General features: G+C 43.2%; 45 protein-coding genes (1 of these 45 running past the window's edge). 22 read left to right on the top strand and 23 right to left on the bottom strand.

All coding sequences use genetic code 11. The features are described 5' to 3' along the window. Positions 1 to 34 precede the first annotated feature (34 nt). Positions 35 to 1,423, bottom strand: a complete 1,389-nt coding sequence (gene cysS / locus PROVALCAL_RS10660) for a cysteine--tRNA ligase (protein WP_006659256.1) — start codon at positions 1,421 to 1,423, stop codon at positions 35 to 37. 298 nt (positions 1,424 to 1,721) lie between these two features. On the opposite strand from cysS, the gene ppiB reads away from it, so the two are divergent. The 5 genes from ppiB to PROVALCAL_RS10685 all read left to right on the top strand — a co-directional run bounded on the left by ppiB (position 1,722) and on the right by PROVALCAL_RS10685 (position 6,095). Then, positions 1,722 to 2,216, top strand: a complete 495-nt coding sequence (gene ppiB, locus PROVALCAL_RS10665) for a peptidylprolyl isomerase B (RefSeq protein WP_006659258.1) — start codon at positions 1,722 to 1,724, stop codon at positions 2,214 to 2,216. Positions 2,217 to 2,227: 11 nt separating this feature from the next. After that, the gene (gene lpxH, locus PROVALCAL_RS10670) at positions 2,228 to 2,950 is read left to right on the top strand and encodes a UDP-2,3-diacylglucosamine diphosphatase (RefSeq protein ID WP_006659259.1); all 723 of its coding nucleotides are present in this window, start codon (positions 2,228 to 2,230) and stop codon (positions 2,948 to 2,950) included. Between the two features lie 169 nt (positions 2,951 to 3,119). Beyond that, positions 3,120 to 3,635, top strand: a complete 516-nt coding sequence (gene purE, locus PROVALCAL_RS10675; RefSeq protein WP_006659260.1) for a 5-(carboxyamino)imidazole ribonucleotide mutase — start codon at positions 3,120 to 3,122, stop codon at positions 3,633 to 3,635. Next, positions 3,635 to 4,720: a 5-(carboxyamino)imidazole ribonucleotide synthase gene (gene purK, locus PROVALCAL_RS10680; protein ID WP_006659261.1), complete on the top strand. Its 1,086-nt coding sequence runs from the start codon at positions 3,635 to 3,637 to the stop codon at positions 4,718 to 4,720. The genes purE and purK overlap by 1 nt, the downstream gene beginning before the upstream one ends. 121 nt (positions 4,721 to 4,841) lie before the next feature. Beyond that, complete coding sequence (locus tag PROVALCAL_RS10685) at positions 4,842 to 6,095, top strand: MFS transporter (RefSeq protein ID WP_006659262.1); 1,254 nt, start codon at positions 4,842 to 4,844, stop codon at positions 6,093 to 6,095. Positions 6,096 to 6,203: 108 nt separating this feature from the next. Here the strand turns inward: PROVALCAL_RS10685 and PROVALCAL_RS10690 are convergent, their stop codons facing one another. The 3 genes from PROVALCAL_RS10690 to ybbA form a co-directional block, all read right to left on the bottom strand. Next, positions 6,204 to 7,586: an esterase-like activity of phytase family protein gene (locus tag PROVALCAL_RS10690; protein ID WP_039861880.1), complete on the bottom strand. Its 1,383-nt coding sequence runs from the start codon at positions 7,584 to 7,586 to the stop codon at positions 6,204 to 6,206. 142 nt (positions 7,587 to 7,728) lie between these two features. Beyond that, on the bottom strand, positions 7,729 to 10,176 hold the full coding sequence (ybbP, locus tag PROVALCAL_RS10695) for a putative ABC transporter permease subunit YbbP (protein WP_006659264.1): 2,448 nt from the start codon (positions 10,174 to 10,176) through the stop codon (positions 7,729 to 7,731). After that, positions 10,173 to 10,859 (bottom strand): putative ABC transporter ATP-binding protein YbbA, encoded by a 687-nt coding sequence (gene ybbA / locus PROVALCAL_RS10700; protein ID WP_006659265.1) that lies wholly within the window; start codon positions 10,857 to 10,859, stop codon positions 10,173 to 10,175. Before ybbA ends, ybbP begins: the two co-directional genes overlap by 4 nt. Between ybbA and tesA the strand changes: the two genes are divergently transcribed. The 5 genes from tesA to PROVALCAL_RS10725 all read left to right on the top strand — a co-directional run bounded on the left by tesA (position 10,827) and on the right by PROVALCAL_RS10725 (position 14,757). Further along, positions 10,827 to 11,462, top strand: a complete 636-nt coding sequence (gene tesA, locus PROVALCAL_RS10705; protein ID WP_036968103.1) for a multifunctional acyl-CoA thioesterase I/protease I/lysophospholipase L1 — start codon at positions 10,827 to 10,829, stop codon at positions 11,460 to 11,462. The two genes, ybbA and tesA, sit on opposite strands and share 33 nt — an antisense overlap. 148 nt (positions 11,463 to 11,610) lie before the next feature. Continuing rightward, positions 11,611 to 12,396, top strand: coding sequence for an SDR family oxidoreductase (locus PROVALCAL_RS10710; RefSeq protein ID WP_006661092.1), 786 nt, complete (start codon positions 11,611 to 11,613; stop codon positions 12,394 to 12,396). 63 nt (positions 12,397 to 12,459) lie between these two features. Beyond that, positions 12,460 to 13,317 (top strand): co-chaperone YbbN, encoded by an 858-nt coding sequence (locus PROVALCAL_RS10715; RefSeq protein ID WP_006659268.1) that lies wholly within the window; start codon positions 12,460 to 12,462, stop codon positions 13,315 to 13,317. 13 nt (positions 13,318 to 13,330) lie between these two features. Beyond that, on the top strand, positions 13,331 to 14,281 hold the full coding sequence (locus tag PROVALCAL_RS10720; protein WP_006659269.1) for an SPFH domain-containing protein: 951 nt from the start codon (positions 13,331 to 13,333) through the stop codon (positions 14,279 to 14,281). Beyond that, a complete protein-coding gene (locus PROVALCAL_RS10725) occupies positions 14,278 to 14,757 on the top strand; it encodes an NfeD family protein (RefSeq protein WP_006659270.1) in 480 nt (159 codons plus the stop codon). The genes PROVALCAL_RS10720 and PROVALCAL_RS10725 overlap by 4 nt, the downstream gene beginning before the upstream one ends. On the opposite strand, the gene cueR is transcribed toward PROVALCAL_RS10725, so the two are convergent. Then, complete coding sequence (cueR, locus tag PROVALCAL_RS10730; protein ID WP_006659271.1) at positions 14,711 to 15,121, bottom strand: Cu(I)-responsive transcriptional regulator; 411 nt, start codon at positions 15,119 to 15,121, stop codon at positions 14,711 to 14,713. The two genes, PROVALCAL_RS10725 and cueR, sit on opposite strands and share 47 nt — an antisense overlap. 117 nt (positions 15,122 to 15,238) lie before the next feature. On the opposite strand from cueR, the gene copA reads away from it, so the two are divergent. From copA to ybaK, 4 genes are all read left to right on the top strand, one after another. Further along, positions 15,239 to 17,977, top strand: a complete 2,739-nt coding sequence (gene copA / locus PROVALCAL_RS10735) for a copper-exporting P-type ATPase CopA (protein WP_039861882.1) — start codon at positions 15,239 to 15,241, stop codon at positions 17,975 to 17,977. A 144-nt stretch (positions 17,978 to 18,121) separates the two neighbouring features. Continuing rightward, positions 18,122 to 18,694 (top strand): HdeD family acid-resistance protein, encoded by a 573-nt coding sequence (locus tag PROVALCAL_RS10740; protein WP_006659273.1) that lies wholly within the window; start codon positions 18,122 to 18,124, stop codon positions 18,692 to 18,694. 180 nt (positions 18,695 to 18,874) lie between these two features. Continuing rightward, positions 18,875 to 19,681, top strand: coding sequence for a TraB/GumN family protein (locus tag PROVALCAL_RS10745; RefSeq protein WP_006659274.1), 807 nt, complete (start codon positions 18,875 to 18,877; stop codon positions 19,679 to 19,681). A gap of 32 nt (positions 19,682 to 19,713) precedes the next feature. Beyond that, positions 19,714 to 20,193, top strand: a complete 480-nt coding sequence (gene ybaK / locus PROVALCAL_RS10750; RefSeq protein ID WP_039861884.1) for a Cys-tRNA(Pro)/Cys-tRNA(Cys) deacylase YbaK — start codon at positions 19,714 to 19,716, stop codon at positions 20,191 to 20,193. A 46-nt stretch (positions 20,194 to 20,239) separates the two neighbouring features. Here the strand turns inward: ybaK and ushA are convergent, their stop codons facing one another. Further along, positions 20,240 to 21,910 carry a bifunctional UDP-sugar hydrolase/5'-nucleotidase UshA gene (gene ushA, locus PROVALCAL_RS10755; RefSeq protein ID WP_006659276.1) on the bottom strand — a complete coding sequence of 557 codons (1,671 nt, stop codon included), beginning with the start codon at positions 21,908 to 21,910 and terminating at the stop codon, positions 20,240 to 20,242. A gap of 253 nt (positions 21,911 to 22,163) precedes the next feature. On the opposite strand from ushA, the gene PROVALCAL_RS10760 reads away from it, so the two are divergent. Further along, the gene (locus tag PROVALCAL_RS10760) at positions 22,164 to 23,378 is read left to right on the top strand and encodes an MFS transporter (protein WP_006661085.1); all 1,215 of its coding nucleotides are present in this window, start codon (positions 22,164 to 22,166) and stop codon (positions 23,376 to 23,378) included. Positions 23,379 to 23,674: 296 nt separating this feature from the next. Continuing rightward, positions 23,675 to 25,417, top strand: a complete 1,743-nt coding sequence (ybaL, locus tag PROVALCAL_RS10765; RefSeq protein ID WP_006659278.1) for a YbaL family putative K(+) efflux transporter — start codon at positions 23,675 to 23,677, stop codon at positions 25,415 to 25,417. Positions 25,418 to 25,472: 55 nt separating this feature from the next. Here ybaL and PROVALCAL_RS10770 read toward each other — a convergent pair whose 3' ends face one another. From PROVALCAL_RS10770 to PROVALCAL_RS10785, 4 genes are all read right to left on the bottom strand, one after another. Next, positions 25,473 to 25,826 (bottom strand): DUF1937 family protein, encoded by a 354-nt coding sequence (locus PROVALCAL_RS10770; RefSeq protein WP_006659279.1) that lies wholly within the window; start codon positions 25,824 to 25,826, stop codon positions 25,473 to 25,475. Positions 25,827 to 25,940: 114 nt separating this feature from the next. Beyond that, positions 25,941 to 26,717 (bottom strand): DeoR/GlpR family DNA-binding transcription regulator, encoded by a 777-nt coding sequence (locus tag PROVALCAL_RS10775; protein WP_006661083.1) that lies wholly within the window; start codon positions 26,715 to 26,717, stop codon positions 25,941 to 25,943. Positions 26,718 to 26,752: 35 nt separating this feature from the next. Beyond that, positions 26,753 to 27,982: an NAD(P)/FAD-dependent oxidoreductase gene (locus PROVALCAL_RS10780; RefSeq protein WP_006659281.1), complete on the bottom strand. Its 1,230-nt coding sequence runs from the start codon at positions 27,980 to 27,982 to the stop codon at positions 26,753 to 26,755. Beyond that, on the bottom strand, positions 27,979 to 29,379 hold the full coding sequence (locus PROVALCAL_RS10785; RefSeq protein ID WP_006661081.1) for an NAD(P)/FAD-dependent oxidoreductase: 1,401 nt from the start codon (positions 29,377 to 29,379) through the stop codon (positions 27,979 to 27,981). The genes PROVALCAL_RS10780 and PROVALCAL_RS10785 overlap by 4 nt, the downstream gene beginning before the upstream one ends. Before the next feature lie 242 nt (positions 29,380 to 29,621). Between PROVALCAL_RS10785 and PROVALCAL_RS10790 the strand changes: the two genes are divergently transcribed. After that, positions 29,622 to 31,061: an FGGY family carbohydrate kinase gene (locus PROVALCAL_RS10790; RefSeq protein WP_006659283.1), complete on the top strand. Its 1,440-nt coding sequence runs from the start codon at positions 29,622 to 29,624 to the stop codon at positions 31,059 to 31,061. 34 nt (positions 31,062 to 31,095) lie between these two features. After that, on the top strand, positions 31,096 to 32,346 hold the full coding sequence (gene eutH / locus PROVALCAL_RS10795; protein WP_006659284.1) for an ethanolamine utilization protein EutH: 1,251 nt from the start codon (positions 31,096 to 31,098) through the stop codon (positions 32,344 to 32,346). A gap of 73 nt (positions 32,347 to 32,419) precedes the next feature. Here eutH and PROVALCAL_RS10800 read toward each other — a convergent pair whose 3' ends face one another. The 9 genes from PROVALCAL_RS10800 to apt form a co-directional block, all read right to left on the bottom strand. Then, entirely contained in the window at positions 32,420 to 33,733 is a 1,314-nt protein-coding gene (locus tag PROVALCAL_RS10800; protein ID WP_006659285.1) for an inosine/guanosine kinase, read from the bottom strand. A gap of 108 nt (positions 33,734 to 33,841) precedes the next feature. After that, positions 33,842 to 34,969, bottom strand: a complete 1,128-nt coding sequence (gene wzz(fepE), locus PROVALCAL_RS10805) for an LPS O-antigen length regulator Wzz(fepE) (protein WP_006659286.1) — start codon at positions 34,967 to 34,969, stop codon at positions 33,842 to 33,844. Positions 34,970 to 35,080: 111 nt separating this feature from the next. Further along, on the bottom strand, positions 35,081 to 36,055 hold the full coding sequence (gene hemH, locus PROVALCAL_RS10810; RefSeq protein WP_006659287.1) for a ferrochelatase: 975 nt from the start codon (positions 36,053 to 36,055) through the stop codon (positions 35,081 to 35,083). A gap of 125 nt (positions 36,056 to 36,180) precedes the next feature. After that, the gene (gene adk / locus PROVALCAL_RS10815; RefSeq protein WP_006659288.1) at positions 36,181 to 36,825 is read right to left on the bottom strand and encodes an adenylate kinase; all 645 of its coding nucleotides are present in this window, start codon (positions 36,823 to 36,825) and stop codon (positions 36,181 to 36,183) included. Between the two features lie 192 nt (positions 36,826 to 37,017). Then, positions 37,018 to 38,892: a molecular chaperone HtpG gene (htpG, locus tag PROVALCAL_RS10820; RefSeq protein ID WP_006659289.1), complete on the bottom strand. Its 1,875-nt coding sequence runs from the start codon at positions 38,890 to 38,892 to the stop codon at positions 37,018 to 37,020. 318 nt (positions 38,893 to 39,210) lie between these two features. Continuing rightward, complete coding sequence (gene recR / locus PROVALCAL_RS10825) at positions 39,211 to 39,810, bottom strand: recombination mediator RecR (RefSeq protein WP_006659290.1); 600 nt, start codon at positions 39,808 to 39,810, stop codon at positions 39,211 to 39,213. Next, a complete protein-coding gene (locus PROVALCAL_RS10830) occupies positions 39,810 to 40,139 on the bottom strand; it encodes a YbaB/EbfC family nucleoid-associated protein (protein ID WP_006659291.1) in 330 nt (109 codons plus the stop codon). The genes recR and PROVALCAL_RS10830 overlap by 1 nt, the downstream gene beginning before the upstream one ends. A gap of 43 nt (positions 40,140 to 40,182) precedes the next feature. Then, on the bottom strand, positions 40,183 to 42,129 hold the full coding sequence (dnaX, locus tag PROVALCAL_RS10835; protein ID WP_006659292.1) for a DNA polymerase III subunit gamma/tau: 1,947 nt from the start codon (positions 42,127 to 42,129) through the stop codon (positions 40,183 to 40,185). A gap of 118 nt (positions 42,130 to 42,247) precedes the next feature. Further along, positions 42,248 to 42,799 carry an adenine phosphoribosyltransferase gene (gene apt / locus PROVALCAL_RS10840; protein WP_006659293.1) on the bottom strand — a complete coding sequence of 184 codons (552 nt, stop codon included), beginning with the start codon at positions 42,797 to 42,799 and terminating at the stop codon, positions 42,248 to 42,250. A gap of 143 nt (positions 42,800 to 42,942) precedes the next feature. Between apt and priC the strand changes: the two genes are divergently transcribed. Next, on the top strand, positions 42,943 to 43,491 hold the full coding sequence (gene priC, locus PROVALCAL_RS10845) for a primosomal replication protein PriC (RefSeq protein WP_006659294.1): 549 nt from the start codon (positions 42,943 to 42,945) through the stop codon (positions 43,489 to 43,491). Positions 43,492 to 43,501: 10 nt separating this feature from the next. Next, positions 43,502 to 43,672: a pleiotropic regulatory protein RsmS gene (gene rsmS / locus PROVALCAL_RS19305; RefSeq protein ID WP_006661072.1), complete on the top strand. Its 171-nt coding sequence runs from the start codon at positions 43,502 to 43,504 to the stop codon at positions 43,670 to 43,672. A gap of 6 nt (positions 43,673 to 43,678) precedes the next feature. Here rsmS and mscK read toward each other — a convergent pair whose 3' ends face one another. From mscK to acrR, 3 genes are all read right to left on the bottom strand, one after another. Then, complete coding sequence (gene mscK, locus PROVALCAL_RS10855) at positions 43,679 to 47,062, bottom strand: mechanosensitive channel MscK (RefSeq protein ID WP_006659296.1); 3,384 nt, start codon at positions 47,060 to 47,062, stop codon at positions 43,679 to 43,681. A gap of 98 nt (positions 47,063 to 47,160) precedes the next feature. Beyond that, the gene (locus PROVALCAL_RS10860) at positions 47,161 to 47,514 is read right to left on the bottom strand and encodes a DsrE/DsrF/TusD sulfur relay family protein (RefSeq protein ID WP_006659297.1); all 354 of its coding nucleotides are present in this window, start codon (positions 47,512 to 47,514) and stop codon (positions 47,161 to 47,163) included. A 12-nt stretch (positions 47,515 to 47,526) separates the two neighbouring features. Continuing rightward, positions 47,527 to 48,177 carry a multidrug efflux transporter transcriptional repressor AcrR gene (gene acrR / locus PROVALCAL_RS10865; RefSeq protein WP_006659298.1) on the bottom strand — a complete coding sequence of 217 codons (651 nt, stop codon included), beginning with the start codon at positions 48,175 to 48,177 and terminating at the stop codon, positions 47,527 to 47,529. Between the two features lie 134 nt (positions 48,178 to 48,311). Here acrR and PROVALCAL_RS10870 point away from each other — a divergent pair, with 134 nt between their 5' ends. Together PROVALCAL_RS10870 and PROVALCAL_RS10875 are read left to right on the top strand one after the other, a co-directional pair. Next, positions 48,312 to 49,502 (top strand): efflux RND transporter periplasmic adaptor subunit, encoded by a 1,191-nt coding sequence (locus PROVALCAL_RS10870; RefSeq protein ID WP_006659299.1) that lies wholly within the window; start codon positions 48,312 to 48,314, stop codon positions 49,500 to 49,502. A 15-nt stretch (positions 49,503 to 49,517) separates the two neighbouring features. Next, positions 49,518 to 52,676 carry an efflux RND transporter permease subunit gene (locus tag PROVALCAL_RS10875; RefSeq protein WP_006659300.1) on the top strand — a complete coding sequence of 1,053 codons (3,159 nt, stop codon included), beginning with the start codon at positions 49,518 to 49,520 and terminating at the stop codon, positions 52,674 to 52,676. A gap of 83 nt (positions 52,677 to 52,759) precedes the next feature. On the opposite strand, the gene PROVALCAL_RS10880 is transcribed toward PROVALCAL_RS10875, so the two are convergent. Next, positions 52,760 to 57,671 carry the 3' portion of a TcdA/TcdB pore-forming domain-containing protein gene (locus tag PROVALCAL_RS10880; protein ID WP_006659301.1) on the bottom strand. 1,400 nt of this gene lie beyond the right edge of the window, so only the last 4,912 of its 6,312 coding nucleotides appear in the window; its start codon lies off the right edge, out of view; it ends in the stop codon at positions 52,760 to 52,762.

Here is a 57,671-nt window from a genome sequence, read left to right on the forward strand (position 1 = left end):
GCCAACAACGCCACAACGCGAAATATGACGAATATTACTTGCGACGCCACGTAGTGCCAGCTGATGAATCTTCCAACACAATCCCCATCGCCGTCAGCGCATCACGAGCCTGATCCGCCAGCGCCCAATCTTTACTTTGACGCGCGTCGTTACGCTGTTTAATCAGAGCTTCGATTTTTGCCACTTCGGCATCGTCTTCGCTTTGTGCCCCACCTTGTAAGAAAGTTTCTGGGTCTTGTTCTAACAGCCCCAACACTTTCGCCAGCTCACGTAATTGCGCTGCCATACCGTTTGCGGCGTCCATATTTTCTGTTTTCAAGCGGTTCAATTCACGCGCCATATCAAACAGAGCTGAATAGGCTTCAGGTGTATTGAAATCATCATTCATCGCTTCGCAGAAACGACTTTTGTATATTTCACCACCAGCAGGTGTCGCTGATTTATCTGTACCGCGCAATGCGGTATATAGGCGCTCTAATGCAGTGCGAGCTTGCTTTAAGTTCTCTTCGGTATAGTTCAGCTGGCTACGATAATGACCAGAAAGTAAGAAATAACGTACGGTTTCCGCATCGTAATATTCCAATACATCACGGATAGTAAAGAAATTATTGAGAGATTTAGACATTTTCTCTCTATCAACCATGACCATGCCGGAGTGCATCCAATAGTTCACATACGGACCATCGTGAGCGCAGGTAGACTGAGCAATTTCATTTTCATGGTGTGGGAACATTAAATCGGAACCGCCACCGTGAATATCAAAATGGTTACCCAGCGTTTTGCTGTTCATGGCCGAACATTCAATATGCCAGCCTGGGCGACCTAAGCCCCAAGGAGACTCCCAGCTTGGCTCGCCTTCTTTTGACATTTTCCATAAAACGAAATCCATTGGATTACGTTTCACATCTGCCACTTCAACACGGGCGCCCGCTTGGAGCTGATCTAAGTCTTGACGAGATAATAAGCCGTAGCTTGGGTCAGTTTTGACTTCAAACATCACATCGCCATTATCAGCGACGTAGGCATGACCACGTTCAATCAAGCTTTCAGTTAGCTCAATAATTTCATGAATATGGCGAGTGGCACGCGGTTCGCTGTCTGGACGTAGGATATTTAATGCATCAAAATCTTTATGCATTTCGGCTAACATACGTGTAGTTAACTCTTCCACACTTTCATTATTTTCAGCAGCACGTTTAATGATTTTGTCATCAATATCCGTTACGTTACGCACATAATTCACATCATAACCTAAATAGCGTAAATAACGGCTAATGGCATCAAAAGCCACAAAGGTGCGGCCGTGCCCAATATGACACAAATCGTAAATGGTGATGCCACACACGTACATCCCAATCTTTCCAGCATGGATGGGTTTAAATTCTTCTTTTTGACGACTCAGTGTATTGAAAATCTGTAGCATCTTTTTATTTCCATTTTATTAGTACGTGTATATCTATCATACATCAGATTATCGCTATGTTGAGGATAAAATATCCAGATTCAACCTACGAAAATAGCACGGTATTGAATCGCGATCACCCGAAGAAAGCAAGGTTAACACTTGACTTTATCGCCTTATTTATAGGTCACTGTTATGGATTAACCTATTTTGCAAATACACTGTTGCTTCAAGTCAGGTTTTATCTGTGATATAAACTTGCTGATCTTAACGCTTTCGCAAGTTAGCGCACAAAAAACAATTATTCAGGATAGCTATTATGGTTACATTTCATACCAATCACGGTGACATCGTTATCAAAACTTTCGCAGACAAAGCACCAGTAACTGTTGAAAACTTTCTAACTTACTGCCGCGAAGGTTTCTACAATAATACCATTTTCCACCGTGTTATTAACGGCTTCATGATCCAAGGTGGTGGTTTTGAGCCTGGCATGAACCAAAAAGACACTAAAGCGCCTATCAAAAACGAAGCTAATAACGGACTGAAAAACAGCCGTGGTACATTAGCAATGGCTCGTACTAACGATCCACACTCAGCAACAGCACAATTCTTCATCAACGTTGCTGACAATGACTTCTTAAACTTCCGTTCAGAGCGCCCAGATGGTTGGGGTTACTGCGTATTTGCTGAAGTCGTTGAAGGTATGGACGTTGTTGACAAAATCAAAGGCGTTTCGACAGGTCGCAGTGGTTTCCACCAAGACGTACCTCGCGAAGACGTTGTGATTGAAAAAGTGACTGTCAGCGAGTAATCCCTGAATTTATGTCCACTTATATCATTGCAGATTTGCATTTAAGTGAAGATGAACCGGCGATCACCGCCGGTTTTCTGCATTTTATCGAACAGCAAGCCATCCATGCCGACAGCCTGTATATTCTAGGCGATTTCTTTAATTATTGGATTGGTGATGATGATGAAACGCCCTTACACCAACAAGTAGCTCAAGCACTAAGACAGCTAAGTGAACGTGGTATTCCTTGCTATTTCATTCACGGAAATCGCGATTTCTTAGTGGGTCAACGTTATGCTAAACAGTGCGGCATGACCATCCTCCCCCAAGAAACGCTGCTTGAACTTTATGGTCAACGTATTTTGATTATGCATGGAGATACGCTATGCACCGATGATGCGGCTTATCAAAATTACCGTAAAAAAGTTCATACCCCTTGGATCCAACGCCTTTTTCTCACTTTACCTTTATGTATTCGTCGCCGTATCGCACAAAAAATGCGCCGTAATAGCCAATATGCCAGTAGCATGAAATCCGAAGCGATTATGGATGTGAATTCCCTCGCCGTCATTGATGCATTAAACCGCCATCAAGCGCAATGGATAATCCACGGTCACACTCATCGCCCTGCAATTCATGAAATCAACCTAGAGGGTCATCTCCATTTTAGGGGGGTATTAGGTGCATGGCACAGCGAAGGTTCCGCTTTTGTAATTAATGAAAACGGTATTGAGCTTATTTTCTTTCCTTTTTAGTTTTCGTTCCTTGTTAAAGATGCGCGGGTGAATTCTTGCACTGGAGCCTAATCGTTTGCTTATTTTATAGTCACGCAAACGTTTTCCTTGCTCGATTACCGTGATATGATCGGGACAATTCACATTTCCACCCTTAGGGTGACATTTTTCAATACAGGGATCACACCACATGACTGCCCAAGTTCCTGCTCAATCTGCGGCAAAAATCGCCATTGTTATGGGTTCTAAAAGTGATTGGACAACGATGCAACATGCTGCTGATGTACTGACAGAGCTGCAACTGCCTTTCCATGTTGAAATCGTTTCTGCACACCGCACACCAGATAAACTGTTCTCCTTTGCTGAAAATGCCAAAGCAAATGGTTTTGATGTCATTATCGCAGGGGCTGGCGGTGCTGCCCATTTACCCGGCATGTTAGCTGCAAAAACACTGGTTCCTGTCCTTGGAGTGCCAGTACAAAGTGCCGCATTAAGTGGTGTTGATAGCCTGTATTCTATTGTGCAGATGCCAAAAGGCATTCCTGTTGGCACCCTTGCTATTGGTAAAGCCGGTGCCGCTAACGCTGCACTGCTAGCTGCACAAATTTTAGCCACTCATGAGTGTGCGCTATTCAATCGCTTATCCGCATGGCGTGAAGCACAAACCAACGACGTATTAAATAACCCAGATCCGAGGGAAGCGTAATGAAACCGGTTTGTGTCCTTGGTAATGGTCAATTAGGCAGAATGCTGCGCCAAGCAGGGGAACCGCTGGGAATTTCAGTTTTCCCTGTAGGACTAGATGCGGAACCTGAAGCCGTTCCTTACCAACAAAGCGTGATCACCGCTGAAATTGAACGTTGGCCTGAAACACCTTTAACTAAGGAGCTAGCTCGCCATAATGCGTTTATTAACCGAGATATTTTTCCTCGTTTAGCGGACCGATTCCCACAAAAAAGCCTATTCGATACATTAAATTTATCGACGGCACCTTGGGCACTATTAGAATCTCCAGACCAATGGACAGAATTATTTGCCACTCTGGGTGATTTTTTGATCGTAAAACGCAGAACGGGTGGCTACGACGGTCGTGGCCAATGGCGTGTTCGCCCTGGTGATGAGTTAAATCTTCCCGCAGAAATTTATGGGGAATGCATCGTCGAGCAAGGGATCCCATTTGATGCTGAAGTCTCCGTAATTGGTGCCCGCAGCCAATCCGGTCAATCAGTTTTCTATCCCATCACTCATAACCTTCACCAAGAAGGTATTTTACGCACCAGCGTTGCGTTCCCAAATGCGAATCCTGTCCAGCAACAACAAGCACAAGCGATGCTCAGCTCCGTCATGGATGAGCTCGGCTATGTCGGTGTAATGGCTATGGAGTGTTTTGTGGTTGGCGATAAGCTGCTGATCAATGAAATTGCCCCTCGTGTTCATAATAGTGGGCACTGGACTCAAAATGGGGCCTCAATCAGCCAATTCGAGCTCCATTTACGCGCGATTCTGAATCTTCCCATGCCAACGCCAGAAGTCTTTAGCCCCGCGGTTATGGTCAATTTAATCGGTACTGATGTCAATCTTGAGTGGCTAAATTTGCCATTAGTTCATCTGCATTGGTATGAAAAAGAAGTGCGTCCAGCTCGTAAAGTAGGCCATTTAAATCTGACACATAGCGACATTCTACAACTCGAAAATACCCTCGATAGTTTGATCCCAATGCTGCCAAATGAGTATAAAAGTGGCATTGAGTGGGCAAAAACAAAATTAGACTGGTACTCTCGCCAAAAATAGGGAAAATAGCGCTATTCGTGCCCGAAAGTGATATTTCGGGCATTTGCTATTTTCGCCCTATCCTTTTTGCATCATGATGATCCGATTATGATTCGCTTGTTAGGGCACCACTGGAGCCCATATGCCAGAAACACATGCCTCACCATTTAGTCCGTTATACCAATGGTCAATTCTCGTTCTCCTCGGGCTAGTTTACTTCCTCGCGACCGCGACGACATTTACCTCATTAGGTGTCGTGTTACCAAGTATGATCGGCGAATTAAAATGGAGCTGGACTGAGGCAGGCTTCGGCTTTACTTTACTCGGTTTAACCTGTGGCTTGGCAAGTTTTCTCCCTTCATTATTGATCCGTAAAGTGGGCGTTCGACTCACATTGCTGCTCGGCATGCTTGTTTTCTGCTCTGGCTTTTACAATCTCTATTCAACGGAAACCATCAGCACCTATTTCTTAGGGACAGCGTTGATTGGTATCGGATTTACGTTACTCGCCACTGTTCCTGGAACCTATGTTCTCTCTCGCCTGTTTGAAAAACAGTCTCTCGCATTCGGCTTGTACTTCACGATTGGTGGGCTAGGTGGCGTAGCCGGTCCGTGGATCTATTTTTATGCCTCGAACCAATTAGGCTCTTGGCGTATGCATTGGGTACTCTGTGCCGTTTATCTTAGTATTGTCACACTCATCACTATCTTGGCGCTCAGAGAAGGCAGAAAAGAGCAAGAACACGCCAAAAAAGTGATGCAAAAACAAGTTAGTAGCTCAAGTAAACCGATTTACCGTACAGCAGAAGTTTGGACCGTGCGCCGTGCCCTACGCACTTGGCAATTCTATTTAATCGCCGCAACGTATACTTCTTTTCTATGGTGCGGAATTACGGTAAACAGTTTTGCGGTCGCGCATATTGAAGAACGTGGATTTGGCATGACGGTCGCCGTTTCACTGCTTAGTACCATGGCATTTGTGAACGCTTTTTCTCGCTTTCTCGGTGGTGCCGCTGGGGAATGGTTAGAACCTAAACGCTTACTGATTGGTAGTTTGATTATCATGGTACTGGGCGTTATCGCACTGAGTATTTCCACATCATGGTTCTGGCTGATTTTATTCGTGATTTGCGTTGGTGTTGGCTATGGAATGACCTTCTTAGCCTCCAGCGTATTACTCTCCAATTATTTTGGTCGCGGTCCTTACTTAGAGTTATTCTCTGTCGTCAATTTAATCTCGACTATCGCTTGTTTAGCACCGTTTATTGCCGGCGCTATTAAAGATATCACCGGCAGTTTTACCCCCGCCTTCTTAATCATTGCAGCCCCTGTCATTGTGATTCTATTTTTCACTTTAATGATGAAGCCACCTGCTTTAGCAGTGCAAAAAGATTAATCTCTAAAAAGAAAAAAGCTCGGGGCAACCCGAGCAAATTATTAAACCAAGGGAAAAACAAGGATCCATGTACATATTCAACTTCTTACTGGCATGACCGACTACAAATTACTTTAATAATTCAGGTACTTTCAGCAGGATAAATTCATTATCATCAGCTTGATTAGGCTCACGGCTAGAAGAGAATGGATAGTTATTGTCATTCCCGACAATAATGTGTTCGCCATCAACAATATCCACGTTTTCAATCGTAAAGAATGGGAAAGTAAACACGCCATTATTCAATGGTTTCTTGGCTAATTGATTAGAATCTTGGATGTTCATCAAATCAATATAAGCTTGCTTATCGACTGCACCACCGACATTTTTATCTGAAAACTCAATGCGATAAACGCGTTTAAATTTCGCTAAATTGCTAAAGCAATTTTCTTTATTTGTTGCGTTTTCTGGGCACCCTTTATCTGCGGTGCCTTCACCATTATCACGCTCGATGATCAAGCCATGAGTATCATCAATCAGATTAAAATCACCGATAGCATTTTGGTTATCTTCAAAAACATATAACCAACTGCGCCCCGTCCAGTCTTGCTGTCTCACGTCAAATTCCAGAATACGCGCCGCTTTTTTGCCATTCACGTTTTCATAATCTTGCTTAGCTTCTTGCCACAAAGCCCCTTCCAACATGGGATACAATTTAGTGCCATCTGGTGATGATGCCATCCCCTCAAAACCTTTTGAACGATTAACTTGGAACGTGACTTTCTCTATCGGTTTACCCGGCGTTGTTAACGTGTAATGATCCGGTGAAACCACTTTTTTGCCTTCAACTTGTGTTTCAAAAAGCGCTAAAACCTTGCCTTCTAGATCCATTTTAATCAGGTATGGTCCAAACTCATCCCCAACCCACAAAGCACCATTCGCAAATTGGAAACTTTCAGGATCAAAATCACTGCCCGTCAAATAGCGCTGCTGGCTGCTTTCATTAATAATATGAAATGGAATGATTTTATCCGGATCATGGAAAAAGACAGTTTTCAGCGGGTTTACTTTTCCACTTTTAAAATCAATATCATATTGGGTTAAATACAACATAGAATCCGGTGAATTCATTTTGTTACCAAAACCATTGTCCGTTAACACCCAATAAGTGCCATCTTCCATGCGCTTAATACCCGAGTGTCCTTGTAACGGCTGCCCGTTAATAGGAATAAATTTACCTGTTGGACGACCATCTGATTTGCCTTCCACTTTACCCAGCGTATCAACACGCGTTCCAGTGGTGTATTTACCACTTTTTTGCATATCCGAAGGGGCATCTTTCGGTGTAGGAACTGTCGCATCCACGGATAAAACAGCATGCCCAGCGAGTGTAGCGGGCACTTGTTTTTGAACTAATGATTGTTGAGCAACCCCTACGGTGCTAAATGAGATTAAACCAAGAAATAAAGAAAGAGATGTCAGCGTGAATCTTTTCCGATTAAGGCGAGCCATTGTTATTTTCCTATTTTTCATGCCATCAATAATTGATAGCTGAATAATAACCATGGCGAATGACGGTTTTGTGAAGGATTAGAGACAGTTAGTTTAATGGGCATCCATCATGAGATGCCCATTAAACAACGGAGCCGTATTATCAACTATTAGACAAACGGCGATGTTGGCTACCAGTACCCAATAATCGCAGCCCTAACCAGCCACCGCATACGGATAATAAGAACCCTGCGCAAAGAGGTAGCAATACCCACAACCGCCATTCTGGTTGCCATGGAAAATCAAACACTTTAGTTTGCAATAACCATAGCGCGACTTCAGCACCAAATGCAGCGGCGAGCCCAGCCATTCCCCCCAGCAAAGCAAATTCGCTCCATAAAGTACGGCGCATCAGTTTTTTGCTCGCCCCCAGAGTCCGATATACCACCAATTCTCGCTCACGCTGGCTCATCCCCACTTGAATTTGCGCCAATAACAGCAATAAACCACAGAAAATGACCAGAACAACCATCACTTCCAACGCTTGGCTCACTTGCTGCAAAATCTGCTGAATTTGCGTGATAATCGCACCGGTATCTAACACATTAATCGTTGGATATTGATGACTCAGCTGAGTTAATAACTGCCCATCGCCATCATAATGGAAGCTACTCAGCCAGGTTTCCGGCATCGGTGATAACGTTTCTTCCGCAAAAATAAAATAGAAATTCGGGCGTAGACTTTCCCAATCAACTTTACGGATACTGCTCACTTTGGCAGTAAAAATCTGCGAACCTGCATTGAAAGTTAGCTTATCACCGATTTTTAATCCTAACTCCTTCACCACCGTTTGCTCGATAGATACCTCACCTGCTTTAGGTGGCCAGCTCCCTTGTTCCAATTCATTGGCAGGTGGTAATGTTGACTGCCAGGTTAAACTTAACTCCCGTCTTACTGTATTATTATTAGGATCACGAGTATCTGCCCATTCAATCGCAGATTGGTCATTAATTTCAGACAAGCGAGCTAATACCACCGGATTAAATTCAGTCGGTGTTACTTGATACTGTTTTAATAACTGTGTCACCGGATCAAGCTGAGACTGAGTCATATTGATCAGGAAATAATTTGGACTATCCGCCGGAAGTTGCTGCTGCCAGCGATCCAATAGATCCCCACGAACCAAGATCAATAGCGCCAGCAACATAAACGATAATGAAAATGCGCTCATTTGCGTGATGGTTTGCAGCGGTTGACGCAGTAAACGACTCACGGACAAACGTAGACTTAGCTGACGAAATTGTATTTTCCTCAGTAGCCATAATCCCAGCCAGCCAATCAGTGCTAGCAATACCGCAACTACAACAATACCCAGCAAAATTGACCATAATAATGGATTTACTCCTGCAAACAGGAATAATCCTCCGACGACAATTAGTGTCACTACCGGCAGATAATAATATAGCGGCCAAATTGGTGATTTGGCATCTTCACGTAAGACGCGAGAAGGCTGAGTGCCCATCAATTGGTAGTAAGGTCGAATCCCGACAATGATCGCGATGATAAACAACGTTGCTATCGACCAGATCCATGGCCAGAAACTCGCGCTCGGCAAGGCTTTTGGTAACATTGCCGACAAAATTTGCATTAAGATCCCTTCAAACGCGAGTCCTAGCAAGGAACCGAGTAATGCCGCCGCGATCAATATCACTAACCATTGACCGATGATCCACTTACGCAGTGCATTGCGCCCTGCGCCCAGCGTTTTTAAAACCGCGATCAATTGATGGCGGCTTCGGCAATAATGGGTCATTGACACCACAACGGCGGCAATCGCCAGTAATAATGTTAACAACACCGATAACAGTAAAAATTGCTGAGCTCGCTTAAAGGTTTTCCCCACCGCACCACTATCATCATCCAAGGTATACCAGCGCTGATCGCTCCTGAGCTGAGTATCATATTTCTCTTTGAAAGTGTCTATCGCTTGGCGTGAGCCTGCAAACATATCTCGATAAGTTAAGCGGCTACCGATTTGAATCGCCCCCGTTGATGGCGCATCCTCAATCGAAATCAGCACTCTTGGTGCAATTTGAAAAGGGTTAAAACCGCTATCCGGCTCCTGAACTAATGTGCCTGAAATGGTCAACGTCCCATCGCCAATATCAATCTGTTCACCGACCTTTAAATTGAGTAATTCCAATAAGCGCGGTGCAACTAAAATATGCCCTTTGGTGGGTTTCAGACCTGCAGGCTCGGTGACCAAGTCACCGTATAACGGATAACTCGAATCCGCTGCTTTTACTAACACCAACTGAGGTCGCCCTTCTTCATCCTCAGTCGAATACGCCATGGTTGAAAACGAAATTTGTTGGCTCAATGTGAGCCCAGCCTGTTGCGCCGCCGCTAACCATTCAGGGTCGCTTGGATGGGAGGAACGCAGTACCAAATCACCTGCCAGTAACTCTTGGCTTTGGTAACTCATACTGTTTTCTATACGATCACTGATCCGCCCTAATGCCAGTACGCAAGCCACCGCTAACGTGAGTGCCAACCAAACAATCAACAATGATGGCGTTTTCCATTCGCGCCAAAACCAGCGCCAAATCATGACTCTTCCCTCAATAGCCCATCAACTAACCGTAATCGTCGCTGGCAACGAGCGGCTAATTGATTGTCATGGGTGACTAAAATCAGTGTCGTCCCATGTTCTTTATTCATCGCAAATAATAAATCGGCAATCTTATCTCCCGTATGGCGGTCAAGATTTCCCGTCGGCTCATCAGCAAACAAAATTTGAGGTTGCCCATTAAATGCCCGCGCTAAAGCTACACGCTGCTGTTCTCCACCCGACAGCTGAGCAGGCATATGTTTTAAGCGATTTCCTAACCCCAAATCCGTGAGCAAACTGACCGCTTGTTGATGGCTTTTTGTTTCAGATTCGCCTCGTAGCAAAGAAGGGAGTTGCACATTTTCAAGTGCATTTAACGTTGGAATTAACATGAAAGATTGAAAAACAAAACCGACACTCTGTGCTCGTAGCCGTGCGCGCGCCTCTTCATCCATGGTGGTGAGATCTTGGTCCAGCAGTTTTACGGTTCCGCTAGTACCATCATCCAGCCCAGCAATAATGCCTAACAATGTGGATTTCCCTGATCCAGACTCGCCAATTAAAGCAATTGTCTGACCAGACTCGACAATTAGCTCGACTCCTTGCAATATAGTCAGTTCATGTTCACCTTGACCAACACGTTTAATGAGATGATGAACTTCAAGAATATTTTGCGCCGACATATATTGGTTTTTCTCCTATTAGTCACTGCAAGTGGTCAAACACTCGCAGCAACGAAACTATTAATTCTCGGTGATAGCCTTAGTGCGGGCTATCGAATACCTGCCGAGCAAGCGTGGGCAACATTGCTTGCCGAACGTTGGCAAAAACAGTCGCCACCGATTTTAGTGGTCAATGGCAGCATTAGTGGTAACACTGCCTCTCAGGGTTTAGAGCGTCTCCCCACTCTGCTGGCACAGCACAAACCCGATTGGGTGCTGATTGAGCTTGGGGCTAATGATGGCTTACAAGGGCTATCTGTTGAACAATTAGCCATTACATTACAACAGATTATTGACCAAATAGAGCAAAATGGTGCTAAACCGCTCTTAATGCAAATTCGAATCCCACCAAACTACGGTAAACGTTACACATCGAGCTTTGAAAAAGTGTACCCTTCCCTGGCTGAAAAAAACCAGCTTCCGCTGATCCCATTCTTTATGGAAAGTGTGATCACCAAACCGGAATGGATCCAGCCTGATGGCATTCACCCGACAGAACAAGCTCAACCTACTATTGCAGATTTTATGGAAAAACAACTAGCCCCCTATTTGTTTGTAAAATGAATTTGTTTGTAAAATGAATTTGTTTGTAAAACAAACGTTATCCGTTAAAGAACAGCGGAAATTCTATTAATTGAATTTCCGAATCGTTCTAAATAAATCATAATGAACCAATATGATAGCGAAAATTCAGCCCATAGTAGGTAAAGTTATGCAAAAAACGGTATTAGTGACAGGGGCGTCAAGTGGCATTGGTTTATGCGCGGCACAGACATTAAAATTGCGCGGTTATCGCGTCATTGCCACCTGTAGAAAACAGGCTGATATTGAACGATTACAAGGCATTGGCTTCGAAACTGTATCCCTCGACTTAGACGATCCAACGAGCGTCGAAGCTGCCGCTGAGCAAATTTTAGCGCTCTGCAATGGAAAACTTTTCGGATTATTCAATAACGCAGGCTTCGGGGTATACGGTCCATTGCATACCGTAAGCCGCCAGCAACTGGAATCTCAATTCTCCAGTAATTTTTTCGGCGTTCACCAATTGACCTTTCTTCTGCTTCCCGCCATGCTGCCGCACCATGAGGGGCGTATTGTGCAAACTAGCTCTGTAATGGGCATTATTTCCACACCGGGTCGAGGAGCTTATGCCGCCAGCAAGTATGCATTAGAAGCTTGGTCAGATGCCTTGCGTTTAGAATTAAAGGGCTCGGGTATACATGTCAGCTTAATTGAACCAGGTCCAATCCACAGTGCATTTACCCAAAATGTAGCACAAACTCAACAAGATAAACCCGTTCAAAACCCAGGTATTGCAGCGAAATTCACACTATATCCTGAAGATGTCGTCAAAAAACTGATTTTAGCCTTAGAGAGCCCACATCCCCGTGTACGCTACTCTGTCACATTATTAACCGTTTTTGTGCGTATACTAAAACGTATATTACCCGATAAACTGATGGATAAAGTTCTCGCGGGTCAGGGCAAGAAAGATTGAAAAAACAGAATTAAGCCCCCATTTCATTGACATGATTAATAACGAATTTTAAAGAGACTGTTTATGCTAGCTAACGCACAAATTATTGATATTAACGAAACCAACCTACATCAAACTATTGAACAATCCATGAGCATGCCAGTCATGTTCTATTTCTGGTCACCACGTAGCCCGCAAAGTCTAGAATTTACGGGAATGTTAGAGCGTATCGCCCAAGACTATGCGGGTCTGTTTATCCTCGCTAAAGTCAATTGTGATGAAGAACAAATGATCGCCAGCCAGTTTGGCTTAAAAGGCGTTCCGACGGTCTATATCTTACAAAATGGTCGCCCGGTTGATGGTTTCGAAGGTCCACAACCTGAAGATGTGGTCCTGCAAATGCTGTCTCGTGTATTACCGAGCCCTGAAGAGTTAAAAGCCGCGCAAGCCGCAGAATTAGTCGCGGAAGGTAAACTTCAAGACGCTCTACCGTTATTGAAAGAAGCTAATCAACTCGCCCCAAAAAATAGCGATATCACCCTGTTGTTAGCAGAAGTACAAATTGGTCTACATTTAATTGATGATGCTGAAGCTTTATTAGCGACGGTACCGATGCAAGATAAAGACAGCCGTTATCAAGGGTTGGTCGCTCAAATCGAATTAGCGAAAAAAGCGGCTGATACCCCAGAAATTCAGCAATTAATCCAAGAGTTCAATCAAGATCCAGAAAATACGACATTAGCCGTTCAACTGGCATTAAAACTTCACGAAGTTAATCGCAACGAAGAAGCGCTAGAGATGTTACTGACATTTTTACGTAAAGATTTAAACGCTGGTGAGGGCTCAGTAAGAAAAACCATGATGGATATCATGTCAGCAATGGGAACCGGTGATGCACTTGCGAGCAAGTTCCGCCGCCAAGTTTATTCATTACTTTACTAGTTAAGGATTACCTATGGATTTGTTCGCGTCTGGTGCTATACCGATTATTATCTTTGTCGCTATTGCCATTGTTATTGTTACAACCTGCGTAAAAACAGTACCACAAGGCTTCCAATGGACCGTTGAACGTTTTGGTCGCTATACCCGTACTTTACAGCCAGGTTTACATATCATTGTGCCATTTATGGACAAAATTGGTCGTCGTATCAATATGATGGAACAAGTCCTTGATATTCCATCCCAAGAAGTTATTTCCCGAGATAACGCCAACGTTACTATTGATGCCGTTTGCTTTATTCAGGTGGTTGACCCGGTGCGCGCTGCGTATGAGGTGAGCAACCTTGAGTTATCCGTGCTCAACCTCACCATGACGAACATCCGTACCGTATTGGGTTCAATGGAGCTCGATGAAATGCTATCTCAGCGTGATTCGATTAACAGTCGTCTATTACATGTGGTCGATGAAGCTACGAACCCATGGGGGGTGAAAATCACCCGTATTGAAATCCGTGATGTGAGACCGCCAAAAGAGCTAATCAGCGCGATGAACGCGCAAATGAAAGCGGAACGAACCAAACGTGCGGATATTTTAGAAGCAGAAGGTATCCGCCAAGCCGCCATCTTAAAAGCTGAAGGTGAAAAACAGTCACAAATTCTACGTGCTGAAGGGGATCGTCAGTCTGCATTCTTACAAGCCGAAGCTCGTGAAAGAGCCGCAGAAGCAGAAGCCAAAGCGACTCAAATGGTTTCTGACGCCATTGCAGCCGGTAATATGCAAGCCATTAACTACTTCGTTGCGCAAAAATACACGGATGCCCTGACAAGCATTGGTTCAGCGGAAAACAGCAAAGTGATCATGATGCCATTAGAAGCCAGCAACTTAATGGGTGCGATTGGCGGGATCACCGAGCTCATCGGCGAAAGTAAAAAAGTCGGTGTAACCCAAAAGCAGGCTAAAGAATGATAGAACTTATCAGCACACATCCCACATGGTTTTGGCTATGTTTAGGCGGGTTACTGCTGATTGGTGAGCTCCTTGGCACAGGCGGCTATCTACTCTGGTCAGGTATTGCCGCTGTGACGGTTGGGATACTTACTTTCCTATTGCCATTTCTCGGTTGGGAGTGGCAAGGTATCTTGTTTGCAGTGTTCACGGTCATTTCTGCCATTTTATGGCGAAAATGGCTTAGCCACCGCAAAGCCAGCAGCGCCGATGATGTCAACCAAATCAGCCACCAGCTAATTGGCGTTAAAGCGCGCTTACTCACTGATACTGAAGAGGGATTCAGCCGTGTTCGCTTAGCTGATGGTAGCTGGCGAGTTTACAGCGAAATCCCCTTAAAAGCAGAAGCCGAAGTGGAAGTGACCGCGGTAGATGGAATCACCTTAAAAGTTAAGCCTTACTATGGTGACAACAGCCACGCGCCAGATGGTCAATAATTGGGCAGTCTGCTCCATCATCTCCGGGGCAGACATCTACTAATTCTTGTAACGTATCGCGGATGGCGGACAGTTTTAAAATCGTCTGTTGAATTTCATCAATCTTCGCGATTGTCGCACTTTTCACATCTGCGCTGTGACGGCTTGGGTTACGAAATAGTCCCAGCAATTCGCCACATTCTTCCAGCGTAAATCCCACATCTTTCGCTTGTTTCAGCAGCATCAGTTCATCAAGATGTCTATCTTGATAATATCGGTAACTATTGTCACCACGTTCCGGTGGGGTGATCAGCCCTTTGTCTTCATAAAAGCGAATTGCTTTAGCTGTCAGACCGGTTTTTTTGGCAATTTCACTAATATTCATAATTCCCCTTGACCTTACCCTTGAGGGAAGGTTTAACCTTAACTACATAGCGGATTATAGACTGATTTTGTGTACAAATTATAGCCCTGCATTATGAAAGGGCTCGGAGAATCAAAAATGAAAATAATATTATCCTTGCAAGGTCTGAGCTGCATGCACTGTGTCGGTTCCGTGACAAAAGCGCTGCAAGCGCGCTCTGATGTTGAGTCAGTCAACGTCACCATCGACTACGCCGTTATTGAAAGTAGCGCAAGCCCTGAGTCACTGATTAAAACGATTGAGGATGCGGGCTATAAAGCCGCTGAAGCGACCACAGCAAATGTTGAGCTCGCACTATCAGGTTTAAACTGCATGAAATGTGCAGGAAAAACGCAGCAAGCACTAGAGGCAGTTGAAGGCGTTGCCGCGGCTGTCGTCGATACTCAACAAGCCAAGGTTTATGGCACAGCCTCAGCCGCAGATTTAATTGCAGCGGTAGACGCTGCTGGGTTCAAGGCTGAACTTGCTCAATCAGGTATTAGCTCCCCAAAAACTGAGCCGCTGAAAACATCAATTGAACAGCCGGAAACGGGTTCAGCGGCAGTTTGCGATATTCCGGCACAAGAATCTGATGTAGGCGAGCAGCCGGAGATTGCAGTTACCGATGACAGTATCCAATTATTACTGGATGGCATGACCTGCGCGAGTTGCGTCAATAAAGTACAAAAAGCTCTCAATAGCGTGCCTGGCGTTGAAAATGCTCGAGTAAACTTAGCTGAGCGCAGTGCGTTGGTCACGGGAACAGCAAAACCTGATGACCTCGTTGAAGCTGTCGTGAAAGCAGGTTATGGCGCTGAAATCATCCAAGATGAAGCCAAACGCCGTGAACGCCAACAAGAAGTTGCTCAAGCCAATATGCGTCGCTTCCGTTGGCAATCCGCCCTTGCGCTCGCGCTCGGTATCCCCGTGATGATTTGGGGCATGCTGGGCGACAATATGATGTTAAGCGCAGATAACCATAATATCTGGCTAACCATTGGGGTGTTAACGCTACTGGTCATGATTTTTGCGGGTGGGCATTTTTATCGTAGCGCATGGCAAAGTCTCAAAAATGGCAGCGCCACCATGGATACGTTGGTCGCGTTAGGAACTGGTGCAGCTTGGCTTTACTCTATCGTCGTCAATATTTGGCCTGAGCTCTTCCCTGAACAAGCTCGTCACCTTTATTACGAAGCCAGCGCCATGATCATCGGTTTGATTAACCTCGGTCATGCCCTAGAGCAGCGCGCACGCCAACGCTCATCTAAAGCACTGGAACGCTTATTAGATTTGACGCCGCCGACCGCCCGTGTTGTCACAGATCAAGGGGAAGTCGATATGCCCCTTGCAGAAGTAAAACAAGGTATGATTTTACGCTTAACCACGGGTGACCGTGTCCCTGTCGATGGCGAAATCATTGAAGGCGAAGTGTGGCTGGATGAAGCAATGCTCACCGGTGAGCCGATCCCTCAGCAAAAAAGCCGCGGGGATGCCGTGCATGCTGGAACAGTCGTACAAGATGGAACCGTGTTATTCCGTGCCGCGGCTGTCGGCAGCCAAACCACCTTAGCGCGTATTATCCATCTTGTTCGCCAAGCGCAAAGCAGTAAGCCACAAATAGGTCAATTAGCGGATCGAATTTCTGCCATATTTGTGCCAGTAGTGGTTGCTATTGCCGTTATTTCAGGGGCGATTTGGTATTTTGTGGGGCCTGCGCCGCAAATTACCTATGCGCTGGTCATTACCACCACGGTACTGATTATCGCCTGTCCGTGTGCGCTTGGTCTTGCCACTCCGATGTCGATTATTTCAGGGGTGGGTCGCGCTGCCGAGTTTGGGGTATTAGTCCGTGACGCAGATGCTTTACAACAGGCTAGCGAACTAGACACCATCGTTTTTGATAAGACGGGCACGCTGACCGAAGGCATGCCACAAGTCACCGATATTCACGTATTCAACGACTTTGACGAGTCACAAGCGTTGCAATTTGCCGCTTCTCTTGAAAGTGGCTCTAATCACCCATTGGCTCGTGCAATTGTTAATCGTGCAAAAGGCTTGGACATGATTGCCAATCAACAATTTAGAACCATAGCGGGATTAGGTGTAACCGCGGTTGTTGACGGTAAAACGGTGTTATTAGGTAATCAAAAACTGTTAGCTGAAAATCAGGTTGATACCCGTGAAATCGATGAAACACTCCACCAGCAAGCCTCCCTTGGGGTTACACCGGTATTACTGGCTGTTGATGGTAAAATTGCAGCGCTGTTGTCTATCCGTGATCCGTTACGTGAAGACAGTGTTAGCGCCCTTGCTCGTCTGCATAAACAAGGCTTCCGCTTAGTAATGTTAACTGGGGACAACCCTGTTACCGCCAAGGCTATCGCGAAAGAGGCGGGTATTGATGAAGTTATTGCAGGCGTGATGCCAGATGGTAAATCCGCAGCAATTGAAGCGTTACAATCCAAAGGGCATAAAGTGGCGATGGTCGGTGACGGCATTAATGATGCTCCTGCCTTGGCTCGCGCTGACGTCGGTATCGCGATGGGGGGTGGCAGTGATATTGCCATTGAAACTGCCTCTATTACGTTAATGCGCCAAAGCCTACATGGTGTCGCGGATGCGGTGTCCATCTCTAAGGGGACTCTGCGTAATATGAAACAAAACTTGTTTGGTGCCTTCGTGTATAACTCGTTAGGCATTCCGATTGCCGCAGGGATTTTATACCCTCTTACCGGAACATTACTGAATCCCGTTGTAGCAGGAGCCGCCATGGCGCTCTCGTCTATCACTGTCGTCAGCAATGCCAACCGTTTATTACGCTTTAAACCTGAGAAATAGCCAAACTAAGCCACCGTGATATCATCTCGGTGGCTTTCCCTTCTATTTGACTTAACGCAACAAATCGCCCAAATACCTCAGTCACTTAACCATTCCTGTTCTATAATTAAGTGATTTTCATTATTTTCACTGTTTGAGGGTTCCATGTTAAATATTAATCGCGAAAAACTCACCAACTTAGCCAGTGGTGATATGAAAAAGCAACGTAATATTCTGGCGGTTCTTGCCGTCTTATTGTTGCTAGGGGGTATCGCCTGTTTAGCTAATCCGGTTGCCTCTGGTATTGTCGTCAGTGCCATCGTGGGCGTGTTATTAATCTTAAGTGGCGTTGGTGCTATTGTGAGTATCCTAAGCACCACTATCTACACTGGCTGGTCCCGTCTTTTTGGATTTGTCATCGGGATTATTTACTGCATCGTCGGTTATGCGTTTATCAAAGAGCCTTTGCAAGGCTTGATCGCCATGGCGATGGTGATTGCCGCCTTATTTATTATCGGTGGGGTCATCCGTTTGTATGCAGGTATCCAGCAAATTAAATCTGCGGCTGGCTGGATGCAGATTATTATTGGGATACTGGACTTGTTTATTGCTTACTTATTAATTGGCAATGGTCCGATTACCTCAATTGCACTATTAACTGCATTAATCGGTATCGAATTAATTTTCAGTGCGTTTGGCTTATTCTCTCTATTAAGTTTATTAAAACGTAAAGATTAAACCCTGTAATTAACCTACTCGTAATGAAAAATAGCGCCTTCTCAATAGGCGCTATTTTTTAGATTCAAATCTATTATACGGTGATACTTCACGGCGATGATATTGTGCGGTGTGATTCGCAAATTCCCCCAAGATTGTTTACTCTGTTCCTTTCAGTCGCTGAATAAGGATAAATAAACAATGGGAAAACTACTCGAAAACTTAAAAAGTTGGCTACATCGGGGAGTGGCTCCGAATTATCCTTACCCTGCGGTTGATGTTCGCTTACCTAATAATATAAAGCTGCACATTGTTGGCAGTATCCATATGGGAACAGAAAATATGTTTCCCTTGTCAGCGCTCTTATTAGATAAAATCAATCGTGCTAATGGGCTGATTGTTGAAGCGGATATTACCCAAGCAAACTCACCATTCCCAACATCTACTGAGCTGCTTTCGCCTATTTCACAACGGCTAACTGAGACTGAATTCGCGCTCTTTTTGCAGTATTGCCAAGAAATTCGTCAATCCCCAACACAATTTGACCCTCTTCCTTCATGGCAAGTAGCACTGACAATGCAAGCCACCCAAGCACAAATGCTGGGTTTACGAGGTCATTACGGCATTGATTACCAATTGATTCATAACGCCCAATCTCAACATAAACCCATTATCGAGCTAGAAGGCGTAGATTCCCAAGTTCAATTGCTTCTCAATTTGCCAAACAATGGTTTGCCATTATTACAAGATACCCTGATTCATTGGCGGTCGAATGCGCGTTCACTGCAAACAATGATCAGCTGGTGGTTAGATTTTCAGCCTGAAAATTGCGTTACATTACCCAATACCTTCAGTGAAGGGGTCTATAATGTGCTGATGACCCAACGTAATCAAGAATGGGCGAGCAAACTGAAAACCTTGCCTGCGGGGAATTATGTAGTCGCTGTAGGCGCACTGCATTTGTTTGGGGAACAGAGCTTAATTGATTATTTACGAAACGATATTTGATAAATCCAGTCATTAAAAAAAAAGGAATAATTATGACTCCGGCAGTAAAATTACTGGAAAAACAAAAAATTAAATTCACGCTACACCCTTATGATCACGACCCAAATGAGAGTAATTTTGGTGATGAAGCTGTGCAAAAATTAGGCTTAGATGCCAAGCAAGTCTTCAAAACCTTATTAGTGGCACTCAATGGCGATCAAAAAACGTTAGCCGTAGCTGTCACACCAGTATCTGGTCAGTTGGATCTCAAATCCGTCGCAAAAGTGTTTAACGTGAAGAAAGTCGAAATGGCGGATCCACAAATTGCCCAAAAAACCACGGGATATTTATTAGGCGGAATTAGTCCACTGGGGCAGAAAAAGCGCCTTCCAACCGTCATTGATAGTCAAGCTAAAGAATTTGCGACGATGTTTATTTCTGGCGGTAAACGCGGTTTGGATTTAGAGCTCTCTCCGAACGATTTGGCAAGTGTACTAAATGCCAACTTTGCGGATATTAAAAAAGAATCGTGAACAATAAAAAGCCCCTATCGAGGGGCTTTTTCATACCGATGAACGATTATTTATTTTTATAAACAATCTCGCCTTTTGGCTCATAATCAGCGGCTTTCAATGGAGAATGTTTCTCAATATAGCCTTTGAGTACTTCCGCATCCACAAAGCCCGTATTGACGTAATTTGGATGGTTATCGATAGCAGGGTAACCATCGCCACCAATAGCGTTGAAGTTTAATGTCGCCATACGGTAAGTTTTGTTCTTATCGATAGGTTTGCCATCAATCTTCACGTCGCTGATTGTACCATCCGCATTCAGGGTCAGGCTCACATTATAGAATTGACCATAAGCCCCTGAATCGGTTTTCATGTTTGCCACGGCTTGTAAGTACGGCAGAACTTCTTCACCTTTAAAGTCCACATACACCAATTCATTGGCAAATGGCTGAACTTTAAGGACATCTTTATACGTGATATCACCACTTTCGATAGAATCACGTACACCGCCACCACTCATAATAGCGAAATCTGCACCAGCTCGTTCCTTTTGAGCGGCCAGTAATAAGTGCCCCATATTAGTTTGCTCAAAGCGCACTTTATTACGGTCACCCATCAGTTTGCCTTCGACAGAACCCACCTTCACGCCTAATTGCTGGTCACCTTTATCTTGATAAGGGGTTAGCAATTTAGTCATTTCAGGGTTATGCGCAATTTCCTGAGTGTAGTAGACGTAATCTGATGAGCCATCGTCTTTCTTCACTTTTTTCTTCAGGTTAATCGGGATCAACTGATAATGTTTTAACGTGAATTTACCGTTTTTGAATTCAAAGTCTGCACGACCAACATATTTGCCCCATTCGTGGGCTTGAACAATCCATGTCCCATTTTGGTTATCTGGCGCACATGGCGTTCCTGGCACGTAATCTTCTTGTTTGTAATTTTTGTTCTCTTGAGACATACAAACAGGATCTTGTGAGTGACCACCCACGATCATATCCAAATAACCCGCAGGTAAACTACGAGCCATTTCAACATCCCCTGGTGCGTTAGAACCGTGGTTGCCATCATCATAGTGTCCCATGTGAGTTGCCGCGATAATGATGTCAGGTTTCTCGGTCGCACGTAATTCCTCTACCACCTTTTTAGCTTCAGCGGCAGGAACACGAAACTCAACATCAGGGAAGTTCGCAGGATTACCAATTTTTGCGGTGTCATCGGTTGTTAAACCTAGCACTGCAATTTTTACACCTTGCTTATCAAATACTTGGTAAGGTTTAAACAGTCGTTTTCCTGTACTGGTTTGATAAATATTGGCAGATAAGAATGGGAAAGTTGCCCATTTTTCTTGCTGTTTTAAGACTTCCAGCGGATTATCAAATTCATGGTTACCCAGCGCCATCGCATCGTAACCTACTAAATTCATGCCTTTAAAGTCAGGCTCTGCATCTTGTAAATCAGACTCTGGCACACCGGTATTAATATCCCCACCAGAGAGCAGCAAGACACTACCACCTTGCTTGGCAACTTCATCACGAATTTCGTCTACCACGGTTTTTTGTGCCGCTAAGCCATACTCACCTTTTTCATTGTGCCAAAAATGGCCATGGTGATCGTTGGTATGCAAGATAGTGATGTTGTAGGTTTTATCTTTTTCCCACGCATTTGCCATCGCTGCGGGTAGCAGCGCTAACGAGACAGTTAATGCGCATGCAGATGCCTTAAATGTCAGTTTCATACATTCTCCCTGCTGGTATAGAAATATCTACCGATTAAGTAGTTTGTTATGTGTTAATGAGGTTAGTCTTATAGCATAAAAATGCTTATAAGATCTGAGCGGCTATGCACAAACAGAAAGCTGTTACAAAGAAATGAGATCTTGATCGACTAATATTTTTCGCCAATTTGACAATACGACTCATATTGCCATTTAAATAATTTCTATATTAGTTATATTGGTTACAATTACGCAACAAACTAAAGTGACGATGATGAGCGAGCAAACAGCAGCGAGTGGCGGAAGTAAACCCGCCAATAAAACAGGAAAAACCGTCTTTAGCATTCTGACGGCAATCAGTGTCTCCCACTTACTCAATGACATGATTCAATCGCTGATATTGGCGATTTATCCCTTACTACAATCTGACTTTTCTCTGAGTTTCGCGCAGATTGGGATGATCACCCTCACCTACCAAGTCACGGCCTCACTTTTACAGCCTATTATTGGTTATTACACCGATAAACACCCTCAGCCCTATTCCTTACCGATTGGTATGAGCTTTACGCTGTCAGGGTTGCTACTCTTAGCAATGGCAGAAACCTTCCCAACCATTTTGATAGCCGCCGCGCTAGTTGGTACGGGCTCCTCTGTATTCCACCCTGAATCCTCACGGGTTGCCAGAATGGCATCAGGTGGTCGCCATGGATTAGCCCAATCCTTCTTCCAAGTGGGCGGTAATCTTGGTGCATCATTAGGTCCGCTACTTGCCGCTTTGATTATTGAACCTTACGGTAAAGGCAATATTGGTTGGTTCTCATTCGCTGCCTTGCTTGCCATCATCATTCTCTTGCAAGTCAGCAGTTGGTATAAACAACAGCACCGTGCCGCGAAGAAAAGACCGGTCAGTCAGGGAGACGTAAAAGTCCTTCCTCGCAAAATCGTAATTGGGTCTCTCAGTATTTTGCTGATTCTAATTTTCTCAAAATATTTCTATTTAGCGAGTATCAGCAGCTACTACACGTTCTATTTAATCGATAAGTTTGGTGTTTCTGTACAAAATGCGCAAATTCACTTGTTTGTGTTTTTATTTGCAGTTGCTGCAGGCACCATGATTGGTGGACCGATTGGCGATAAAATCGGGCGTAAGTATGTTATCTGGTTTTCTATCCTTGGCGTTGCCCCTTTTACATTGATTTTGCCTCACGCTTCCTTGTTCTGGACGGGAGTTTTAACCGTGATCATTGGACTGATTTTAGCGTCAGCGTTCTCCGCCATTTTAGTTTATGCCCAAGAACTTATCCCTGGTAAGACTGGCATGGTTTCAGGACTATTCTTTGGACTCGCCTTTGGTATGGGTGGTGTTGGGGCTGCTGTGCTGGGCCAGATAGCGGATATGACTAGCATTGAGCAAGTTTACCAATACTGTGCATTTTTGCCGTTATTAGGCATTTTCACCGTATTGTTACCAAATATAAACAACAAATAGATTTATTATCTTATTTTATCCATACTTATGTTTTTATAAGTATGGATATCCCATCCCTTATTTACCAAAAGATATGCATAAGAATCATTAAAATAAAAATCTTGTAACGATTTAGCTCTATCAGCTCGATTTTTTTTTAGAAACCTGACACTTTTTTAAAGAAATTTGTGTTCAAAACCGTTAAAATAAAAAAACAGGCAATTTGTATTTCAAAATGGTGATTAACGTCATCAACATTTTGAAAGCCAAAGGCATGTACCCACCTTTTTATTCATAAACAAACCAGAGGAGACTTAATGGAGCATTCAACGCCCTTAATTACAACCATTGTTGGTGGTCTCGCCCTTGCATATTTATTAGGCATGCTCGCACAGCGCTTAAAAATTTCTCCACTTGTCGGTTATCTTGCGGCAGGTGTATTAGCGGGTCCTTTTACCCCCGGTTTTGTTGCAGACACCACCCTCGCCCCTGAACTCGCTGAGATCGGGGTCATTCTTTTGATGTTTGGTGTTGGTCTACATTTCTCACTAAAAGATTTATTAGCCGTAAAAGCTATCGCTATTCCCGGAGCCATCGCACAAATAGCCGTTGCTACGTTGTTAGGTCTTGGCTTGTCGATGTTATTCGGATGGAGCGTATTTACAGGTATTGTCTTCGGTCTCTGTCTTTCAACGGCAAGTACTGTTGTCTTACTACGCGCACTCGAAGAGAGACAACTCATTGAAAGCCAACGTGGGCAAATCGCCATTGGCTGGCTGATCGTTGAAGATTTAGCCATGGTTCTCGCCTTAGTACTTTTACCGGCAGCCGCAGGCATCATGGATAGCAATGAAGCCAGTTTTGGCGAGTTAGCGATGAGCCTTGGATGGACGATAGGTAAAGTCGTTGCCTTTATTGTGATTATGATTGTTATCGGGCGAAAAGTTATCCCATGGATATTGTCTCGCACAGCATCCACCGGCTCCCGTGAACTGTTTACGCTGGCTGTTTTAGCACTTGCATTAGGTATCGCCTATGCTGCTGTCGCGATTTTTGACGCCTCCTTCGCGCTAGGTGCCTTCTTCGCAGGTATGGTGCTGAATGAATCAGAGCTTAGCCATCGTGCAGCTCAGGATACTTTACCGCTACGAGATGCTTTCGCAGTCCTGTTCTTCGTCTCCGTCGGAATGCTATTCGATCCAGTGGTTCTCCTTGAGCAACCGTTAGGTATCCTCGCTGTTCTCGGTATCATTATCATCGGTAAATCGGCTGCGGCGCTGGTGCTCGTTCGTCTGTTTGGGCATTCACGGCGTACCGCATTAACGATTTCGGTCAGCTTAGCGCAAATTGGTGAGTTTGCCTTTATTCTGGCAGGCATGGGGCTCGCGCTCGGGGTCATGGATAAAGACGCGCAAAACTTAGTGTTAGCTGGTGCGATTGTCTCTATCATGTTAAACCCAGTGTTATTCAGCTTACTGGATAAATATCTGGAAAAAACCGAAACCATCGAAGAGCAACTTCTCGAGGAAACACTGGAAGAAGAAACGCAAATTCCAGTCGATATTTGTGGTCACGCAGTGATTGTAGGCTATGGTCGCGTTGGTGGAATGCTTGCAGATAAACTACGCCGCCGTGAAATTCCTCTGGTTGTGATTGAAGATACCCGCGCACGCTTTGAAGAACTCGCTGAAAATGGCTTCTGCGCAATCTTAGGCAATGGTGCAAGTAAAGACATTCTAAGCCTGGCGCGTATTGAATGTGCAAAATCCCTGTTACTGACCATTCCAAACGGTTATGAAGCTGGTGAAATTGTTGCGACAGCGAAAGAGCTGAATCCTGATATTACCGTGGTAGTTCGTGCACACTATGATGATGAAGTGAGCTTTATCAAAGAGCGTGGAGCCGACCATATTATTATTGGTGAGCATGAGATTGCGAAATCCATCACCACATTAATGTGCAATGATGTGGCAGAGTTCGGATGTACGATCCCAGAAGATAATGATGGCAATAATGGTGAAGGTAAAAATTTAGATGAATATCTAAAACCGAGCCACTAAGACCACATTCTATTAGCACTAAAAAAAGCCGTAACTCATCGTTACGGCTTTTTCATTATGAATTCACGACCTGCTCTGCAAATTCCTTGTCAGTCCATACGGGCAAGCCTTTATCTTTGAAGAATTGAATTTCTGCAGCAACACCACCGCTTTTTTCCCATCCCGCTAGCGTCAGAACAATCAAACCATCACAGCGCTTTAAAAACTCCATATCAATCTCTGACCATGCCACTTTTTGCCCTTGAGAAGCTAAGTACTGGTTGATTGGATGAGTCATGGTAATTTGGCTATAAGTTGCAATTCCTTTAAGCGCTAATTCCGCGGCATATTGGGTACAAGCTTGGAAACGCATTTCCACAACATTACTATCAGGATCAGAGTATGGGCACGCAATAAAATAGAGTTTCATTTTAATTCCTAGTGTCGTATGTAACGAATTTTAAGCAAAGTAATCCTATGAAAAATAAATGAATTATTTTCCATAGGGTATAAATTAAATGAGTAATACTTTGATTTTTATGGCTTACAGAATATCTGCAATGATAATTTTGGTTTTCGGGCGTTTTTTATTTTCAGCTAATTTAAACTCTTTGCTGGTCGTAATGAGGTAATCAATATTTTCCCACCCTGCCACAAAGTTAATCGCATGTTTATGGGCTTTTGTTCCATCCGCTAACACCATTAACTTATCGCTGTTTTCCCGCATTTTTTGCGCAATGGCTGCCTCATCAACGTGTTGATCCATTACACCATGCTGAGGATGAAAAGCCCCTGCACCGATAACTGCATAGTCTGCATAAAATTCAGTAATATTTTTTAATGCGATTGCGCCTAAACAGGCATTTTGCGCCGCATTAAATTGCCCACCAATCAAAATTGTTTCGATAGAAGGGTTTTCCTGTAAGGTACTCGCTAACAATGGTGAGTTGGTGATCACGGTAATGTTATCTATCGATTTAATTCGTTGGCTAAACTCAAATGTTGTGGTCCCAAAATCAATAAACAGCGTGTCTCCAGGCTTAATTAACTCTGCGGCTTTTGCTGCTATCGCTTTCTTTTCATCGACAGCAGCTTGAGCTCGTTCGGTAAAATTACGCTCAAATTTTGACTGAATGTTGACAGCCCCACCGTGAACTTTCTTTAATAATTTTTGAGTTTCGAGTTTACTCAGATCACGACGGATAGTTTCTTGCGCGACATTAAAATGCGTTGCAAGCTCCTGCACATACACCTGACCTTGAGTTGATAACATCTCAATAATGGTTTGGTGTCGTACTTTTGAGGAGCGTCCCTCACACATAGTTTAATCCTTCTGACCATTTAACATTTCCAGCACTATACAACAGTGACAGTAATTTCAGTAGCACTCGCTTGGATTTTTGTTAAATCGATATTTTTCAGCAAAATACGACGCGTCGGTAAGCAACGATGACGTTTTTCGTACAACAATGTGTTTCCTGCCATCACACGGATTGTACCGGTTATCGCCGTGTTGACTTTGATGTTGAAATCCACTTTTTCAGTCATACATTCGGACATATCGATACATGCAGGCACGGTAAAACGAATCGGCTCAGCAAATTGGATTGGTAATCTTTTTCCTTGAGATACACCCATGTGGTGATGATTCGCTAATAAATCATCCGCAATATACCCGCCCGTAATCACACCTTCTTGGTAACATTGATCCCCCATATCTGCCGGATGTAGCATGTTACCTGCCGCATAATAACTAGCATCAGAGCAGCGGCTACGCTGGTCTGTCACGGGTTTCCCCGTACTGGCATCAAAATTCAAATGGCTCTTACGAATTAACGTATTTTCCCCCACAAACCCGCCAGTAAAAATCACGGAGTCACAAACAATTTTGCGAATTTCTCCTGCAGTTTCTACCATCACATACTCCACTCGATCTAAACCGCCAATTTCGGTGATTTTACTCTTCAGATACACTGGAGTGCCCATGGCTTTGGCAAACAGTGAAGCGGGTTTAAACGCCAGAATTCGCTCGCCACTCTCAATCATCGCTTTGGCTTTTACGCCTGCATTTTTTAATGTCCATAACGCGGAAAAGCTGACTAACTCACTACCAACAATCACGGGATTCAAACACGGTTTTTGCCCTTTCAAATAGACAAATTGCTGTAATGCGCCAGCAGTCAAAATACCTTGGGGACGCAAACCAGAAACCAATCGAGGATGGCGTGGTGTTTCGCGAACGCCCGTCGCAATTAAAATACGCTTAGCACGCATTTCGACAACGCCATCCGGTGTTGTCACCGTCAAGACACCATTCGGTTGTAATTGCGTAACAGTGCTACGTGTCAGTATGGGGGTATCGCCCAAATTTTTGATAATTCGCTCAGCAAACTGGTTGCCTTTCATTGGGCGCTTAAACGCGAGCAAGCCAAATGTCGGATGCTGGCAATGACGAGGAACGCCCCCCGCATGGGCTTCTCGCTCTAAAATCGCGATATTATGAATACCGCGGCGGCGTAACGTTTGTGCCGCCGCCATACCTGCGGGACCAGAGCCAATGATAATCACATCGTAATTTACACTCATTTCACTGCCTCCACCGCTAATGTATTGTCAAAGCGACCATTAATAATTTCAGCAACCTGACTGCTACAATAAAAACCATTACAACGCCCCATCATGACTCGAGTTCGGCGACGAAGAGCCCCTAAACATTCAGGCGGAATATCAGAATCAAACGTCGCTTCAATTTCACGTTGAGTGACCAATTCACAATGGCACACAATCCCGCCATTATTTTTGCATTGATAATCGCGTTCTTCATATTCAGAAAGCATTGGCATTTTAGGCCAAATCAAGTCTGTTGGCGGAGATAGCTCAAATAACGCTTCAAAATTCTCTTGATACAGTTTCCCTAAATGATTGGCAACGCCCAGTGCTGCGGTTAAACCTGTTGAGCGAATTCCACCCGCGCAAATCCACTGTTTTTCGGGATAATCATTAATACGATAATATTTTTCTTCTGTTGCAGGGCGTAAGCCTGCATAGGTCGCTGTCACACTGTAGTTATGTAACGATGGCAACATACGGGAGCCTTGGTCAATTAAATCTTGTAGAACGTCCTGCTTCACCTCAGCCTTCCAACGGTCTTGTTGTTCTTCTGCCGTTGGACCTAACAATAAGTTACCGAAAATCGTTTTCGACAATAAAACACCTTTAGTGATCGCTGTCGGTACAGGCAGAATAATCGCATTGATATCCGCTGCCGCCGCTTTGTCATACACCAAAAATTGACCTTTACGCGGTTTAATTTCAAACGGGGAAGGATGGCAAATAGACTCCACAATATCCCCGTTAATACCAGCACAGTTAATCACTAATCGGGCCGAAAACTCACCTTTTGATGTGGATAATGTCCAAATTCCCGCATTTAACTCACCGGAAGTCACTTCACAGTGAAATTGATATTCTGCGCCATGCTTCACGGCTTGGGTTAAATACGCCAGTGGTGTGCTCCATGGGTCAATAACGGACTCCCCTGGAACTTCAACCGCGGCGAGTGCGCCTTGCGCCAAATGTGGCTCTCGACGATAAAGTTCTTCTTTATCTATCATTCCCACATCCATGACATTATTGGTATGTGCTTGGTCTACAATGCTCGGCAGCTTATTGAGCTGCTCTTCGTTCCAAGCCACAACCAACGCACCTGTTTTGAGTAACGGTAAATTCATTTTTTCTCTAATATCAATGAACTCCCGATACCCATCTTGCATACATTCCAATTCTAATGTCCCTGGTGTGGCATCAAAACCAGTATGTAACAACGCGCTATTTGCTTTACTTGCCCCTGATAAAATATCGCCGCCACGCTCTAATAGCAGCGTTTTAGCTCCCATCAATGTGAATTTTCGGGTCACTGCACAGCCAATGACACCACCGCCAATCACAATGACATCCCACATTTTTTTATTATTAGCATTCATGGCTGAAATCCTTAACATAAAACTTGAACACATAAAACCACATAATTCCCACAACCTCAACAAATAAAACAACACAAACCACAGCAACACACCAAAAACTTCTCACATTGTTATCTTATTGTGACAGTTATCACATTCACGAAACTTACTGTGAGTTTTTTGTGGATTTTATTTCCGTTTGAACGATAGTAGGCAAAAAAACAAACCAATTTACAACATTTATAACACTGGGAAATTCAGAGATGCTCAATCAACGTTATGCCGCTATCGATCAGGGAACAACGGGAACCCGGGTCGTCGTCTTTGAAGAAGGCGGTCATTATCACTCCCCGATGAGTATTCCGCACAAACAGATCACCTTAAATAGTGGTTGGGTTGAGCATGATCCAGAAGAGATCTTGGTAAATATCATCAAATGTCTGAATAGCTGTGAAGTCGTTGATTCTATTGGTATTTGTCACCAAGGTGAAAGTATTGTTGCGTGGGATGCTCAAACGAAGCGCCCCCTCTATAACGCAATTGTTTGGCAAGATCTCCGTACTGAAAAAACTATCCAGCAACTTAAAAATGCGGGGTTAGAGCCCCTTGTACAATCCAAATCTGGCTTGCCATTAGATCCTTACTTTTCTGCCAGTAAGATGGGATGGATCATGGAGAATGTCGTTGGTGCTAAGTCTCTTGCAGATAAAAATCGCCTACGTATCGGCACCATGGACGCTTTTTTCCTTGATCGTTTATGCGACGTTTTCGTGACAGATTATAACTCCGCATCACGTACGTCTCTGCTCAATATTCATACTTTGGAGTGGGATCCCCAACTGTGTGAGATTTTTGGTGTCCCTATCCACTGTTTACCGCCACTACGCGATAACATCGGTGACTTTGGCGCCGTTAATCTCGATGGTCATCTCACCCCTGTGACCGCCATTATTGTCGATCAATTCGCCGGAACCTTTGGGCATGGCTGCCGCCAAAAAGGGGATGCAAAAATTACCTTTGGAACAGGTGCCTTTTTGCAGACATTGACGGGCAGCGATATTCCACAAACCCACCAAAGTGGATTACTACCAACCTTATGTTGGAAATTTCCAGGAGAAGCCCCTGTTTTTGGTTTAGATGGCGGCGTCTATAACGCTGCATCCGCAATCAATTGGGCACGCAAAATCGGTCTATTTGAGGATTTTGATGAGCTGGCTGATTTTCGTGATGAACCCGCCATTAAGCGCGGTTTGGCGTTTGTTCCTGCACTTTCAGGGCTAGGTTGTCCTTATTGGGATCGCAGCGCTGCCGGTCTATGGGCTGGGCTGTCTTTAGATACCGACAAGAAAGACATGATGCAGTCTGTTTTAGAAGGAATTGCTGCGCGTTCTGCCGAAGTTATTTTCGCAATGGAGAAGATATCTCCATTAGGTCAGTCCATTTCAGTCGATGGAGGGTTATCGTCAAATCAGTACTTTAAGCAGTTTTTGGCTAATTTATTGCAAAAAAATATTGAAGCACCAGCAAATCGTGAAGTCACAGCTCTCGGGGCAGCCTTGCTTGCACGTAAAGGTTTGGGAATAAGTCATGAAATGGCGATACGACGTAATACCAGCGTCACACGCCCTGATGGCACCAACATGCAAGGCATAATGGAACAGTATCGCGACATTATTGCCCGTTCTCGCCAGCTAAGAAATTAATTTTCCAACAATAAAAAAGAAAGGAAACCCTACTATGGCCGAATTCGGAAACTACATTATCTACTTAATTATGTGCGGAGCCGTCATCGGTGCCGTCGCATCGATTGTCAGACCTGCCAGTGACCTTGGAAAAGAGTTTGTAAACGGCATTTTTTCTATTGGTCCCGTATTTCTCGCTCAAGCAGGGATCATGGCTGCCGTCCCGCTACTTTCACAATTAATATCATACATTTTAGGACCGGTATTCAGTTCCGTCGGCTCTGATGTTTCTATTGCGGCACTGTCAATTATCGCCGTGGATATGGGGGGATATCAGTTAGCAGATGCTTTAACCACGAATCGCGATATGTGGATCACTGCGATGTTGATCGGTTATACCTCTGGCGCAACAATTGTTTACCTGATCCCCGTTGGTTTAACTATGTTAAATCGCAAAGATCACAAATACTTAGCCTTAGGCGCAATGGCTGGATTGATCTCTATTCCATTTGGGGTATTGGCATCATTACTGCTGATCACGCTTAATAATATTCCGGTTCGCGATATTATCTCGACTAACTCCCCAGCAACGCATCAGCTAACCCTCGATTTTATGACGATGTTGCAGTATTTAATGCCTCTATTTGTCTTCTGTTTCTTACTTGCTGCGGGTTTAAAATACCGCCCAATGTTAATGGTTACAGGCTTTTTGATCTTCGGTAAGATCATGGATGCTTTCGTTAAACTCGTTTTAGCTTTCTCGATCGTCGAGCATTTTACCGGTGTATTTAGTAAAGTATTCGGGGCATGGGGTTTCGATCCGTTGTTTGCAGACCAAAATGAGTTGTTCCGTGCCATCGAAATTGCGGGTTATATTGGGATTATGCTCGCAGGGACTTTCCCTATCTGTTACCTGTTCCAACGCTACTGCAAACCGTTAGTTAGTGCGCTTAGCCGTCGATTAAAACTGAGCGACACGGGTTCACTCGGATTTATTATGGTGATGGCAAATATCATTGCGACCTACCACTTATTCAAAGAGATGCGTGCTAGAGACAAGGTGTTGTGTGTGGCTTTCGGGGTATGCGCACAAGCGACGATTGGCGATCATTTAGCCTTTACCGCAAATTTCCAACCAACATTAGTGTTGCCAATCTTGTTAGGTAAATTAGTGGGTGGTTTCTTAGCGGTATTTATTGCGATTAAAATCTCTGTTCCACAAGCTATGCGCTATGAGCAAGAAGATGAGAAAGCGGTTGAGGCTGTTAAAGCTGAGCACCCTGCGGGGATCGCCAAAGAAGCTTAATAGCTCGCATCTTGATAAAAACAAAAACACCTCATTCGAGGTGTTTTTTTATTTCTACATTACCCATTTATATTTAGCGGTCCCAATAGGACTCTTCTAAGCTGTCTTCTTTTTCCGGTAATCCGCGTGTTAAGCGTGGAGAATGCTGGGAAAGGACTTGATAGCTTACACGGTTAGCATACTTACACACCTGCGCCAATGAGGAGTACGTGAGGTATTGACGTTCATGTTTACTGGAGTTAGGAACATTTGAGCGATGGTATGAATTCGCCGTAATATCATGCAGTAATGCCGATAATGCCCCATCGCCAGCCCCATTGGTATTCATGATTTTTTCAGGTCCCCCCATATAAGGCTCTATATGGGAGAAAATGCGACGAGGCTGTTGGCAATCCTGCATGCGCATTGCACGGCTAAACTCATACAAATTAAATTCGGCAATCGCCCCTGGTAGTAATGGGTGCTGCGTTTTACGTTTATATTCTTCTTCAGTAAAGCCTGCCATATACAATCCAGAAGGTCCCGCAGTACACAGAACAAGGTCAACCCAATCCAGTGCCATATTGGAGGCTAATAATGGATCGCTAAAACCGGTTAACTCCAAAGCTTCATCTTCGTTCATCGCAACCACAGAAACATGATCCTTAAGAAAATCACGCCAGAATTGTGGGTCTTGAGCGATAACAAACTTAGTTCCCAATGTTAATACCACGGGAACATTGTGTTTTTTCGCATAATGAATTGCCTGCATAGTGGCATCAGGCATGGTTTCCCCCGGCTTACAACGGACTAAGTAAGCGGTTAATACCAGTGCGGAAGCCCCTGCAATAATATCCTCAGGAATACTATCTGGATGCAAACGATTCATGTGCCCAGGGCTGATAGCAAAGGTACGTTCACCATTTTCAGTGATCAGCGTAAAGCAACGTCCAATTGGACCATCTACCCCTTGCAAGTAATTCAAATCCATACGACTTGAGGTATGACAGAGGTAGCGATATGCGTAGCTACCAATCTGAATGTTGTTGCACATGGTGCCCAATAAAACGGAGCGGTCATCCGCTAAAACAGAGTAATTGTGGAGGGTATTGCCGATTGTTCCACCCGCAAATTCATGGGTAATTAGCTTTTGTTCAGTAAGCTCTTTATAGAGTGCTTCTGCCGCATCATCTTCGATGACTAAGGAATGACCTTTACTTAATTGATAACGTTCAATAAATTCATCATCAATTTTCGCTTCAATATCAACGAGTGTTTGGTCGATACCCACAATATACGATTTGCAGTTTTCATCGTCAGACATCATCTCTTTCATGGGTTGCAAAAGAGGATCTCTCAGAGAGACAGGAAAGTAGTGTTTAGATTTGCGTTGACCGGGGAATTTCATATTGGGAACATTAAAAAAGGAACATTCCGGTATTCTATCACGATAAAAGAAAACCAGCACCCTTCGATAAAAAGGCACTGGTTAGATTTTTATTACACTCTTGAGGGATTACTTATGGCGAATATTTTGCTGATTATAGTTACGGTACAGGTCACGACCTAATACGAATGCACAGCTCATGATAAAGCCTAAAATAGCACCTAACGCAACGATAAGCATGGATTTAGGCGAATCTTTCGCAACAGGCAAATCCGGTGTCAGAATAAATCTAACTGGCTCAAAATCTAATTCTTTGGTAGTCAGTGAGTTTAAGTTATCAATATAAACTCTCGCATTTTGCAGTTTCTCACTGATCAGCGCTAAATCACGATTTTTTAACTCAATACCCAGTTTTTCTTCTAAGGCTTCAGAACCTAATGCAATTGGGTAATCAGGGTCATCATTGATTGCGACCGAGTCTCTCGCAATCGGGCGAGTAATTCCTGCCGCCTTCGCAATGGTAATTGCACGTTTCAAACGTTCAATTTTCACATCATAAGCAATCTGGATTTTTGTGGTGTCTTGCTTCAACGCTTCTACGCTATAAATCAATTGGCGTGAAATCGCATTATCCACTTCAGTTTTCATTCTTTTGCGAACGAGTGTCGCGGTGTAACGAATATACCCATCCATTAAATCTTGCGCTTCAACTGCTGTTGGCGCCGTAAATGATAGAACGATATCGCTATCATCACTGTCTTTTTCTTTTCCGTTATATTTCAGTTTAATGGAATCAGAAATAATTCGATTAACCAAACGTTGAACGTCTAATGGATCATTTTTATTATCAAGCTTATCGAGCATCGTTTTGAAATAATCGGTGCTTTTTACAAATGCTTCTTGGTTAACTTTGGAACGGTATTGAATAATAAATTCGTTGTAAATACGTTGAGAGCCTAGGTCAACATCCATTCCCAGCGCACTTAAACGCGCAGAAAACTCATTAACTTCTTTTAGCTCTTCAGAGGTTGGCGGGATAATAATTGCTTCACTCGTCCACTTTTGAGGAAGCATTTTTACGACCCCAATACTCAATGCGGTAACAATGACTGTTGCAATAATAATCAGGAGTTTATTTTTAAACAGAACCGCGATTAGCGCCATGAGATCGATCTCATCATTTTGCTGTAATTTAAATTGCGGGTCTTGCTCTAACTGCTTTTTTAATTCTGAAGACAAATTGGTTTTTTCAGTCATGTTAATTCCGTACAACAAGCTCTAAATTATACTGTCGAATATTGAGGTCGTAATTATAGTCTAAATTTAGGTTTTGGATATAACCATTAGCCATCTTTATGATATTAACGGTTATACAACACTTTTTACGTGATTTTTCAGAATTAACTGAATCATATTGATACTAATATCACTGTCATTCAAAGCAGGGATATAACGGTATTGTTCACCACCACTATGTAAAAAGAACTCTTTGTTCTGTTCACTAATTTCTTCTAACGTTTCTAAACAATCCACTGAAAAACCAGGGCAAACAACCTGAACAGATTTAACGCCCTCTGATGGCAGTTTTTTCATCGTCTGATCAGTGTATGGGCTTAACCATGGCTCGCGCCCAAATCGAGATTGGTAAGTCATAAGAACTCGGTCACTTGGAAATTTCAGTGCTTGCTTTAATAGTTCCGTCGTTTGCTCACACTCTTTGTCATAAATATCCCCAGAATCGCAGTAGCGCTGCGGAATACCGTGAAAAGAGAGAATGAGTCTATCCGGCTCACCATGCTCAGCAAAACTAGCCTCTATGGATTCAGCTAACGCTTGAATATACGCAGGGTGCGTCGCGTAGCTACGAATAAACTGCACAGAAGGAATAGTCCGCATAGGTTTAAAAGCGCGAGTAATAGCTTCATAAACAGCTGCAGTCGTGGTGCAGGAATATTGTGGATACAGAGGTAAAACCACCAATTCCGTCACATCTTGAGCAATCAAACTGTCGATAGCGCTCTTTATTGACGGCGAGCCATAAGTCATTCCCAGTTCAATCGGCGTATTAGGAAAAAATGCAGATAATTTTTCTTTTTGACGCTGTGAATAAACTAATAATGGCGAGCCTTCATCCATCCAAATTGAGCCATAAAGTTTTGCCACTTTGGAAGCGCGAATTGGCAAAATAGCGCCATGTAAAATAGGCTTCCAGATCAATGGGGAAAGATCAATAACGCGGGGATCACTTAAGAATTCTGCTAAATAGCGTTTAACTGCTGATGTTGTTGGGGCATCGGGCGTTCCCAAATTTACCAATAGTATTCCATATTTTTTTTCTAACATTAGAACCACTCCTAATTGATAATTATTCCCAACAATAACAGATTTTGATAACTAATTTTGCCAACTTGTGGCACAAAAAGAAAGGCAGCGTTTTGCGCTGCCTTTTCAATTTAGCTCAGAGAAAATTAACCTAGAATTTTCGCTAACTCTGCGCTCACTTCAGCCACTTTGCGAGTACCATCTAATTTGAAGTACTGAGTGCTGCTCGCTTTCGCTTCGTTTTGATAGTAAGCAATCAATGGTGCAGTCAGTGCATGGTATTCAACTAAACGCTTACGAACTGTATCTTCTTGGTCATCTTTACGGATCGTTAGCTCTTCACCAGTCACATCATCTTTGTTTTCAACTTTAGGTGGGTTGAAAGTCACATGATATACGCGACCTGATGGTGCGTGAACGCGGCGACCAATAATACGTTCAACAATGATGTCATCTGGCACATCGAATTCTAAAACGTAATCAACATTGATGCCTGCTTCTTTCATTGCATCCGCTTGAGGAATGGTACGCGGGAACCCATCCAACAAGAAGCCATTGCGACAGTCATCTTGTTTGATGCGCTCTTTCACTAATGCGATAACCAGCTCATCAGTCACTAATTTGCCATTATCCATCAGCTCTTTAGCTTGTAAACCTAACTCGCTCCCTGATTTTACCGCGGCACGTAACATGTCGCCGGTTGAAATCTGAGGGATCCCAAACTTCTCCATAATAAATTGAGCTTGAGTGCCCTTACCAGCGCCCGGAGCGCCAAGCAGAATGATACGCATTGCGTAAACCCCTTGCTATTTAGTTTTTTATAATTTGAAAAGAAAACGCTCTACCATACCATTAGCATGGCACCTGACTCAAGAAGGCACGTAAACGTTTTCCCATTTATCTTTTTTCGCAAAAGAAAAAAACCACGCAAAAAATCGCATTTTTACGTGGTTTATGCTCGAAAACGAAAATAACTCAGCGAATTATTTTAAAAGTAATTCGTTGATTTTTTTGATGAATAAGTTTGGATCTTCCAATGTGCCGCGCTCTGCCAGTAAAGCCTGGTCGAGTAGGACATCAACCCAATCCGCAAACACACTTTCCTGTTCCACTTCAGCGGCTTTTTTCACCAGTGGGTGATTCGGATTCAGTTCAAAGTTATATTTTACTTCAGGTGCAGCTTGACCCGCAGCAGCGAACAGTTTCGCCATTTGGGTGCTCATTTCATCCGCATCCGTAGTTACAATCGCAGGAGTATCCGTTAAGCGATGAGTTAATTTCACCTCTTTCACACGGTCACCCAAGAAGGTTTTCACGCGTTCAACGAACGGCTCTAACTGTTTTTCTGCTTCTTCTTGTTCCGCTTTGTTTTCATCTGCTAACTTGTCTAATGACTCGTCCGCTTTGCTGACAGATTGGAATTGTTTACCATCAAATTCAGAAAGGTAGTTCATCATCCATTCGTCAATGCGGTCAGATAACAGCAGAACTTCAATTCCTTTTTTACGGAACAATTCTAAGTGCGGGCTGCTCTTCGCTGCGGCATAACTATCCGCAGTGATGTAGTAAATCTTATCTTGCCCTTCTACCATGCGGCTCACGTAATCTTCCAATGAGACATTTTGCACGTTGCTGTCGTTATGCGTGGTTGCAAAGCGTAGCAATTTCGCAATCGCTTCGCCGTTCCCCATATCTTCAGCAGGGCCTTCTTTCATCACCAGACCAAATTGCTGCCAGAATGTTTGGTATTTCTCAGCATCATTTTTCGCCAGTTTTTCCAGTGTTTGCAGAACACGTTTTGTCAGTGCGCTGCGTAAGTTACGCGTCAATGCGCTATCTTGCAGAATTTCACGGGAAACGTTCAACGGTAAATCGTTGGAATCCAATACCCCACGAACGAAGCGCAGGTAATTAGGCATAAACTGCTCTGCATCATCCATAATAAAGACACGTTGAACATACAGTTTTAAACCGTGGCGCTGGTCGCGGTTCCACAAATCAAATGGGGCTTGAGATGGAATATACAGCAGACTGGTATATTCCTGTTTCCCTTCCACACGGTTATGTGCCCACGTTAATGGATCTGCGTAGTCGTGGGAGATATGCTTGTAGAACTCAATATATTCTTCGTCTGAGATGTCAGATTTGCTGCGCGTCCACAGTGCTTTCGCTTGGTTGATTTTTTCCCAAGTCACAGTGCCGTCTTCTTCGTTTTTCTCTTCGATTTCAACAGGCAGAGCAATATGGTCAGAATACTTGCTGATAACAGAACGTAAACGCCAGTTATCTAAAAACTCTTTTTCATCATCACGTAAATGCAGAGTAATTTCGGTTCCGCGATCGGCTTTTTCGATATCTGCGATAGTGTATTCACCTTCGCCAGCAGATTCCCAGAACACCCCTTCGCTCGCATCAGCACCCGCTGCACGGCTACGTACGGTGACTTTATCGGCAACGATAAATGCGGAGTAGAAGCCCACACCGAATTGGCCGATCATTTGGCTATCTTTAACTTGGTCGTTGCCTAATGATTCTAAGAATGATTTGGTGCCTGATTTAGCGATAGTACCCAAGTTTTCAATGACTTCTTCACGGCTCATACCGATGCCGTTGTCACTGATAGTTAGAGTACCTTTGTCTTTGTCTGCGCTAATACGCACACGCAGTTCGCCATCATTTTCATACAGTTCAGGCTTAGATAATGCACGAAAACGCAGTTTATCCGCCGCATCGGATGCGTTGGAAATGAGCTCACGCAGAAAAATTTCTTTGTTTGAGTAAAGAGAGTGGATCATCAACTGTAGCAGTTGTTTGACTTCTGATTGAAACCCACGAGTTTCTTGTCCTTTCATACTCATTAATCGCCTCTATATCATCAATCTAATAGTTAGGTTTTGACTTATCGATGGAAACTAATCTGGGGACAAAAAAATAGAATTCAACCACTAACCACAAATTAGCAGCCAAATTAATATGAACGAAAGTAAATTATGGAAGACTACGAGAGTTTTGGCTTGAGGGTTTTGCTTTTATAAGGTAGCTACCTACCTTCCTCTAAATAGTTCAAAGTTGTAGGTAGGCGGCAAGCAAGCTTATCCCTAGGAGCATACTGAAGTATGTGACTAGGGTGAGGTTGTGCAGCCAACGACCCTACAATTTGAAATATGACGAGGATGCTACAACTTCGAGCGGCCTGACAACGAATGAGAAAGCGTCGTGCTATCTACCATCTCTAACTCCCCACCAACCGGCACGCCATGCGCAATTCGGCTCGCTGTCACCCCATATTGAGCACACATTTGCCCAATATAGCTTGCTGTCGCTTCCCCTTCGACTGTCGGGTTAGTCGCCAAAATGACTTCGGTGATCGTTTCCGATGCCAATCTTTCCTCTAGCCTGTCCAGACCAATATCCATCGGTCCAATACCATCTAATGGAGACAAATGCCCCATCAATACAAAATAACGACCGGAGAATTGACCTGTTTGTTCGATGGCGTAGATATCTGCTGGGCTTTCGACGACACAGATAAGTCCATTTTGTTGGCGACGCGGATTGTCACAAATATTACAGATTTCCTGCTCTGTGAATGTGCGACAATCGCGGCAATGTCCGATTTCAGACATTGCCCGAGTCAGCGACTGAGCCAAACGCATTCCGCCACTACGGTCACGTTGCAGAAGATGAAAAGCCATTCGCTGCGCTGACTTAGGTCCCACACCAGGGAGACAGCGCAGCGCTTCCATCAATGATTCAAGAAGCGGACTCGTTTGCATTAGAATGGCATCTTAAAGCCTGGTGGCAGTTGCATACCGCTAGATACACTAGCCATTTTCTCTTTTTGCGTCTCTTCGATACGACGCGCTGCATCATTGAATGCCGCAGCAATCAAGTCTTCCAGCATATCTTTGTCGTCTTCCAACAGGCTTGGATCGATTTCAACACGACGGCAGTTATGTGAGCCGTTGATAGTCACTTTGACTAAGCCAGCACCTGATTCACCAGTAGCTTCGAGTTGAGCGATTTCTTCCTGAACTTTCTGCATTTTATCTTGCATTTGCTGGGCCTGTTTCATCAGGTTACCCAATCCACCTTTACCAAACATAGTTTTCTCTCACAACTGAGGCTACAGATTCGCAACTGTAGCGTTAAACGGGGCGAATACTCTCTTCGTCCAACTGCGCATCAAACATTGAGCGCAATTTTTGAATTGTTTTATCCGCGATAATAGACTGACGGGCTTGCGCCAGCTTCTCTTCATAAATCGCCTGACGCCATTCCAACGGCGTTTTCACCGCCGTATTATCATCGTGAACAACGTTCAGTTCAACAGGGCGACCATAATGTTGACTCAACGCATCTTGTAATGCCTTTTGAGCATTCGGTTTGTCAAGATGACGTTGAGCTGAGCGCAAGTGCAATACAATTTGCGACTCGTCCAATTCTTCTTTATATGAATTCAAAGCCAATTGTTCAACTAGCTTAGGAATATTTAATTGTGCAATTTCCCCCGACCAGCTATCACGCTCACGACCTTCTTGCATGATTTTTATCGCTAATTCCGGGGTTTTCTCATATTCCAGCGCTTCTTTGATCTCGGTTGGCGTTGTGGCGGTATCTTTTGCCTCGAGCACCTCTTCATTTTGAGGCTTCCACTGATAAGGCTTTGGCTTCGCAGGTTTGGAACTGTGCGAGGCTTTTTCCATCATATTTTGTTGATGTTTGCTGGTCACCGCGGCCAGCCGCTCAAGTGCTGATACCGCCGGCTTAGCCCTATTGGACGTCACCGGATGAGTCTTTTTTGGACTCGGATCCTCACTTTGTGGTGTTTGTAATGCTTGTCTGGCTTTTAATAGCTGCAATGTGGGGCTATTTTCCGGCAAATTATCTGCGCTCACAGACGGTGGTGCTTGACGCGTCATATTCGACTGCGCTGGTTCTGGCTGAAAAACAGTGGCAGATACGCTCGGGGCTAATTTTGGCGGTAGCTCAACCTCGTCAATCACGCTCTTTGGGTGGAAGGCTAATGCTCTTAAGAGCGCCATTTCCACGCCCATCCGTCTTTCTGGCGCATAGGCTAATTCTTTTCTACCCACCAGCAAGGTTTGGTAGAACAGTTGAAGATCCGCAGGGGAAATCAAGCGAGCAGCTTGCCTTAGACGCCCTTCCGTAGAGGATGGATCGGTTTCTTGCTCCGCTGGTAACAGTTGAATCATCGCGATTCGGTGAAGCAAAGAGAGGATTTCAACCAATAGATTTTCCCAGTCCGCTCCTCGGGATGCCGCTTGTTCCACTTGCGACATGACGGCAGCACCCTCCGCACGAATTAACGCTTCAATAATGGCGAGTGGCTGTTCATCATCAAGGGTGCCCAGCATTTGGCTCACGATATCCGCAGTTACCTTCCCCTGCCCCATGGCAATCGCTTGGTCAGTTAAGCTCAGCGCATCCCGTAAACTGCCATCGGCAGCGCGTGCGATCAGTTGGCGGGCTCGAGTATCATGCTCAATATTTTCTGCATTCAAGATAAGCTCAAGCTGTTCGCTAATTTGAGCCACATCCAGCGCTTTCAAATGGAATTGTAAGCAACGGGATAAAATGGTGACTGGCAGCTTTTGAGGATCAGTGGTTGCAAGCAGGAATTTGACGTGTTCAGGCGGCTCTTCCAGTGTTTTAAGCAACGCATTAAAACTGTGGCGCGACAACATGTGAACTTCATCAATGAGATAGACTTTAAAGCGACCACGGGCGGGTGCGTACTGAACGTTATCCAGTAATTCTCGGGTGTCTTCGACTTTTGTCCGTGATGCGGCATCAATCTCAATCAGATCGACAAATCGCCCCTGCTCAATTTCCAAACAGTTCGCGCATTTACCGCAAGGTGTTGCTGTGATCCCTGTTTCGCAGTTCAGTCCTTTGGCAAACAAACGTGCGATCGTGGTTTTCCCGACACCGCGGGTACCCGAGAAGAGATAAGCGTGATGAAGCCGTTGGTGCTCAAGCCCATTAGCAAGCGCAGTCAACACATGCTGCTGACCAACAACATCCGAAAATTTTTGGGGGCGCCACTTACGGGCAAGTACCTGATAGCTCATGGATTCCACTGTTATTCAACATGGGACATTGATAAATATAATAATAGTACCATGCTACCACAGCCTCAACCCATTGGGCGAGACTGCAGTAAAAATAGTAAGAAGAGTGCGGAGCAGATTAGTGACCAGGGAACTCAACAAGACTATAGGAAGTAACACCTTCTTTGGCTAAGCGCTCAACACCGCCTAAATCTGGCAGTCCGATCACAAAAGCTGCATCAACAACTTTTGCACCGAGTTGCTTAATCATTTTAACCGTCGCTTCGACAGTACCACCCGTTGCTAACAGATCATCCACGACTAACACATTATCTTGTGCACTAATGCTGTCTTTGTGAATTTCCAGTGTATCGGTACCGTATTCGAGGTCATACGTCATACTTAATACTTCACGCGGCAATTTGCCTTTTTTACGCACAGGTACAAAACCAACGCCTAAGCGTAATGCAACAGGAGCGCCGAACAGGAAACCACGGGCTTCAGTCCCCACAATTTTGGTCACACCTTTGTTTTGATAATGCTCAACTAGCATATCGATTGTTGCTTGATAAGCCGCAGGGTCATTTAACAGTGTGGTAATATCGCGAAATAGCACACCTTCTTTTGGATAATTAGGGATAGTCGCGATACTTTCTTTAATCAATTGCAGTTGTTGCTCTTTAGCGGTCATAATAAAAACCAATATAGTAAATACGAAAGGGTAGAATCTATGCAAACTACCATAAAAATGCAATAAGAAGCCGTCTTTTTGCGCTAAGTTTTGTTGTTGGATATCAATATTCCGCCACTTTTCACATTTATTGAGAATAAAAAATGAAAACACAGGCTCTTTTGGACGCATTAAAAAAGCAGATTGACGAATTAGCGGTACGTGTTGCTCCCATCAAAGACCATGAATTTTCTCACTCCCGATTTGATATGCAGCTGTTTAGCCATAAATCCACCAAACTGGGGGATTGCCAAAAAGAGCTCAACACGCTTTATCAGCAACTGTGCAATAGTGTTACACTCAATCATACCCAACAAGTGACCTTTCTGACCGAAAAAATCGTCCATCAGATGCAAGCGATTTCTCGCGAGCTTTCAACACAAGGATTACGTGAAAAAGAAGATTCCTTTCGGACGAAAAAGGAACAAGTTGATTTATATGAACGTTTATCACAACATCAAGATTATGAACGCCGTTTACAGGCGATGGTGAGTGAAAAAGAACTCGACTTAAGTGGGTTAACTGATTCGCACTTACAGCATCAGTGCCAACAAGAGCTTGCAGCATTAGCAGGGCGATTATATCGATGCAGACAAGCCTTGATGCGTATTGAAAAAGCCATCGAGCACCAAGAAAATCAATTTTTTGACTAAGGAAATGCGTATGGAGCCCCTAGAGAATGCACCACCAGAAATACAGCTTGCGGTGGATTTAATCTACTTATTAGAGTCCTCTGAGATAAGCCCCGATATCGCTTTGAAAGCATTAGACATAGTGAAACGCGATTACCTTAGCAAACAGGCCGCCGAAGCAGCCTGTCAGAACAGTAATTAACACAGGTTATTTTTCATCATCCGGTTTATCTTTGATGATTTTTGTCACTTCCTGCACTTCATCACCCTGATTATTATGCAAATGCACTTCCAATTGATTGAAGGCAATATTGATATCATTTTCACGACACAACCGGTCAATTTCACGATTGACTTCATCACTGGTCATAGTGCGTTCACCAATTTGGCGAACATAAAAACGCAGCTCGTGATCTAACGTACTCGCCCCAAAACTTAAGAAGTATGCTGCCGGTGCAGGATCTGTCATTACTTTACTGTTCGATGTTGCCGCTTGCAGTAAAACACGCTTCACTTTTTCCAGATCCGAACCATACGCAACCCCTAAAGAAATCGTGATGCGCGTGACCGTATCGGAGAGTGACCAGTTGATCAATCGCTCAGTCACAAATGCCTTGTTTGGGATGATCACCTCTTTGCGATCAAAATCTACAATGGTCGTCGCACGAATACGGATCTTACTGATAGTCCCCGAGTATGTACCAATCGTGACGGTATCCCCAATCCGAATCGGTCTTTCAAACAGCAAAATTATCCCCGAAACAAAGTTCGCGAAAATTTCCTGTAAACCAAAACCGAGACCAACCGTTAAGGCCGCGGCTAACCATTGCAACTGATTCCACGTCACACCAATCATGCCAAGGGAGGCAATCGCCCCAATGCTGACAATCACATAGGTCAACATCGTCGTAATGGCGTAAGTGGAGCCTTGACGAAGTTTTAGGCGCGATAACACTAAAACTTCCAGTAACCCCGGAAGGTTACGCGTCATTATCCACGCGACCACGACAATCACCACGGCTAAAATCAGGTTAGCCAAGGTCACGTATTTCATGATGCTTGCCCCTTCCGCTGATGTCGCGCTATAGCTCCATAACTGAACGCTATCAAGGAAAGAGAAAATCGTAATAAAGTCGGACCAAATTGCGTAGAACGCAAAGGCGAAGATAATAAACAGCACCATGGTCGTTAAGCGCAATGACTGCTGGCTAATCAGCTCAATCGTCATTGGGGGTTCTTTGATTGGCTCATTTTCAGCTTCTTCTTGCTGTTTTGACTGAGCTCGGCGTTCCAATGCTCGCTTATAAGCCAGCTTTCTCGCCCCCAAACTTAAACCACGCAAACAGACATTATAAGTGATATACCAAAGCACCAGTAAATATAAGCTATCTAACCAACGGCTGGCTAAACGTAGCGTAGTATAGTAATAACCTGCGAACATCAAACCAATTAAAATCAGCGGCGAAAATGTCAGTAAGGTAATTAAAATCGAACGGGTTAAGTGGCTGCCGGTTTCCTTCCAAACCTGTTTACAGAATGGAATCGTGAAAATACATAATAGTAATAAACAGATAGAGACTACTAACTGTCCAATCACATCTTCGGATACCTTCAGAGGGTTAATCATTCCGTAAGTAGAAAAGAAAATCAGTGGTAACAGCGGTACCGATAAACGCACCATTCTACGACGCATACGCTGGATATTGTCATGGTCAATATTGAAATGTTTTTCTGCGATACCTTGCGGCTTTAACACCCTAAATGTGAGTTCAAACAATGCCCAGAAAATGGCTAACTGCAAGCAATAGGACCAGATAAATTCCCCTTGCAGATTACCCGTCTTTAAGAACCAATAGCCAATTGCGATCACCACAAGAGAAATTGGGATGGTTTGCAATAAGGTTAGCAACAACGCCAACGGCGTATTTAATACGCTGTCGTTTCTGAGGCTGGATAAACGCAGATCAATTTCATGTAAGCGTTGGGTAATCTTGCGGTTAAACCAGATGAAAATCAGCGCTGCCAATAATAGAGGCACAGTAACCCACAGTGCGCTAATAAATCCTTTCTTCAAGCTTGAAAATGAAAAATCAAAATCCAGATGAGTCAGTTGGTTCGTTGCGGCTTCAGGGAAGGCTTTTAACCACTCGATATCCATCGGTTTATTGCTGTTCACCCAGAAAATTTGCTGCGCTAAAGTATGTTCGAGTGAACTGACCACACTCAATAATTGGTTTTGATCTAATTGTAAGTTAATAGCTTGGGAAATTTGTCCGCCTAACTGTAGATTCAATTCATCCAGTAATTCACGGCGAACATCCAAAATTTTAACCAATGCCGCTTTATCTTCAGGCGTAAACAGCACAGCATTTTCTTGCTCACCCACTTTGGCCGCTTGCTGATGCTCCAAATTATTAATGTAATCAGTAGGCTGGTACAGCGCATCACGCTGCTGGTTAATATCAAATTGTTCCAGACGCAGATCTGCAATGGTCACTGGTAGATTTTTGGTGAGAATATCTGCTGGTAAATCAATTTGTTGCTGAAAAAGAATCCGTGATAGTAATAAACTACCGCGTAATACGTTAATTTGCTCTTTTAGGTTACGTTCCGATTGTGTCGCACGCTCCAGCCACGTTTTCACTCGGATACCGTTTTGCACCATTCTATTGCCATCTTGCGTCACTTCAATCAAGCGGTTACTTAACTTGTTGTTAATTTCAATCTCTTTTTGAAGAATAGGATTTTGTTGTACCGCGTCATCGGTCGACGTGTTTTGCGCTTCGCGCACCGTTGATTGAGAGTCATTGAGGCGTGCTTTGCTAATCGCATCTTGAATAATTTGGATACGAGCGTCCAATTGTTCAATATACGCTGCAGTGTAATCACGTTGTTTTTGTAAAACGTCCTGTAGTTGAGTATTCGCTTGTAAAACGCGCTTTTGAAACTCATTTTGTTGCTGAAGAAGGTATTGCTCAAGTTGCAACATGTTAGCTTGTGTGGTGCGCAATTTGCTGGAGTCAGTCAATGTGCTGTTAAGCTCATTGCGAATCTCTTGCAGTCGGCGGGCATTATCCAGCATGCTCGCTTGAGCTCGTTCAGGTTGGGTTTGTAGACCAATCAGTTGACTATTATAAGTAGCAAGATCATTTTGCTCAGCTTGCAGATTATCCAAATACGTCGCCAACATCGTTTCTAATTGTTCGAGGCTGCTATTTTCAATTTGATGTTGAAAATTAATATCTGGATTTTCATTCTGAACTTTTATTTGTAATAAACCCTGAACCGCTTTTCTCGATTCTTCGCTTGAGTGATTTATTTTTTTTTGCAGCTCATCCGAACGCTGATCTAATTTTTCCAATTCATCATAGTAAGTTAATGATTTTTCCAGATCAGCAATGATAAGTTTATCTTCCTGCCCTGCACTGCTTTTTTTATTTAATGAATTAAGCTCTGTTTTTATCTCATTTTTACTGGGAAGATTATTAATTGTTGCCGCGGAAATTTGGAAAGAAAAAAAGGTGATGGCAAATACCAAAAATATTCTAACGGAATATAACCACGCTTTTTTATATTGCATCAGTGAGCCCATGATATTTCGTTGTGATCCTACTTTTATACTACATGCCCATTTTTAGCTGCAATTCCTGACGAACCGCAGCTCAGTTTTTAAATTAAACTGTTTTAACATTAAAATGTGAGAACTTTTTCAGCGGCTAGTGTCCATGCAGCTAAATCCACCAGCGTTCCAATTTCAACGCCATCAATCAGTGGTAACTCACTGATACCACGCGCATCGGTGCAGGTTTTGCATAATTTTACTGGAACGTTTTGCGCGGTTAGGATCTCTAACATTTGCTGGAGGTTATATCCTTCTTTCGGCTTTTGTGCCGTAATTCCCGCCGTCACTGCATCAGACATTAAGAAGATTTTTAAGTCAGTTTGTGGATGTTGTTCTTTTAATGTTATGGCTAGGCGCAAAGAGTTGAACAACATTTCACTTCCGTATGGTGCGCCATTCGCAATGATCAAAATAGATGACATGGTTTTCTCCGATTATTCGCTTGGCGTTGGTTTGATTCGTAGAGAGACGCTATTTTTAAGCGTTTCTAATAGAGTATCAACTAACGTCGTCGTATGTGCGTCTATCATAAAACTCTCTGGCTGTAATAACCAGTTTTCGAGTAAGCCTGACATTAATGATCGGATCATTACCGCACTGCATTCTAAATCTAAGTTGTCAGGAAGTTGTCCAGCCTCAATACAGTCACGTAAATTTCTCACTATTCTATGTTGGCTGGCCATATAATTTTCACGTTTAAAATCAACAACAGAAGCCATTTCACCAACTAATTCACATTTTAAGAAAAAGATTTCCATCAATGCACGGTTTTTGGGGATACTAATAAAATCAGTAAGAATATAAATTAGCAATTCTCTTAGTATTAAAAGTGGATCATTGGTATATTTCGAACGATAATAATCTTCAGCCTGAGTGATTTGATTATCGCTAAATTCGCAGGCTTGATGAAAGAGATCCACCTTATTCTTAAAGTGCCAGTATATAGCACCTCGGGTCACGCCCGCGGCTTTGGCTATATCGGCTAATGACGTAGCTGTCACTCCTCGTTCAGAAAATGTTTTGATAGCTGCATCGAGTATTTCCTGGCGGGTTTCTTCAGCCTGTTGTTTAGTTTTTCGTGCCATTGTCACCCATTTTTGTAGAAAGCTGATTTACATACATTAGTGTATGTTTGTACTATAGCATAGTGATAAATCATATAATTTGCTTTTTTTCTTAATTTTGTTTTGAACTCATATCGATTAATTGAGGTTAACTTATGCGAAAAAACAGAGGAGTGTTACCTCTGGCTCTGTTGGTCCTTTCAGGCGGCTTAGCGTTATCTGGTTGTAACGAAGAACAGAAAGGTGGCGGTGAACGCCCGGCGCCTGATGTAGGAATTGTTACGCTGAAAGCTGAACCTCTGACCATTAAGACCGAACTTCCAGGCCGTACATCTGCATATCGAGTTGCAGAAGTTCGTCCACAAGTTAGTGGCATCATCTTAAAACGTAACTACAAAGAAGGTAGCGATGTTGAAGCTGGCGTGTCGTTGTATCAAATCGATCCTGCGCCTTTCCAAGCAACCTATAATAGTGCTAAAGCAGAATTAGCCAAAGCGCAAGCAAATGCTAATCTCGCCGCATTAACTGTTAAACGTTATAAGCCACTGCTTGGTACCAACTACATTAGTCAACAAGAATACGACCAAGCGAATTCAACTTATGCACAATCTCTAGCTGCGGTAAAAGCAGCGGAAGCAGCCGTTGAAACCGCACGTATTAATTTGAATTACACGAAAGTGACATCGCCAATTAGTGGACGTACGGGTAAATCCAATGTCACGGAAGGTGCATTAGTTTCTGCGGGTCAAACAACTGAACTAATGCGCGTTCAACAATTAGATCCAATCTACGTGGATGTGACGCAATCGAGTGAAGATTTCTTACGCTTAAAAAATGAAATCGAACAAGGGGCACTGCAAAAAGAGCCCGGCAAAGCGCCAGTTAGCTTAGTGATTAATGGCGGGCAAGAATACGCACAGAAAGGGCAACTAGAGTTCTCTGATGTCACTGTTGATGAAACCACTGGTTCTATCACTATGCGTGCCGTGTTCCCTAACCCGAATAAAGAACTGATGCCAGGTATGTTTGTTCGCGCCATTCTAGAAGATGGTGTGAAAGAAAATGCGATTTTAGTTCCTCAACAGGGTGTTGCTCGTACTCCACAAGGTGACGCGCAGGTCATGGTTGTTGGCGCAGAAAACAAAGTTGAAGTGCGTAAAGTGAAAGCTGCACAAGCGATTGGCAACAACTGGTTAGTCACTGATGGCGTGAAAGATGGCGACCGTGTCATTGTAATTGGTTTGCAGAAAATCAAACCGGGAATGGTTGTTGTGCCAAAGCAAGCAAACTTAGAAACTCAATCCATTGTAGACACTCAGGCTAAACCTGAAACCGCGTCTAAATAAGGGAGCTATTGATTAATGCCTAAGTTTTTTATAGATAGACCAATTTTTGCATGGGTAATCGCGATTATTACCATGCTTGCAGGTCTGCTGGCAATTATCAAGTTACCTGTCGCTCAGTATCCGACGATTGCACCGCCGGCTGTTTCCATTTCAGCTAACTACCCTGGTGCAGATGCATCAACGGTACAAAATACGGTGACCCAAGTTATCGAACAGAACATGAACGGTATCGATAATTTGGTGTATATGTCGTCAACCAGTGATTCATCAGGTTCAGCAAGCATCACGCTGACTTTTGAAGCAGGTACTGATGGCGATATCGCTCAAGTACAGGTACAGAATAAGCTGCAATTGGCAATGCCACTTTTACCTCAAGAAGTACAGCAACAAGGTATTAGTGTCGATAAGTCCACCAGCTCATTCTTAATGGTTGCAGGCTTTATTTCGAAAAACGGTTCAATGGGTCAATATGACATTGCCGACTACGTAGGTTCAAATATTAAGGACCCACTGAGTCGTGTTAATGGTGTTGGTGAAACCCAGCTGTTTGGTACCCAATATGCAATGCGTATTTGGTTAAAACCAGAGCAACTCGTTAAGTACAACATGGCAACTTCGGATGTCATTAATGCAATTCGTGTACAAAACAACCAAGTTGCCGCCGGTCAGCTAGGGGGAACACCTCCTGTTGCCGGTCAGCGTTTGAACGTATCTATTATTGCTCAAACCCGCTTAAGTAACGTAGAAGAGTTTTCGAACATTTTATTACGTGTGAACCAAGACGGTTCCCAAGTTCGTTTGAAAGATGTCGCTACCGTTCAACTCGGTGCGGAAAACTACAGTACAGTTGCGCGCTTTAACGGTATGCCAGCGGCGGGTATCGGTATTAAACTCGCAACGGGCGCGAACGCATTAGATACAGCAAATAACGTCCGTGCAGCGTTAGCTGATATGGAACCCTTCTTCCCTGAAGGACTTGAAGTTGTTTATCCGTACGATACAACGCCATTCGTTAAAATCTCAATTAACGAAGTAGTTAAAACGCTGGTCGAAGCAATTATGTTGGTTGTTGTCGTTATGTATCTGTTCTTGCAGAACATCCGTGCAACATTGATCCCAACAATTGCAGTACCCGTAGTGCTATTAGGAACCTTTGCTATCTTGTCAGCCTTTGGCTACTCGATAAACACCTTAACCATGTTTGCGATGGTACTTGCCATCGGTCTTCTTGTGGATGACGCCATCGTTGTTGTTGAAAACGTTGAGCGTGTGATGCAAGAAGAAGGTCTGCCACCAAAAGAGGCGACCAAAAAATCCATGGGACAAATTCAAGGTGCACTGGTTGGTATCGCGATGGTGCTGTCCGCAGTATTTATCCCAATGGCCTTCTTTGGTGGGTCAACAGGGGCAATTTACCGTCAGTTCTCAATCACTATCGTGTCATCGATGCTGTTATCTGTATTAGTGGCGATGATTCTGACCCCTGCACTGTGTGCAACGATGTTGAAGCCAATTGAAAAAGGCAGCCATGGTTCCACTAAAGGGTTCTTTGGATGGTTTAACCGCGTATTTGAAAAGCAAGCTCACCATTATACAGACAGCGTAAGCCGTATGTTGAATGGCACGGGTCGTTACCTTGTCATCTACGTGATTCTGGTTGTGGGCATGGCATTCATGTTTGTTCGTCTGCCATCCTCATTCTTACCAGCCGAAGACCAAGGGGTATTTTTATCCATGGTGCAATTGCCACCAGGATCAACCCAAGAGCAAACCGAAGTCATCTTAGATGAAGTCAGTGAATACTTCAGAGTAGATGAAGGTAAAAACGTTGAGTCTGTCTTTACCGTTGGTGGCTTTAGCTTTGCGGGTGCAGGGCAGAACATGGGTCTGGCGTTCGTCGTTCTTAAGAACTGGGATGAACGTAAAGGGAAAGAAAACCATGTTGATGCGATTGTTGCTCGAGCAAATGCGGCCTTATCGAAAAAACAAGGTGCCTTCATTTATGCCTTTAACTTACCTGCAATTGTTGAGTTAGGGACATCAAACGGCTTTGACTTTGAGTTGGTCGATAAAGGTGGTTTAGGTCATGAAAAACTGATGGCAGCACGTAATCAGTTACTCGGACTTGCTGCACAGCACCCTGAAATTTTGCAAGGTGTTCGACCAAATGGTCAAGATGATACCTCACAGTATCGAATCTATATTGACCAACAAAAAGCACAGGCACAAGGCGTTGCAATCAGTGATATCAACGCAACCCTCAGCTCCGTGTTTGGTGGTTCATACGTTAACGACTTTATCGACCGCGGTCGTGTGAAGAAAGTTTACGTACAAGGTGACGCGGAAAGCCGTATGTTACCATCTGATATCAGCAACCTGTATGTTCGTAATAACCAAGGGAAAATGGTACCGTTCTCTGCATTCTTAGACGAATCCAAAGACCCATGGAAATTCGGTTCACCGCGTTTAGAGCGTTATAACGGTGTCCCTGCGATGAACATTCAAGGTCAAGCAACAGAAGGTCAAAGTACCGGTGCTGCAATGTTGATGATGGAAAAACTGACCACTGAGAACCTCCCTGCGGGAATTGGTTATGAGTGGACGGGAATGTCATACCAAGAGCGTCTGTCTGGTAACCAGGCACCTGCCCTGTATGCGATTTCCTTGATTGTGGTTTTCCTGTGTCTAGCTGCACTGTATGAAAGCTGGTCTGTACCATTCTCAGTCATGTTAGTGGTACCACTTGGGGTTATCGGTGCGTTACTCTTCACTTCAGTACGAGGTTTAGATAACGACGTTTACTTCAAGGTAGGGCTGTTAACCACCATTGGGTTATCGGCGAAGAACGCAATCTTGATTGTTGAATTCGCCAAAGACTTGATGGAGAAAGAAGGTAAAGGATTGATTGAAGCGACATTGGATGCAGTAAAAATGCGTCTAAGACCAATCCTGATGACATCCTTAGCATTTATGTTGGGTGTTATCCCTCTGGTATTTAGTAATGGTGCAGGTTCTGCGGCACAGAACTCCGTCGGTACGGGTGTACTGGGGGGCATGTTCGCAGCAACATCACTGGCTATCTTCTTCGTTCCGGTATTCTTTGTGGTGATCCGTCGCCGCTTTGCAAAGACACCAGAACACACTGATAACAACCAGCCACCAGCAGCTCATTAATTACGAATGAGTTAAAAAAAGACCCCCGATAGTTATCCAACTATTGGGGGTTTCTTCATTTATTTGGCATCGATTGACATCATCTAGTGTATTTGAGACTGAAGCGTATTGATTGGTATGATGTCTGAACTTGATGTGTTCCACCCTAATTTTTCATTAGGCTGATAACTCACATTATTTGCCTGTGTTATCTGACTGCAACTCTCAGCTAAATATGCCAGATCTGCATTGCATTGTGGCTTCTCTTCAAAATAACTCGATAAATACATAGCACCACGGTGAACCGTAACCTCGTTTGCAAGCTCACTAATATTGAAAACGCCGTCGTCAAAATGAATCATCAAATGCTGGTGAGCTAATGAGTTTGTACCATAAACATTATGTAATACTAATGAAGTCTGATTAATGGAATCCGTGAGAATTAAATTATCATTAAATCGATTAACAAAAATAGAATTACCCTTAACGTTTATCGGTAATACAAGATGGTCAATGGCTAGATCTTGTGATTGATTATCGATAATAATGGTTTGATAGTTTTGCCAGTCCCCTAATTTCAAGTGATAGGTATCTTTACCTTCCCCACCACTGAGTATCAATGTCTTAGTCTCTTTTAACTGCGTTGGTGCGAGAATATCATCATTATTTGTTCCTTTGATAATGAATGATGAGCCTAGTGGTTCATTCTTGGATAGCGGATGAAAAATAAGTTGCCCTTCCTTAGAAGACAGCATTAACCCTCCCCCTATTTTCCGTGCATTCTCAAGAGAAACGTCTGGATATAATTCAATCGGTTTTGGTAAATGTTCGGAGGGCTTTAAAGACTGATTGTCATCAAACATATCCGCTAACAGTACACTCGAAATGGCGGTTTGTTGATATAGTTTTTTGGTTTTTGTATCAAAAATAACCCCATTAGCCTCACTCGAATCAAAATCTAAAAAATGTAATGTATCTTCAGATGGTAAGGACTCACTAACAATAACTTTTCCTTTAAAATACCATGCTGGTAAAAATTGCTTGCCATCTTTTCCTTTCAGACCAAACAGTGTGATTGGATTTGGTTCATTAATAAAATCATTTAAATTACGCCAATTAAATGATTCATTTTCAAACCAGGTTTTATTTATCGCAATAATATCCGCACTACCATTAACATTCAGCTGTTTCACAACGCCATTTTTTTGGATAATTAATATATTTCCGTTCCAATTAAAAGCAGTGTCTATATCACGAAGACTTAATCGCTGAGCGGTTGGGTTTTTAAGGTCGATATCCTTCTGTCCTAGCCCTTCTTGGCGGAAAATGGTATCGGACTCTTTGCTATAAAAGAAAAAGACTTCCCCGCCATTATCATCAAAGAGGCTACCGACCAATATAAGGTCGGCGGGGGGGTTCCAGTTCCACGTATCGGTAAGCGGATCAAACCGATTAAAGCAAGCTCCAACTATTTTTAATAATGTTGGCTTTGTATTTGCCACCCTAAATTGACCTTCAATTCCTGATAGCATCCATTTATTAGTAAAACTAGCATACGTTAAATCTAATACATGCTCAAAAGGTTCCCCATTAGCGAGCCTATGATTCATATAAGCTAATTCATCAGGGTTAGTAGAAAACCAATATAATGTCTGAGACATCTCAGCCATTATCTTTTGGTCATAATCATCGGGTCTGGCTAAATTAGGTTTAATTAATACCCCATCACTGGTACGTAGCCAATAAATACTCTGGAAGCCTAAATAATTGGTATCTTTTATCATCACGATTGAGGCTAGTTTTGGCGATGGTTTTGTTGAAGAGGCTATTGTGGATAGTGTATTTTTGTTATCCTGACTCAATCTAATATAGTTTTCATTAACTAAATAATCATGATTTAAGAAATCTTTTTGTTTTCTAGGCGGAATAATAACATCGAGTTTATTCAGTTTTTCCATTAAACGAAAATCATCAGAAATACTGACTAGCTCTAATTTACTTTTCTCGAAAGAGTAAACCACATTCACTTCACTACTGTTTTTTCTATTTTTCAATTCAACAATGACTGTATTATTTTTTATTGAAATCCGTTCAATACTTGAATCCTCACCCAACAAATCATAAAAATTAAACTTAGCATAAATATCGCCATTATTAATGTTGGTTGACCATATAATATTTTCATTTTGAGAATAAAAATATGCGACACCTTTAATCGTCGTGATTAAAATTGCAGATTCATTTTCTTTATACGATGAATTGGTATATAACATACACCTAGCAGCAACATCATAGAATGCTCTGCCAACATTTTTTTCATTAACTGAATAATTATTAACAATAACATATTTTTTATTTAATTCATTTTTATTCGCCAAATCATGAAGGAAATATTCAATAGAGCCCATATTTGGGCCCCAGTGTTTTCCATTTATGCTAACAAGATCTATTTTTTTATTATGGAAGTTAACTTCTCTAATTTCATGCTCACTATTCATAATTAGAATTTTACTAGACGCTGCCGTCTCATCAACATAAACGACGGTATTACCAATTTGGATATTATCATCATTAATTTTAATTACTTGACCTTTCTGACCATCAATACTACTGGTATCGATAATCCAAGTGGATTGCTCAGTGGCTAATAAGGATTGCTTTAACTTTAAAGAAGAACCATGATTTATCGAAATCTGATATTCTGCACCAGCGCCTATCAGGCTATGTTCTATATAGCCATGCCAAGGTTCAGGAAGAGTAGGAACAATTAAATGCTTATTAGTTGAATCTAAAATAATCGAAACTGGAGTAAAAACATATTCAGCCTTAAGGTTCGACATTACATATTCTAAACCACAATAAAGATAGTCAAAATAAAACTGGTAATTCTCTTCCAATTTCCTAAGAACAGAAAAACCATAATCACCACGAGTTGTAGCACCGAAGAGAGATGTATATTCGTAACGTAGATAACATTGAGGAATGACGGGTAGCACAATAGTATTTGACATATTCAAATCAAATGCCACTTTATTTTGTGTAATACCTACTGCTTCTCGAATATTAATCGCTTCATTTTTATTTATATCCGCTCGTGGTTTTGATTGAAAATCACTTAGAGTACTATACTTGAAAACCCATGTTCTTTTTTCACCACGATAAATATATTCACTACCGAGCGTAAAATTTGCATCTAAAAAATTAACTTCTTTAATTACAATGCCTTCACTTGGCATTAATAATTTTTTTTCCTCATCATAATGAATAGCCGCATTCTGGTAATGCTCTTTGTAACGACCAAAAATAACACCAACTTCTATCGCTTCTTGTGCATGGCGCTCATTAATTTTGATTAATTCAGTAATACCAATTCCAAGACCGGTTAAAGGTACTGCTAATGGCATAGCAACGCCAGCAACAGTTTCAGCCCCCAATAGCGAGGCTCCATATCCCACAATACTTGTTGTTAGCGCAGCTGAATCAAACGCCAGCTGAGTGCCAATAACCGTTCTCTGTAGTTCATTCTCTGCATTCGCGAGTTCATAGATATCAAACCCGACCATAGCGCCTTGAAAAATCGCACCAACCCCTTCATTTGCAGTGCGTAAAATCGATGATGAGAAACTATTCATCTCAGTTTTGATAACATCAGATCCCTCTTTCCAAAGCACATTCACCAGTCGAGTGACTCGTGATATATCATTCACTGCCCCATGAACCATCATGGTATAACTCACATAGGCATGAATTTTCAATGCGGTATCTAGGTTAGAAGGATTACTTGAAGCAACTGATTGGCGATTACGATTTGCAGCCCATTCAATCAGTGCCTTAATGCCTATCGCCGAATTTAGACCATCAACATGCTCAGTTTCAGTCCCTCCTCCTAAGGTATCCTCATGCTGTAGCGCTAAATCATTAAATGTATAGTGCTGACTAAAAGAGTCGATTGATTTATTGAAATATTCTTTAAATTCAAAAAATGTTTTGTCATCTGTTTCAATCCAACGAGAAGGCTCCTCATTGCCTTTATGGGTGAACTGAATTTGATATCGCCCATTCTCTAATTTTTCTGCACTCGCAAAAACAGGTAACCAATATTCATCTAACTGAAACTTTTGAGTTATTTTATCTAGTGATAATTCTAGGCGGCTTCCCCATTGCTCTGCGTTTAAAATATTCAAAGATGATTTTATTTGCCTATCTTTTGCTAATACATTTTGGCTTTTTATGAAAGCTCTTGTTTCTTTGCGTTGTAGGATAACCTCGGATAACTCAGATGAAGATACTAAATCGTCAACTCTTATCCCTGCGCCAATATTTACATTTGCCATTTGCTCAATATCAATCGCAACGAGATCAAATATAGGTTCAGATTTCTCCGTTAGCGAATCATATTTGAATGCCATTTTCTCTTTCACTAAAAAATTATCTAAACACTTAAAAAGTTTTTTCGGATCATCAAAAAGATAAAGTCCAAAGTTAGGATCATAAAAACAGTAACGAATCTTACCATTATCAACTTTTTTGCCTATTAACATTGAATGGCTTTGAGTATTTAAGGCATACATCTGAGTCCCATTAGATTTAATGAGTTGTTTTTTTATCATCTTTAAATTAAGTAGACCAATTGAAGAAGATGCTCCTACCGCTTCCGTACTAAAATGTAAATTTTGCAGTGATGACCTCAATATAATTGAGCTTTTTTCTTCCGGAGATGCCGCAGCAATAAACAACTTATTGAAAAGCGCGTTGGCACTGCTAACACCATCATATTGAGCCAATGCAACTGACATCGCTCTCACTAATGGATAACAACGACCGCCCTCATAGTCGCCCATTAATGGTAAATAAAAGTCTTGAGGAGCAAGGTGTTGATAAATGCTGCCCCCATTCTGAAATAAGGTATTTATTTTTAACGTGTGGTTTAAAATATTTTCAATGTATTCCGATTGATCCTTAATCTGAATATATTGAGATAGTGCACCACGTTCTTTAGCACTTAATCCTCCATGA

The organism is Providencia alcalifaciens DSM 30120 (assembly GCF_000173415.1).
GTDB lineage: Bacteria > Pseudomonadota > Gammaproteobacteria > Enterobacterales > Enterobacteriaceae > Providencia > Providencia alcalifaciens.

What these genes read in the sequence shown, in the direction of transcription:
- hemH (WP_006659287.1), bottom strand. Translation starts at nt 36,055, where the DNA reads ATGTTAGAAAAAAAATATGGAATACTATTGGTAAATTTGGGAACGCCC.
- PROVALCAL_RS10710 (WP_006661092.1), top strand. Translation starts at nt 11,611, where the DNA reads ATGCAAAAAACGGTATTAGTGACAGGGGCGTCAAGTGGCATTGGTTTA.
- ybbA (WP_006659265.1), bottom strand. Translation starts at nt 10,859, where the DNA reads ATGTCGGCGCAAAATATTCTTGAAGTTCATCATCTCATTAAACGTGTT.
- copA (WP_039861882.1), top strand. Translation starts at nt 15,239, where the DNA reads ATGAAAATAATATTATCCTTGCAAGGTCTGAGCTGCATGCACTGTGTC.
- PROVALCAL_RS10715 (WP_006659268.1), top strand. Translation starts at nt 12,460, where the DNA reads ATGCTAGCTAACGCACAAATTATTGATATTAACGAAACCAACCTACAT.
- apt (WP_006659293.1), bottom strand. Translation starts at nt 42,799, where the DNA reads ATGACCGCTAAAGAGCAACAACTGCAATTGATTAAAGAAAGTATCGCG.
- PROVALCAL_RS10785 (WP_006661081.1), bottom strand. Translation starts at nt 29,379, where the DNA reads ATGAATGCTAATAATAAAAAAATGTGGGATGTCATTGTGATTGGCGGT.
- ybaK (WP_039861884.1), top strand. Translation starts at nt 19,714, where the DNA reads ATGACTCCGGCAGTAAAATTACTGGAAAAACAAAAAATTAAATTCACG.
- ybaL (WP_006659278.1), top strand. Translation starts at nt 23,675, where the DNA reads ATGGAGCATTCAACGCCCTTAATTACAACCATTGTTGGTGGTCTCGCC.
- dnaX (WP_006659292.1), bottom strand. Translation starts at nt 42,129, where the DNA reads ATGAGCTATCAGGTACTTGCCCGTAAGTGGCGCCCCCAAAAATTTTCG.
- recR (WP_006659290.1), bottom strand. Translation starts at nt 39,810, where the DNA reads ATGCAAACGAGTCCGCTTCTTGAATCATTGATGGAAGCGCTGCGCTGT.
- htpG (WP_006659289.1), bottom strand. Translation starts at nt 38,892, where the DNA reads ATGAGTATGAAAGGACAAGAAACTCGTGGGTTTCAATCAGAAGTCAAA.
- ushA (WP_006659276.1), bottom strand. Translation starts at nt 21,910, where the DNA reads ATGAAACTGACATTTAAGGCATCTGCATGCGCATTAACTGTCTCGTTA.
- PROVALCAL_RS10800 (WP_006659285.1), bottom strand. Translation starts at nt 33,733, where the DNA reads ATGAAATTCCCCGGTCAACGCAAATCTAAACACTACTTTCCTGTCTCT.
- ybbP (WP_006659264.1), bottom strand. Translation starts at nt 10,176, where the DNA reads ATGATTTGGCGCTGGTTTTGGCGCGAATGGAAAACGCCATCATTGTTG.
- ppiB (WP_006659258.1), top strand. Translation starts at nt 1,722, where the DNA reads ATGGTTACATTTCATACCAATCACGGTGACATCGTTATCAAAACTTTC.
- PROVALCAL_RS10780 (WP_006659281.1), bottom strand. Translation starts at nt 27,982, where the DNA reads ATGAGTGTAAATTACGATGTGATTATCATTGGCTCTGGTCCCGCAGGT.
- PROVALCAL_RS10790 (WP_006659283.1), top strand. Translation starts at nt 29,622, where the DNA reads ATGCTCAATCAACGTTATGCCGCTATCGATCAGGGAACAACGGGAACC.
- PROVALCAL_RS10690 (WP_039861880.1), bottom strand. Translation starts at nt 7,586, where the DNA reads ATGGCTCGCCTTAATCGGAAAAGATTCACGCTGACATCTCTTTCTTTA.
- lpxH (WP_006659259.1), top strand. Translation starts at nt 2,228, where the DNA reads ATGTCCACTTATATCATTGCAGATTTGCATTTAAGTGAAGATGAACCG.
- PROVALCAL_RS10745 (WP_006659274.1), top strand. Translation starts at nt 18,875, where the DNA reads ATGGGAAAACTACTCGAAAACTTAAAAAGTTGGCTACATCGGGGAGTG.
- PROVALCAL_RS10775 (WP_006661083.1), bottom strand. Translation starts at nt 26,717, where the DNA reads ATGTGTGAGGGACGCTCCTCAAAAGTACGACACCAAACCATTATTGAG.
- acrR (WP_006659298.1), bottom strand. Translation starts at nt 48,177, where the DNA reads ATGGCACGAAAAACTAAACAACAGGCTGAAGAAACCCGCCAGGAAATA.
- PROVALCAL_RS10875 (WP_006659300.1), top strand. Translation starts at nt 49,518, where the DNA reads ATGCCTAAGTTTTTTATAGATAGACCAATTTTTGCATGGGTAATCGCG.
- adk (WP_006659288.1), bottom strand. Translation starts at nt 36,825, where the DNA reads ATGCGTATCATTCTGCTTGGCGCTCCGGGCGCTGGTAAGGGCACTCAA.
- cysS (WP_006659256.1), bottom strand. Translation starts at nt 1,423, where the DNA reads ATGCTACAGATTTTCAATACACTGAGTCGTCAAAAAGAAGAATTTAAA.
- PROVALCAL_RS10860 (WP_006659297.1), bottom strand. Translation starts at nt 47,514, where the DNA reads ATGTCATCTATTTTGATCATTGCGAATGGCGCACCATACGGAAGTGAA.
- PROVALCAL_RS10830 (WP_006659291.1), bottom strand. Translation starts at nt 40,139, where the DNA reads ATGTTTGGTAAAGGTGGATTGGGTAACCTGATGAAACAGGCCCAGCAA.
- PROVALCAL_RS10770 (WP_006659279.1), bottom strand. Translation starts at nt 25,826, where the DNA reads ATGAAACTCTATTTTATTGCGTGCCCATACTCTGATCCTGATAGTAAT.
- PROVALCAL_RS10725 (WP_006659270.1), top strand. Translation starts at nt 14,278, where the DNA reads ATGATAGAACTTATCAGCACACATCCCACATGGTTTTGGCTATGTTTA.
- purK (WP_006659261.1), top strand. Translation starts at nt 3,635, where the DNA reads ATGAAACCGGTTTGTGTCCTTGGTAATGGTCAATTAGGCAGAATGCTG.
- rsmS (WP_006661072.1), top strand. Translation starts at nt 43,502, where the DNA reads ATGGAGCCCCTAGAGAATGCACCACCAGAAATACAGCTTGCGGTGGAT.
- purE (WP_006659260.1), top strand. Translation starts at nt 3,120, where the DNA reads ATGACTGCCCAAGTTCCTGCTCAATCTGCGGCAAAAATCGCCATTGTT.
- PROVALCAL_RS10760 (WP_006661085.1), top strand. Translation starts at nt 22,164, where the DNA reads ATGAGCGAGCAAACAGCAGCGAGTGGCGGAAGTAAACCCGCCAATAAA.
- PROVALCAL_RS10685 (WP_006659262.1), top strand. Translation starts at nt 4,842, where the DNA reads ATGCCAGAAACACATGCCTCACCATTTAGTCCGTTATACCAATGGTCA.
- cueR (WP_006659271.1), bottom strand. Translation starts at nt 15,121, where the DNA reads ATGAATATTAGTGAAATTGCCAAAAAAACCGGTCTGACAGCTAAAGCA.
- eutH (WP_006659284.1), top strand. Translation starts at nt 31,096, where the DNA reads ATGGCCGAATTCGGAAACTACATTATCTACTTAATTATGTGCGGAGCC.
- PROVALCAL_RS10740 (WP_006659273.1), top strand. Translation starts at nt 18,122, where the DNA reads ATGTTAAATATTAATCGCGAAAAACTCACCAACTTAGCCAGTGGTGAT.
- PROVALCAL_RS10720 (WP_006659269.1), top strand. Translation starts at nt 13,331, where the DNA reads ATGGATTTGTTCGCGTCTGGTGCTATACCGATTATTATCTTTGTCGCT.
- priC (WP_006659294.1), top strand. Translation starts at nt 42,943, where the DNA reads ATGAAAACACAGGCTCTTTTGGACGCATTAAAAAAGCAGATTGACGAA.
- mscK (WP_006659296.1), bottom strand. Translation starts at nt 47,062, where the DNA reads ATGGGCTCACTGATGCAATATAAAAAAGCGTGGTTATATTCCGTTAGA.
- tesA (WP_036968103.1), top strand. Translation starts at nt 10,827, where the DNA reads ATGATGAACTTCAAGAATATTTTGCGCCGACATATATTGGTTTTTCTC.
- PROVALCAL_RS10870 (WP_006659299.1), top strand. Translation starts at nt 48,312, where the DNA reads ATGCGAAAAAACAGAGGAGTGTTACCTCTGGCTCTGTTGGTCCTTTCA.